The sequence below is a fragment of the Shinella sp. genome, assembly GCF_052438155.1.
Classification (GTDB): domain Bacteria; phylum Pseudomonadota; class Alphaproteobacteria; order Rhizobiales; family Rhizobiaceae; genus Shinella.
This window is the reverse complement of record NZ_JBQVPI010000021.1, coordinates 32,658-87,526: the sequence shown is the minus strand read 5'-3', so window position 1 is coordinate 87,526 and position 54,869 is coordinate 32,658. Positions and strand designations below refer to the sequence as shown.

Annotated in this window: 54 protein-coding genes and 3 tRNA genes (1 of these 57 only partly in view); 33 read left to right on the top strand and 24 right to left on the bottom strand. The window is 62.6% G+C overall.

Annotation, left to right across the window (positions count from 1 at the left end; genetic code table 11):
- From ACT6VE_RS26665 to ACT6VE_RS26645, 5 genes are all read left to right on the top strand, one after another.
- On the top strand, positions 1 to 213 hold the end of the coding sequence (locus tag ACT6VE_RS26665) for a LysR family transcriptional regulator (RefSeq protein WP_444801343.1). 735 nt of this gene lie to the left of the window's left edge; only the last 213 of its 948 coding nucleotides appear in the window; its start codon lies off the left edge, out of view; its stop codon occupies positions 211 to 213.
- Positions 214 to 265: 52 nt separating this feature from the next.
- Positions 266 to 341, top strand: a tRNA-Thr gene (locus tag ACT6VE_RS26660).
- 341 nt (positions 342 to 682) lie between these two features.
- A complete protein-coding gene (locus ACT6VE_RS26655) occupies positions 683 to 880 on the top strand; it encodes a hypothetical protein (protein WP_444801342.1) in 198 nt (65 codons plus the stop codon).
- Between the two features lie 233 nt (positions 881 to 1,113).
- Positions 1,114 to 1,887 (top strand): NAD kinase, encoded by a 774-nt coding sequence (locus ACT6VE_RS26650; RefSeq protein WP_444801341.1) that lies wholly within the window; start codon positions 1,114 to 1,116, stop codon positions 1,885 to 1,887.
- 35 nt (positions 1,888 to 1,922) lie between these two features.
- Positions 1,923 to 2,435 (top strand): hypothetical protein, encoded by a 513-nt coding sequence (locus ACT6VE_RS26645; RefSeq protein WP_444801340.1) that lies wholly within the window; start codon positions 1,923 to 1,925, stop codon positions 2,433 to 2,435.
- A gap of 47 nt (positions 2,436 to 2,482) precedes the next feature.
- On the opposite strand, the gene prfB is transcribed toward ACT6VE_RS26645, so the two are convergent.
- The 3 genes from prfB to ACT6VE_RS26630 form a co-directional block, all read right to left on the bottom strand.
- A protein-coding gene (prfB, locus tag ACT6VE_RS26640) for a peptide chain release factor 2 (protein WP_444801339.1) occupies positions 2,483 to 3,614 on the bottom strand; the annotation gives its coding sequence in 2 pieces (ribosomal slippage) (positions 2,483 to 3,544 and positions 3,546 to 3,614; 1,131 coding nt in all).
- A 100-nt stretch (positions 3,615 to 3,714) separates the two neighbouring features.
- Positions 3,715 to 6,159, bottom strand: a complete 2,445-nt coding sequence (locus ACT6VE_RS26635) for a penicillin-binding protein 1A (RefSeq protein WP_444801338.1) — start codon at positions 6,157 to 6,159, stop codon at positions 3,715 to 3,717.
- Positions 6,160 to 6,437: 278 nt separating this feature from the next.
- Positions 6,438 to 7,601, bottom strand: a complete 1,164-nt coding sequence (locus ACT6VE_RS26630) for an N-acetylmuramoyl-L-alanine amidase (protein ID WP_444801349.1) — start codon at positions 7,599 to 7,601, stop codon at positions 6,438 to 6,440.
- Positions 7,602 to 8,308: 707 nt separating this feature from the next.
- Between ACT6VE_RS26630 and ACT6VE_RS26625 the strand changes: the two genes are divergently transcribed.
- Positions 8,309 to 11,215, top strand: a complete 2,907-nt coding sequence (locus ACT6VE_RS26625) for an Rne/Rng family ribonuclease (RefSeq protein ID WP_444801337.1) — start codon at positions 8,309 to 8,311, stop codon at positions 11,213 to 11,215.
- Between the two features lie 134 nt (positions 11,216 to 11,349).
- A complete protein-coding gene (locus tag ACT6VE_RS26620; RefSeq protein WP_444801336.1) occupies positions 11,350 to 12,114 on the top strand; it encodes an SDR family oxidoreductase in 765 nt (254 codons plus the stop codon).
- A 74-nt stretch (positions 12,115 to 12,188) separates the two neighbouring features.
- Here ACT6VE_RS26620 and ACT6VE_RS26615 read toward each other — a convergent pair whose 3' ends face one another.
- Positions 12,189 to 13,343, bottom strand: coding sequence for a pyridoxal phosphate-dependent aminotransferase (locus ACT6VE_RS26615; RefSeq protein WP_444801335.1), 1,155 nt, complete (start codon positions 13,341 to 13,343; stop codon positions 12,189 to 12,191).
- 191 nt (positions 13,344 to 13,534) lie between these two features.
- Between ACT6VE_RS26615 and ACT6VE_RS26610 the strand changes: the two genes are divergently transcribed.
- The 5 genes from ACT6VE_RS26610 to aat all read left to right on the top strand — a co-directional run bounded on the left by ACT6VE_RS26610 (position 13,535) and on the right by aat (position 17,350).
- Positions 13,535 to 14,293, top strand: a complete 759-nt coding sequence (locus tag ACT6VE_RS26610) for a DsbA family protein (RefSeq protein WP_444801334.1) — start codon at positions 13,535 to 13,537, stop codon at positions 14,291 to 14,293.
- 152 nt (positions 14,294 to 14,445) lie between these two features.
- Positions 14,446 to 14,883, top strand: coding sequence for a type II 3-dehydroquinate dehydratase (gene aroQ, locus ACT6VE_RS26605; protein WP_069059063.1), 438 nt, complete (start codon positions 14,446 to 14,448; stop codon positions 14,881 to 14,883).
- 22 nt (positions 14,884 to 14,905) lie between these two features.
- Positions 14,906 to 15,367, top strand: a complete 462-nt coding sequence (gene accB, locus ACT6VE_RS26600; RefSeq protein ID WP_444801333.1) for an acetyl-CoA carboxylase biotin carboxyl carrier protein — start codon at positions 14,906 to 14,908, stop codon at positions 15,365 to 15,367.
- Between the two features lie 10 nt (positions 15,368 to 15,377).
- A complete protein-coding gene (gene accC, locus ACT6VE_RS26595) occupies positions 15,378 to 16,724 on the top strand; it encodes an acetyl-CoA carboxylase biotin carboxylase subunit (protein WP_444801332.1) in 1,347 nt (448 codons plus the stop codon).
- An 11-nt stretch (positions 16,725 to 16,735) separates the two neighbouring features.
- A complete protein-coding gene (aat, locus tag ACT6VE_RS26590; RefSeq protein ID WP_444801331.1) occupies positions 16,736 to 17,350 on the top strand; it encodes a leucyl/phenylalanyl-tRNA--protein transferase in 615 nt (204 codons plus the stop codon).
- Positions 17,351 to 17,363: 13 nt separating this feature from the next.
- On the opposite strand, the gene ACT6VE_RS26585 is transcribed toward aat, so the two are convergent.
- The 4 genes from ACT6VE_RS26585 to gatB all read right to left on the bottom strand — a co-directional run bounded on the left by ACT6VE_RS26585 (position 17,364) and on the right by gatB (position 20,552).
- Entirely contained in the window at positions 17,364 to 17,819 is a 456-nt protein-coding gene (locus ACT6VE_RS26585; protein WP_444801330.1) for a DUF2155 domain-containing protein, read from the bottom strand.
- Between the two features lie 77 nt (positions 17,820 to 17,896).
- Positions 17,897 to 18,295, bottom strand: a complete 399-nt coding sequence (locus tag ACT6VE_RS26580; RefSeq protein WP_069059067.1) for an NADH:ubiquinone oxidoreductase subunit NDUFA12 — start codon at positions 18,293 to 18,295, stop codon at positions 17,897 to 17,899.
- A gap of 153 nt (positions 18,296 to 18,448) precedes the next feature.
- Positions 18,449 to 18,949 (bottom strand): GNAT family N-acetyltransferase, encoded by a 501-nt coding sequence (locus ACT6VE_RS26575; protein WP_444801329.1) that lies wholly within the window; start codon positions 18,947 to 18,949, stop codon positions 18,449 to 18,451.
- A gap of 67 nt (positions 18,950 to 19,016) precedes the next feature.
- Positions 19,017 to 20,552, bottom strand: a complete 1,536-nt coding sequence (gatB, locus tag ACT6VE_RS26570; protein WP_444801328.1) for an Asp-tRNA(Asn)/Glu-tRNA(Gln) amidotransferase subunit GatB — start codon at positions 20,550 to 20,552, stop codon at positions 19,017 to 19,019.
- 130 nt (positions 20,553 to 20,682) lie between these two features.
- On the opposite strand from gatB, the gene ACT6VE_RS26565 reads away from it, so the two are divergent.
- From ACT6VE_RS26565 to ACT6VE_RS26550, 4 genes are all read left to right on the top strand, one after another.
- Positions 20,683 to 20,988: a DUF1294 domain-containing protein gene (locus ACT6VE_RS26565; protein ID WP_444801327.1), complete on the top strand. Its 306-nt coding sequence runs from the start codon at positions 20,683 to 20,685 to the stop codon at positions 20,986 to 20,988.
- Between the two features lie 57 nt (positions 20,989 to 21,045).
- Positions 21,046 to 21,495, top strand: a complete 450-nt coding sequence (locus ACT6VE_RS26560; RefSeq protein ID WP_444801326.1) for an RrF2 family transcriptional regulator — start codon at positions 21,046 to 21,048, stop codon at positions 21,493 to 21,495.
- Between the two features lie 83 nt (positions 21,496 to 21,578).
- Positions 21,579 to 22,481, top strand: a complete 903-nt coding sequence (locus tag ACT6VE_RS26555; protein ID WP_444801325.1) for an NAD(P)/FAD-dependent oxidoreductase — start codon at positions 21,579 to 21,581, stop codon at positions 22,479 to 22,481.
- A 193-nt stretch (positions 22,482 to 22,674) separates the two neighbouring features.
- Positions 22,675 to 22,932, top strand: a complete 258-nt coding sequence (locus ACT6VE_RS26550) for a YjhX family toxin (RefSeq protein WP_444801348.1) — start codon at positions 22,675 to 22,677, stop codon at positions 22,930 to 22,932.
- Between the two features lie 36 nt (positions 22,933 to 22,968).
- Here ACT6VE_RS26550 and ACT6VE_RS26545 read toward each other — a convergent pair whose 3' ends face one another.
- From ACT6VE_RS26545 to ACT6VE_RS26510, 8 genes are all read right to left on the bottom strand, one after another.
- Positions 22,969 to 23,481: a GNAT family N-acetyltransferase gene (locus tag ACT6VE_RS26545; protein WP_444801324.1), complete on the bottom strand. Its 513-nt coding sequence runs from the start codon at positions 23,479 to 23,481 to the stop codon at positions 22,969 to 22,971.
- Between the two features lie 266 nt (positions 23,482 to 23,747).
- Positions 23,748 to 24,893, bottom strand: coding sequence for a slipin family protein (locus ACT6VE_RS26540; RefSeq protein ID WP_444801323.1), 1,146 nt, complete (start codon positions 24,891 to 24,893; stop codon positions 23,748 to 23,750).
- A gap of 442 nt (positions 24,894 to 25,335) precedes the next feature.
- Positions 25,336 to 25,400, bottom strand: a tRNA-Leu gene (locus ACT6VE_RS26535).
- Position 25,401: 1 nt separating this feature from the next.
- Positions 25,402 to 25,474 (bottom strand) — tRNA-OTHER (locus tag ACT6VE_RS26530).
- 385 nt (positions 25,475 to 25,859) lie between these two features.
- Positions 25,860 to 27,341, bottom strand: a complete 1,482-nt coding sequence (gatA, locus tag ACT6VE_RS26525; protein WP_444801322.1) for an Asp-tRNA(Asn)/Glu-tRNA(Gln) amidotransferase subunit GatA — start codon at positions 27,339 to 27,341, stop codon at positions 25,860 to 25,862.
- Positions 27,342 to 27,358: 17 nt separating this feature from the next.
- Positions 27,359 to 27,823, bottom strand: coding sequence for a GNAT family N-acetyltransferase (locus ACT6VE_RS26520; RefSeq protein WP_444801321.1), 465 nt, complete (start codon positions 27,821 to 27,823; stop codon positions 27,359 to 27,361).
- Between the two features lie 3 nt (positions 27,824 to 27,826).
- Positions 27,827 to 28,114 (bottom strand): Asp-tRNA(Asn)/Glu-tRNA(Gln) amidotransferase subunit GatC, encoded by a 288-nt coding sequence (gene gatC / locus ACT6VE_RS26515; protein WP_444801320.1) that lies wholly within the window; start codon positions 28,112 to 28,114, stop codon positions 27,827 to 27,829.
- Positions 28,115 to 28,218: 104 nt separating this feature from the next.
- Entirely contained in the window at positions 28,219 to 28,923 is a 705-nt protein-coding gene (locus ACT6VE_RS26510; RefSeq protein WP_444801319.1) for a metal-dependent hydrolase, read from the bottom strand.
- 147 nt (positions 28,924 to 29,070) lie between these two features.
- On the opposite strand from ACT6VE_RS26510, the gene ACT6VE_RS26505 reads away from it, so the two are divergent.
- Together ACT6VE_RS26505 and ruvX are read left to right on the top strand one after the other, a co-directional pair.
- On the top strand, positions 29,071 to 29,367 hold the full coding sequence (locus tag ACT6VE_RS26505; RefSeq protein ID WP_444801318.1) for an alkylphosphonate utilization protein: 297 nt from the start codon (positions 29,071 to 29,073) through the stop codon (positions 29,365 to 29,367).
- 13 nt (positions 29,368 to 29,380) lie between these two features.
- Positions 29,381 to 29,866 carry a Holliday junction resolvase RuvX gene (gene ruvX, locus ACT6VE_RS26500; RefSeq protein ID WP_444801317.1) on the top strand — a complete coding sequence of 162 codons (486 nt, stop codon included), beginning with the start codon at positions 29,381 to 29,383 and terminating at the stop codon, positions 29,864 to 29,866.
- Here the strand turns inward: ruvX and ACT6VE_RS26495 are convergent.
- Both ACT6VE_RS26495 and ACT6VE_RS26490 read right to left on the bottom strand, forming a co-directional pair.
- A complete protein-coding gene (locus tag ACT6VE_RS26495; RefSeq protein ID WP_444801316.1) occupies positions 29,812 to 30,138 on the bottom strand; it encodes a DUF6105 family protein in 327 nt (108 codons plus the stop codon). The two genes, ruvX and ACT6VE_RS26495, sit on opposite strands and share 55 nt — an antisense overlap.
- A complete protein-coding gene (locus tag ACT6VE_RS26490; protein ID WP_444801315.1) occupies positions 30,135 to 30,266 on the bottom strand; it encodes a hypothetical protein in 132 nt (43 codons plus the stop codon). The genes ACT6VE_RS26495 and ACT6VE_RS26490 overlap by 4 nt, the downstream gene beginning before the upstream one ends.
- Before the next feature lie 206 nt (positions 30,267 to 30,472).
- Between ACT6VE_RS26490 and ACT6VE_RS26485 the strand changes: the two genes are divergently transcribed.
- Positions 30,473 to 31,408, top strand: a complete 936-nt coding sequence (locus ACT6VE_RS26485) for an AEC family transporter (protein WP_444801347.1) — start codon at positions 30,473 to 30,475, stop codon at positions 31,406 to 31,408.
- Here ACT6VE_RS26485 and ACT6VE_RS26480 read toward each other — a convergent pair.
- Positions 31,390 to 33,036, bottom strand: a complete 1,647-nt coding sequence (locus ACT6VE_RS26480) for an acyl-CoA dehydrogenase family protein (RefSeq protein WP_444801314.1) — start codon at positions 33,034 to 33,036, stop codon at positions 31,390 to 31,392. The two genes, ACT6VE_RS26485 and ACT6VE_RS26480, sit on opposite strands and share 19 nt — an antisense overlap.
- 171 nt (positions 33,037 to 33,207) lie before the next feature.
- On the opposite strand from ACT6VE_RS26480, the gene ACT6VE_RS26475 reads away from it, so the two are divergent.
- The 4 genes from ACT6VE_RS26475 to dprA all read left to right on the top strand — a co-directional run bounded on the left by ACT6VE_RS26475 (position 33,208) and on the right by dprA (position 37,298).
- Positions 33,208 to 34,149 (top strand): aspartate carbamoyltransferase catalytic subunit, encoded by a 942-nt coding sequence (locus ACT6VE_RS26475; protein WP_444801313.1) that lies wholly within the window; start codon positions 33,208 to 33,210, stop codon positions 34,147 to 34,149.
- On the top strand, positions 34,146 to 35,438 hold the full coding sequence (locus ACT6VE_RS26470) for a dihydroorotase (RefSeq protein WP_444801312.1): 1,293 nt from the start codon (positions 34,146 to 34,148) through the stop codon (positions 35,436 to 35,438). Before ACT6VE_RS26475 ends, ACT6VE_RS26470 begins: the two co-directional genes overlap by 4 nt.
- Before the next feature lie 100 nt (positions 35,439 to 35,538).
- Positions 35,539 to 36,144, top strand: coding sequence for a glycerol-3-phosphate 1-O-acyltransferase PlsY (gene plsY, locus ACT6VE_RS26465; protein WP_444801346.1), 606 nt, complete (start codon positions 35,539 to 35,541; stop codon positions 36,142 to 36,144).
- A gap of 2 nt (positions 36,145 to 36,146) precedes the next feature.
- The gene (gene dprA, locus ACT6VE_RS26460) at positions 36,147 to 37,298 is read left to right on the top strand and encodes a DNA-processing protein DprA (protein ID WP_444801311.1); all 1,152 of its coding nucleotides are present in this window, start codon (positions 36,147 to 36,149) and stop codon (positions 37,296 to 37,298) included.
- On the opposite strand, the gene ACT6VE_RS26455 is transcribed toward dprA, so the two are convergent.
- On the bottom strand, positions 37,230 to 37,484 hold the full coding sequence (locus ACT6VE_RS26455) for a hypothetical protein (RefSeq protein ID WP_444801310.1): 255 nt from the start codon (positions 37,482 to 37,484) through the stop codon (positions 37,230 to 37,232). The genes dprA and ACT6VE_RS26455 overlap by 69 nt on opposite strands.
- Before the next feature lie 257 nt (positions 37,485 to 37,741).
- Between ACT6VE_RS26455 and topA the strand changes: the two genes are divergently transcribed.
- The 6 genes from topA to rpmG all read left to right on the top strand — a co-directional run bounded on the left by topA (position 37,742) and on the right by rpmG (position 45,379).
- Positions 37,742 to 40,393: a type I DNA topoisomerase gene (topA, locus tag ACT6VE_RS26450; protein ID WP_444801309.1), complete on the top strand. Its 2,652-nt coding sequence runs from the start codon at positions 37,742 to 37,744 to the stop codon at positions 40,391 to 40,393.
- Positions 40,394 to 40,397: 4 nt separating this feature from the next.
- Complete coding sequence (rnr, locus tag ACT6VE_RS26445) at positions 40,398 to 42,749, top strand: ribonuclease R (RefSeq protein WP_444801308.1); 2,352 nt, start codon at positions 40,398 to 40,400, stop codon at positions 42,747 to 42,749.
- A gap of 34 nt (positions 42,750 to 42,783) precedes the next feature.
- The gene (locus tag ACT6VE_RS26440; RefSeq protein ID WP_444801307.1) at positions 42,784 to 43,260 is read left to right on the top strand and encodes a DUF983 domain-containing protein; all 477 of its coding nucleotides are present in this window, start codon (positions 42,784 to 42,786) and stop codon (positions 43,258 to 43,260) included.
- Complete coding sequence (locus ACT6VE_RS26435; protein ID WP_444801306.1) at positions 43,257 to 43,919, top strand: NUDIX hydrolase; 663 nt, start codon at positions 43,257 to 43,259, stop codon at positions 43,917 to 43,919. Before ACT6VE_RS26440 ends, ACT6VE_RS26435 begins: the two co-directional genes overlap by 4 nt.
- A 13-nt stretch (positions 43,920 to 43,932) precedes the next feature.
- Positions 43,933 to 45,117: an MFS transporter gene (locus ACT6VE_RS26430; RefSeq protein WP_444801305.1), complete on the top strand. Its 1,185-nt coding sequence runs from the start codon at positions 43,933 to 43,935 to the stop codon at positions 45,115 to 45,117.
- Positions 45,118 to 45,211: 94 nt separating this feature from the next.
- Positions 45,212 to 45,379 carry a 50S ribosomal protein L33 gene (gene rpmG, locus ACT6VE_RS26425; protein ID WP_158477141.1) on the top strand — a complete coding sequence of 56 codons (168 nt, stop codon included), beginning with the start codon at positions 45,212 to 45,214 and terminating at the stop codon, positions 45,377 to 45,379.
- Between the two features lie 684 nt (positions 45,380 to 46,063).
- Here rpmG and ACT6VE_RS26420 read toward each other — a convergent pair.
- Together ACT6VE_RS26420 and ACT6VE_RS26415 are read right to left on the bottom strand one after the other, a co-directional pair.
- Positions 46,064 to 47,431 carry a PleD family two-component system response regulator gene (locus ACT6VE_RS26420; protein ID WP_444801304.1) on the bottom strand — a complete coding sequence of 456 codons (1,368 nt, stop codon included), beginning with the start codon at positions 47,429 to 47,431 and terminating at the stop codon, positions 46,064 to 46,066.
- Between the two features lie 9 nt (positions 47,432 to 47,440).
- Positions 47,441 to 47,812: a response regulator gene (locus tag ACT6VE_RS26415; RefSeq protein WP_010065708.1), complete on the bottom strand. Its 372-nt coding sequence runs from the start codon at positions 47,810 to 47,812 to the stop codon at positions 47,441 to 47,443.
- A gap of 141 nt (positions 47,813 to 47,953) precedes the next feature.
- Here ACT6VE_RS26415 and ACT6VE_RS26410 point away from each other — a divergent pair, with 141 nt between their 5' ends.
- Both ACT6VE_RS26410 and ACT6VE_RS26405 read left to right on the top strand, forming a co-directional pair.
- Entirely contained in the window at positions 47,954 to 48,253 is a 300-nt protein-coding gene (locus ACT6VE_RS26410) for a DUF3572 domain-containing protein (protein ID WP_444801303.1), read from the top strand.
- 123 nt (positions 48,254 to 48,376) lie between these two features.
- Positions 48,377 to 49,663: a DNA polymerase IV gene (locus tag ACT6VE_RS26405; RefSeq protein ID WP_444801302.1), complete on the top strand. Its 1,287-nt coding sequence runs from the start codon at positions 48,377 to 48,379 to the stop codon at positions 49,661 to 49,663.
- A 9-nt stretch (positions 49,664 to 49,672) separates the two neighbouring features.
- Here ACT6VE_RS26405 and ACT6VE_RS26400 read toward each other — a convergent pair whose 3' ends face one another.
- A complete protein-coding gene (locus ACT6VE_RS26400) occupies positions 49,673 to 50,899 on the bottom strand; it encodes a calcium-binding protein (protein ID WP_444801301.1) in 1,227 nt (408 codons plus the stop codon).
- A 517-nt stretch (positions 50,900 to 51,416) separates the two neighbouring features.
- On the opposite strand from ACT6VE_RS26400, the gene ACT6VE_RS26395 reads away from it, so the two are divergent.
- Positions 51,417 to 52,730 carry a L,D-transpeptidase family protein gene (locus ACT6VE_RS26395; protein WP_444801300.1) on the top strand — a complete coding sequence of 438 codons (1,314 nt, stop codon included), beginning with the start codon at positions 51,417 to 51,419 and terminating at the stop codon, positions 52,728 to 52,730.
- Positions 52,731 to 52,805: 75 nt separating this feature from the next.
- Positions 52,806 to 53,957 carry a DMP19 family protein gene (locus tag ACT6VE_RS26390; RefSeq protein WP_444801299.1) on the top strand — a complete coding sequence of 384 codons (1,152 nt, stop codon included), beginning with the start codon at positions 52,806 to 52,808 and terminating at the stop codon, positions 53,955 to 53,957.
- Between the two features lie 99 nt (positions 53,958 to 54,056).
- Here ACT6VE_RS26390 and ACT6VE_RS26385 read toward each other — a convergent pair.
- Positions 54,057 to 54,869 (bottom strand): OB-fold nucleic acid binding domain-containing protein (locus ACT6VE_RS26385; protein WP_444801298.1); only part of this gene is annotated, 813 nt, incomplete at its 5' end.

Genomic DNA, 54,869 nt, shown 5'->3' with positions numbered 1-54,869 from the left:
GAACGCGGCTTCCGCACAGGCGTCCTGTCGCCCGTCCTACAGGACTGGAGCAGTGCAGAATCAACCGTCCACGCCGTCTTCACCGCCCGCCACGGCATGCTGCCCGCAGTACGCGCCCTCATCGACCACCTTGCCGAAAACCTGCCGCGCTCCATGCTGCGCTGCAAGGAAATCATGCCCAAAACCCCATCCGACAGCAACTGGTCGATCTGAACCACCCTTTTCGCTTTACAGCGGCGAAAAATATGCTAACTCCACGCCGAGTGCCCTTATAGCTCAGTTGGTAGAGCACCTGATTTGTAATCAGGGGGTCCCGGGTTCGAGTCCTGGTGGGGGCACCATTGCCTTTTTGGCGATTTGATTTTCCATGCATTTTCTGAATTTCCCCCAATTGGGGATATGTACTTGGGGGAAGGCTGTTCCCCCGGCGTTCAGTCGGATGCAAAATTCCCGCGACGAGATATTGTCCCTACGCATCGGCTGCACTTCAAAACGAATTTCCCCTTCCGGGAAATCCACTAAAAGCGAACATCAAATCCACACCACTACGTACGGACAACACCATCGGCCGGAGACTTGCGCCTTGCAGATTGCTCCGTCGGGCCGACTGGCCTATAGGCCTTCCAAGAGACGCAGTGCCAACGAGCACCGCATTCCCGCTTAGCAATTCGGAGGAACAGACGTGGCGCAAGACAAGCAGCCGGTTAGCAAGGTGACGGTCGAGAAGCGCATCGATGGGAAGTATTTTTTCGCGCTGACCTTCCGCGGCGTCACCTATCCCGTGAAGGGGCCGTTCGCCAATCCGATGCAGGCCGCGGCTGCGGGACAGGCGACGCTCAAAGCTCTGGAAGCACGAGCCGGCGGGCCCTCCAAGGCCTGAAATCGGCGCCCTCGCCTTCCCTGCACTGACATTGTCATATTTTTCAGATGCGCATGCCGTAAAGGCATGCGACAAAGGCCGGCTTGGGCGTGCGGTGCGCCACGGCTCGCTTGCGCAACTTTCGAAAGCGACACAGTGGTTCCTGCGTTTGGGGCTGCGTAGAAACAAACGGATTGGGTATTTCCGCGCTTCGAAGAAGAGCGGACGTCCTCCAGAAGATGCGGAACGGCAGCATGGCGCGTGACACCACCTCGTTCTCCTTCGTCGCCTCGACGGCGCCTGAAGCACAGGAAGCGCGCAACGAGCTGATGTCGATCTACGGCAATGCCGACCCGGAAGAGGCCGACGTCATCGTAGCGCTCGGCGGCGACGGGTTCATGCTGCAGACGCTGCATACGACGATGAACACCGGCAAGCGGGTTTACGGCATGAACCGCGGCTCCATCGGCTTTCTGATGAACCGGTACGACACGAAGGACCTGTCGGCCCGCGTCGAGGGCGCGGTGGAAAATGCCTTCCGGCCACTGGAAATGGTGACGGGCGATGCAAGCGGCCAGGAGCGCCGCGCGCTGGCGATCAACGAGGTCTACCTGTTCCGCCAGTCCTACCAGGCGGCAAAGCTGCGGGTGAGCGTTGATGGCCGTGTGCGGCTGGAGGAATTGATCTGCGACGGCCTGCTGCTTGCGACACCGGCTGGCTCAACGGCCTACAATCTATCCGCTCACGGCCCGATCTTGCCGTTGGAAGCGCCGTTGCTGGCTCTCACCCCCGTCAGCGCCTTCCGGCCCCGACGCTGGCGCGGCGCGCTGCTGCCGAACAAGGTGACGGTGACGATCGAGGTGCTGGAAGCGGAAAAACGGCCGGTCAATGCAGTGGCCGACAATACCGAGGTCAAATCCGTCACCTCCGTGCGCATTGCCGAATCGGCCAGCCTTTCGGCGCTCATCCTGTCAGACCCCGATCATTCCTGGTCCGACCGGATTCTTGCCGAACAATTCGATTACTGACAGTATTACCCCAGCTTCGGTACAGGAGTTTTGCCATGCATCGGCACGCACTTGCCACCGCCCTCACCTTGTTTTTCATCACCGCTGCGCCCGCCTGGGCCGAAGGCGAACCGCCCGTGGCGGAGACGGTCACCTTCGTGGTGAGCACTGGTTTCTGGGAAGAACCGGCCGACGATGCGGCGGCAGAAGGTGCTACGGCCACCAAGCCGGAGACCGCCGAAACGGCGCAGCCGACCGCGATGCGCCGCGGCTACTACAAGCTTGTCGCCGTGCGCCAGCCGGACGGCACGGCTGAGATCCACCTCCAGCAGATCGAAACGACCGCTTCCGGCCCGAAGATCGCGTCCTCGGCCGTGCTCGAAGAGTTTTCGGCGATGAAGCCCTATGTGACGGACATCCGCCCGGAAAATTCGGCGGGAATCACCACGCAACCGGGCCTGTTTGCAACGATCTACCTGAAGACCGACCCGAAGGCTGCCGAGCCGGAGAGCTGGACGGTGGTGATCGACGATCTCGGCGAGATCAGGATCGAACGCGCCACCAACTGAAAACGGGCGCCGAAGCGCCCGTTCTCGAATTCATATGATGGCGACCTCTAGTTCAGGTCATCCACGACCGCATCGGAGCCGCCGTTGACACGGTGGGCGAGTGCGGCTTCCATGAACTCGTTGAGTTCGCCGTCGAGAACATCCGACGGGGCCGTGCTTTCAACGCCGGTGCGCATGTCCTTCACCAGCTGGTAGGGCTGGAGGACGTAGGAGCGAATCTGGTGGCCCCAGCCGATATCCGACTTGGAGGCGGCTTCGGCGTTGGCGGCCTCTTCGCGCTTCTTCAGCTCGGCCTCATACATGCGGGCGCGCAGCATGTCCCACGCCTTGGCGCGGTTCTTGTGCTGCGAACGCTCCTGCTGGCAGGCAACGACGATGCCGGTCGGGATGTGCGTGATGCGCACGGCCGAGTCGGTCGTGTTGACGTGCTGGCCGCCGGCGCCCGACGAGCGATAGGTGTCGATGCGGCAGTCGCTCTCGTTGATCTCGATGTTGATCGAGTCGTCGATGACCGGATAGACCCAGACCGACGAGAACGAGGTGTGGCGGCGCGCATTGCTGTCATAGGGCGAGATGCGGACCAGGCGGTGCACGCCCGATTCGGTCTTCAGCCAGCCATAGGCATTGTGGCCCTTGACGAGCAGCGTCGCGGACTTGATGCCCGCCTCTTCGCCGTCATGGACTTCCAGGAGTTCCACCTTGTAGCCCGAACGCTCGGCCCAGCGCGTGTACATGCGCAGGAGCATGTTGGCCCAGTCCTGGCTTTCCGTGCCGCCGGCGCCGGAATGCACTTCCAGATAGGTGTCGTTGCTGTCGGCCTCGCCGGACAGCATGGCCTCGACCTGCTTGCGCGACGCCTCGGTGCGAACAGCCTTCAGGGCGTCTTCGGCATCCTTGACGATGTCAGCATCGCCCTCTTCCTCACCGAGTTCGATGAGTTCGATATTGTCCTTGAGCTGCTGCTCGATGGCGCGCACGGCATTGATGCTTTCGTCCAGCTGCTGGCGCTCGCGCATCAGCTTCTGGGCTTCCTGGGCATCGTTCCAGAGGTTGGGATCCTCTGCCTTGTTGTTCAACCAGTCCAGTCGTCTTACCGCCTGATCCCAGTCAAAGATGCCTCCTCAGCAGGCTTATGGCCTGCTTGATTTCGTCGACAATGTTCTCGATTTCCGCGCGCATATCCGCTTTCTTCGATGCTGTGTTTCGGTGGCCTCGAAATAGAGAGGGCGGGCGCGGATGTAAAGCCCCGCGCCCGCCCTCGAACTGGATCATCGGTGGATCAGAACAGACCGCCGCTGCCGCCGGTTACCGCCTGGTTCGCCTGCGGCGAGCTCTTCAGGATTTCCTCGGGGCTGGCGAATTCCTCACCGCCGATGACGGAGAAGACGTCGGCCGGACCGGTGCCGGGCTTGAAGGCTTCCATGATCGTGTCCGGATCGCCTTCGTTGGCCTGCATGCCGGTCTTGCGGTTGACGGCGATGAACTGCATGCCTTCCGGCACGATGAACTTCGTCGGCTTGGTGCCTTCCAGCGCCGCCTGCATGAACTCGTTGAAGATCGGTGCGGAAAGCGAGCCGCCGGTCGCGCCGCGGCCGAGCGGTGCCGGGCTGTCGAAGCCGATATAGAGGCCGGCGACGAGGTCGGGCGTGTAGCCGACGAACCAGGCGTCCTTCTCGTCATTCGTCGTGCCGGTCTTGCCGGCCGTCGGGCGATCGAGCTTGATCTTGCCGGCCGCGGTGCCGCGGGTGACGACGCCTTCCATCATCGAGGTGATCTGGTAGGCGGTCATCGGATCGAGGACCTGTTCGCGGTTGTCGACCAGCGTCGGCTCGTCCTGGTTTTCCCAGTCGGTGGCGTTGCAGTTCTCGCAGGTGCGCTCTTCATGGCGGAAGATCGTCTTGCCGTAGCGGTCCTGGATGCGGTCGATCAGCGAGGGCTTGATCTGCTTGCCGCCGTTGGCGAGCACGGAATAGGCCGAGACCATGCGCAGAACGGTCGTCTCGCCGGAGCCGAGCGACATGGCGAGCACCGGCAGCATCTTGTCGTAGATGCCGAAGCGCTCGGAATATTCCGCAACCAGGTTCATGCCCATGTCGTTGGCAAGCCGCACGGTCATCAGGTTGCGCGAACGCTCGATACCGAGGCGCAGCGTCGATGGACCGGCGGAGCCGCCGCCGTAGTTCTGCGGGCGCCAGACCTGGCCGCCGGCGACGATCTCGATCGGCGCGTCCATGATCACCGAGGCCGGCGTGTAGCCGTTGTCGAGGGCTGCTGCGTAGACGAAGGGCTTGAAGGACGAGCCCGGCTGGCGCATCGCCTGCGTCGCGCGGTTGAACTCCGACTGGCCATAGGAGAAACCACCGACCATGGCGAGCACGCGGCCGGTATGCGGATCCATGGCGACGAGGCCGCCCTGGACCTTCGGCGGCTGGCGCAGGCGATAGGTGCCGCCCTCGATGGGCTCGACATAGACGACGTCGCCAACATTGAAGACGCCGGCCGGCGATTTCGCGCTCTTGCGGTCACCCTTGGCCGAACGATAGGCCCACTTCATGTTCTCGGCCTCGATGCGACCGGTCACGCGCTCTTCGACGACCTTGCCTGAAGCTTCCTTGCTCGGCTGCAGCCCGATATCGGCGCCGCCATCATCGGCAGAAAGCACAACGGCGAGTTTCCATTCCGGCACGTCCGAGAAGGCTTCGATCTTGGCAAGCTCCACGCCCCAGTCACCGATCTCGATCGTCTTGATCGGGCCGTGGAAGCCGCGCCGCTCGTCATAGCTGAGCAGCCCCTTCTGGAGCGTCTTGCGCGCGGCGGCCTGGATGCGCGGATCGAGAGACGTGCGGACCGAGAGGCCGCCTTCGTAGAGCGCATTGTCGCCGTAGCGTTCGATGATCTGCCGACGAACCTCCTCGGAGAAATATTCCGAGGCAAACAGATAGGAACCGCGATGGCGCGGCGTCACGCCAAGGGGCTTGGTCTTTGCATCGGCGCCGTCGCTCTGCGTGACGTAACCGTTCTCGACCATGCGGTCGATGACCCAGTTGCGGCGCTCGATGGCGGCCTCGGCGCGGCGGAAGGGGTGATAGTTCGACGGCCCCTTCGGCAGCGCGGCAAGATAGGCTGTTTCGGCGATCGTCAGCTCGGTGACCGACTTGTCGAAATAGGTGAGTGCCGCACCGGCAATGCCGTAGGAATTCAGGCCGAAGAAAATCTCGTTCAGATAGAGTTCGAGAATGCGGTCCTTGGAATAGGCCTGCTCGATGCGGAAGGAGAGGATCGCTTCCTTGACCTTGCGGTCGATCGTCTGGTCGGACGAGAGCAGGAAGTTCTTGGCGACCTGCTGGGTGATGGTCGACGCACCCACCGGACGGCGGCCGGAACCCATGTTCTGGACGTTGACCACGATGGCGCGGAACAGACCCGTCACGTCGACGCCGGGATGCTGGTAGAAATTCTTGTCTTCGGCGGAGAGGAAGGCGGCCTTCACGCGATCCGGGATCGCCTGGATCGGCAGGTAGAGGCGGCGTTCTCGGGCATATTCGGCCATCAGCGCGCCGTTGCCGGCATGCATGCGCGTCGTCACCGGCGGCGCATAGCTGTTCAAGACCTCATAATCGGGAAGATCCTTGGTGACACTTCCGAGATAAAGCGCAACCGCGCCCGCCACACCGAGGAAGAAGACGGTGCCAATCCCGAAGAAATATCCAATCAGTCTGATCATGAGCCAGTTACCGATGCCTTATGTCTTTATAATTTCATCAGGCAGACCTGCCGCCCGGCCTTGCACCGCCGCAACGCAATCCGCTGCGGCACCTCTTCGATAGAAGACGAGTCGCCCCTATTTTCTCGCCCCCGTCTAGCGGTCGGAATGTGAGGAAAATAGGGCTTACAGCATGCATCCAGGCTTCACCACCGCACAATGGCGGCCGCTGTCACTTTTCCGGCACAGCAATATTAGCACGTTCGTTGATTGCACGTCCCATGTATCGTCTCAAAAGCTTAACCGCCATTCGCCACGACGGTCGAGCGGTACTGCTCTACAGCCTTGGCGACGAGGCCGGCCACCTTCTTCTGCCAGGCCGGATCGATCAGCAGTTGTTCGTCGTCCTTGTTCGACATGAAGCCGAGTTCGAGCAGGATCGACGGCACGTCCGGCGCGGTCAGAACACGGAAACCGGCATGGCGATGCGGGTTGTTGATCAGCATCACCTCGTCCTTGAAGGCACTGACGACGCTCTGGGCAAGGTTGATCGAGAAGGCCTGCGTCTCGCGCCTTGTCAGGTCGAGCAGGATATCGGCGACCTCGGCCGGCTCGTCGACGAAAGAAATGCCGGCGATCTGGTCGGAGAGGTTTTCACGCTCGGCAAGGCTCGCAGCGAGGCTGTCGGAGGCCTTGTCGGAAATCGTGTAGACCGTCGCGCCGCGCGTGTCCTTCTGCTTCAAGGTATCGGCGTGGATGGAGATCAAGAGGTTCGCGCCCTCGCTGCGGGCAAGCTGCACGCGCTGCGAGAGCGAAAGAAACTCGTCCTTCTGGCGCGTCAGGAAGGCGCGCGTGCCGGGCACCTTGTTGAGCGCATCGGCGAGTTGCTGGGCGAAGGCGAGCGTGACGTGCTTTTCCTCCGTCTTGGTGACACCACCGCGGGCACCATTGTCGATCCCGCCATGGCCGGCATCGACGGCGATCACGAAGGGGCCGTCCGCCTTGCTGCCCGGCAACATCACCGGCGTTTGCTCGGCGGCGGTCGGAGCGGAGGCTTCCTGCCAGCTCTGCTTTTCCATCTGGCCCTGGAATACCTGGTCGGTGACGATCGCCGCGTCGATGACCAGCCGGTAGCTCGCCGCCCCCTGCTCTTCCTGCACTTCGGCAAGGACGACGCCGACAGGGCGCGATGCCGTCAGCACGATGCGCGAGCGACCGGCGGCCATGGTGCCGTAGCGGATTTCGGAAAAGATGCCGCGTGCCTCCAGTTGCTCCGCCTTGATGCCGAAATCGGTTTCCGGCAGGTCGATCAGCACGCGGTAGGGATTGGCAACGTAGTGCACCTTGAATTCGGGCTTGCGATCGAAATCGATGATCAGCCGGGTGCGGGCATCATCACCGGCCATGCGGGCGGAAAAGGCGAGCAGCGGCGCGGCCGAAGCCGAAACGGCAAGGGCCGGCATCACGATCGCAATAGCAAGCGCGACGACGGTGACGCCGCGGAAAAAATGTTCGGTCAGGAGGCTTAGCTTTACCACTGGCAGTCCGTTCAAACGCGTGGAACCCGCGTAATAATGCGGTGCAGGACAAGCCCCATAGATGCCCCCATAGGGTTAACCAAAGCTTGCAATCCCGTGCATCCGCCGCAAAGACGCAGGCATAGTGGCAAATCGATCAAGATTATGACGCTTTTGGCTTTTCCCTTGCCATTGTGACATATCCGCCATAAAAGCAAAGTCAGGGAAAAAGCTTAGACGGGATAGAATCGCTTTGAGCAGGCAGCCACCCCTCCGGGACTTGGCGCCGAACCGGGCCTTCATCCTCCGTCATACCTCTTTCTCCCGTCCGAACAGATCGCGTAAACCGGCGGTGGCCGGAACAGTCAAGGTGGATTTCCACCAACCGCCCTTCCCCAAGGGCAATTTCATCGGACCTTTCAAGGTCTATGGCACTGGCATTCTCGTTGGACGTTGATGTTGTCACAGCGGCTTTTCTCAGAGGGTAACTGGCACCGGGACGTTCGCGTACCGACCGCCCTCCGTCCGCTTACTCCTCACCGGGGCCTAACGGGAACTTACATATTCGGCGCATCCCTCTCCTCCCCCGGCACTTCCTCTACAGGAAACAGCTCGCCGCCAGGATTGCGTGTGCGCCGAGGAGCACAATCTACATGGCAGAGAAAATGCTTATCGACGCGTCTCACGCTGAGGAGACGCGCGTCGTTGTCGTACGCGGAAACCGCATAGAAGAATTCGACTTCGAATCCGAACACAAGAAGCAGATCCGCGGCAATATCTACCTTGCCAAGGTCACACGCGTCGAACCGTCGCTTCAGGCGGCCTTCGTCGATTACGGCGGCAACCGCCACGGCTTCCTGGCCTTCGCCGAAATCCACCCGGATTATTACCAGATCCCGCTGGCCGACCGTCAGGCGCTCCTGAGAGCCGAGGCGGAAGAACACCGCCGCGACGACGAGATCGAGCAGATCGAGACCGGAACCGACCTTTCCGACGACAGCGAGCCGACGGCGGAAGCCGTTGAAACCGTCGTCGACGACGCGCCGGCGATCGAAGCTGCACCAGAGGCTGAGGCTGAGGCCGAAGTCGTCGAGGCGGTCGCCGCTCCCGCCGAAGACGTCCCGGCCGAAAAGGTGAAAAAGCCGCGCCGCACCCGCAAGGCGAAGGCAAAGACCGAGGATGCGCCGGCAGAAGAAGAGGCCGCCGCTCCCGCTGAAACCAGCGACGACGAGACGCCCGGCGGCGCGATGGCCATGGCTGTCGATACCGACGAAATTTCCGAGCCGACCGAGCGCAAGCGCGGCCGCCGTCGTCGCGATGACGACGATGATGACGATCATCACGGCGAAGAGAAGGAAGTCATCGAATCCGTCGGCGCCGAAGACGCCATGGAAGAGGTTCCGGATCGTGTGCAGCGCAAGCCGCGCAAGCAGTACCGCATCCAGGAAGTCATCAAGCGCCGCCAGATCCTGCTCGTGCAGGTCGCCAAGGAAGAACGCGGCAACAAGGGTGCTGCTCTCACCACCTATCTGTCGCTGGCCGGCCGCTACTCGGTTCTCATGCCGAACACGGCGCGCGGCGGCGGCATTTCCCGCAAGATCACCAACCTTCCGGACCGCAAGCGCCTGAAGGAAATCGCGCGTAGCCTCGAAGTTCCGCAGGGCATGGGCGTCATTCTGCGCACGGCCGGCGCGAACCGCACCAAGGTCGAAGTCAAGCGCGACTTCGAATACCTGATGCGCCTGTGGGAGAACGTCCGCACGCTGACGCTCGCCTCCACCGCGCCCTGCCTTGTCTACGAGGAAGGCTCGCTCATCAAGCGCTCGATCCGCGACCTTTATAACAAGGACATCAGCGAGATCGTCGTTGCCGGCGAGGAAGGCTACAAGGAAGCCAAGGGCTTCATGAAGATGCTGATGCCGAGCCACGCGAAGGTTGTTCAGCCTTACCGCGACGTGCATCCGATCTTTTCGCGCTCGGGCATCGAAGCCCAGCTCGACCGCATGCTGCAGCCGCAGGTGACGCTGAAGTCCGGTGGCTACATCATCATCAACCAGACCGAAGCGCTCGTCTCGATCGACGTCAACTCCGGCCGTTCGACCCGCGAGCACTCCATCGAGGATACCGCGCTCCAGACGAACCTGGAAGCCGCCGAGGAAGTGGCGCGCCAGCTTCGCCTGCGCGACCTTGCCGGCCTCGTCGTCATCGACTTCATCGACATGGAGGAGAAGCGCAACAACCGCTCCGTCGAGAAGCGCCTGAAGGACCACCTCAAGAACGACCGCGCACGCATCCAGGTCGGCCGCATCTCGCATTTCGGCCTGCTCGAAATGTCGCGCCAGCGTATCCGCGCATCCGTTCTCGAATCGACCATGCAGGTCTGCCCGCACTGCAACGGCACGGGCCATATCCGCTCGCAGTCATCGGTGGCGCTGCATGTGCTGCGCGGCATCGAGGAATATCTCCTCAAGAACACGACGCACAATATCTCGGTCCGCACGACGCCGGATATCGCGCTCTACCTCCTCAACCACAAGCGCGGCACGATCATCGATTATGAGACCCGCTTCGGCGTCCAGATCATCATCGAGGCTGACGCCCATGTCGGCGCGCAGCACTTTGCGATCGACCGTGGCGAGGCCGTCGAAAACCCGGTGAAGATCGAGCAGATCCTGCATTTCGAGCCGGAACCCGAAGACGACGACATCGTCATCGAGGATGAGATCGACGAAGAGGAAGAAGAAGAGGACGCACGTCCGGCTGCCGCGGCTGCTGCACCGGCTGCCCAGTCTTCTTCGTCAGCCGCCGCCGACGAAAACAACCGCAAGCGCAAGCGTCGCCGCCGTCGTCGTGGTCGTCGTGAAGGTGGCGAAGGCGTTGAAGGCACTGATACTGCATCCTTCGGCGGCGAGCAGGCCGGCGACGAGGATGACCTTGATGACGACGAGGCCGATGGCGAAGGCGAAGAGGCTGCGGATGCATCGCAGGCACCAGCCGAAGAAACCGCCGAGCAGCGTCGCAAGCGCCGCCGTCGCGGCAAGCGTGGCGGTCGTCGCAATCGTCCCGAGGACGGTTCGATCGAAGCCGGTGCCGAAGGCGCAGACGGTGATGATGCCGAAGGCGATTCGGATGAAGCCGATGCAGGCGAGGTAACGGCCGTCGAAGTGGACGTCGCCGAAGTGACTTTCGTTGCAGAGGAAGCACCGGTCGAGGTTGCGGCCGAAGAAGCGCCGGCCAAGCCGAAGCGGGCTCGCCGCAGCCGTGCCAAGGTTGTGGAAGAGGTCGCCGTCGATGAGGCCGCCCGCACCGAAATCGAAGCGCAGCCGGTAGCGGCTACGGTCGAAGCAGTTGCAGAGGAAGCCACGCCGGCAGAACCGGAAGTCGTGACGGCAGCAGCCGATCTCGAAGAGCCGGCCAAGCCTGCCCGCGGCAACCGCGATCTTTCCAAGATCGCCTCCGAGCCGGTGGTGAAATCCTCCACGGCGAAGGAAGCCGCGCCGGAAGACGATGCAGACAAGCCCAAGAAGGGCGGCTGGTGGCAGCGCCGCGGCTTCTTCTAAGAAGCGCTGATCTCTGAAAAATCCGAAGGCCCGGCATCGTCCGGGCCTTTTTCTTGGCTGGCCGGAAACGGGTGGCTCGCCCCTCGCCCTTCTGCGACACCCACGGTCGTCAGAAACCAGCAAGGAAGAGACCCATGACCCGCCTTACCAACAAGGTCGCCATCATCACCGGCGCAAGCTCCGGCATCGGCCGTGCCGCAGCCCTACTCTTTGCCCGGCAAGGCGCAAAGGTCGTGCTCTCCGCACGCGGGCCAGAACGGCTTGAGGCTGTCGCCGCCGAAATCCGCGCCGCAGGTGGCGTAGCGATCGCCGTGGCAGGCGATGTCAGCGAAGAGGCGCATCATCAGGCGCTGGTCGAGGCCGCCACGGCCGAGTTCGGCGGCGTCGACATCGCCTTCAACAATGCCGGCACCACCGGGCCGATTGGCCCTCTGCCCGCGCTTTCCATGGCAGACTGGCAGAGCGTCATCGACATCAACCTGACCAGCGGCTTCCTCGCAGCAAAGTATCAATTGCCCGCCATGGAGGCACGCGGCGGCGGGGCAATCGTCTTCACCTCCACCTTCGTCGGCTACACGGCGGGTTTTCCGGGACTGGCCGCGTATGCCGCATCGAAGTCCGGCCTGATCGGCCTCGTGCAGGTGCTGGCGTCAGAATACGGCCCGAAAGGCATTCGCGTGAATGCACTGCTGCCGGGCGCAACGGACACACCGATGGGACGTGACGTGGCGAACACACCGGAAGCGCGCCAGTTCATTGCAGGGCTGAATGCCTTCAAGCGGATTGCGGAGCCGGAAGAGATTGCCGAGGCGGCGCTCTTCCTTTGCTCCGATGCATCCAGCTTCACGACCGGAACGGCCATGCTTGTGGATGGTGGCGTGTCGATCAACCGGGTCTGAGAAACAGAGTCAGGTGCCTGCAGGATTGATTCCGTCTCCGGCCGCAAGGCCTTGAAACGGAATCGTTTTCACGGTCAGGCCAGCCAGCGTGCGAGGCGATCGACCGCCTCGTTCATCTCGTCGAAAGAGCCGGCATACGAGAAGCGCATGGTGTGATGGCCGTCGCGCGGATCGAAATCGATGCCGGGTGTTGCCGCAACGTCGGTCTCGGCGAGCACGCGGCGGGCAAAGGCCATGCTGTCATTGGTGAAGCGGCTGACATCGACATAGGCATAGAAGGCGCCGTCCATCGGCGAGGCGATGGAGAAGCCGAGCTCCGGCAGGCGCTTGACGAGGAAGTCACGGTTCACGCGGTAGGCGTCGCGATAGACATTCAGCTCCGCCTCGGCGCCGAGCGCCGCTTCCGCCGCGATCTGCGACAATTCCGGCGCGGAGATGTAGAGGCTCTGGGCGATGCGCTCCACCGGGCGCACCAGTGCCTCGGGCAACACCATCCAGCCGATGCGCCAGCCGGTCATGCAATAGTATTTCGAAAACGAGTTGATGATCACCGCCTCGTCGCCGAATTCCAGCGCCGTCGCCTCTTCGCCGACGAAGGTGAGGCCGTGGTAGATCTCGTCCGAAATGAAGGCGATGCCCTTGTCCCGGCAATAGGCGGAGAGCGCCGCGAGATTGGCGCGGCCGGTGACCGTACCGGTGGGGTTGGCGGGGCTGGCGAGCAGCACGCCGTCGATGCGACCGGCGGCTTCCAGCGCTTCCGGCGTCAGGGTGAAGCCGTTTTCGGCATTCACCTCGATTTCCACCGTTTCGATGCCGAGCGCCGCCAGGATGTTGCGATAGGCCGGATAGCCCGGGCGTGCGATGGCGACACGGTCTCCGGCATCAAAGAGGGCCAGGAAAGCGAGGTTGAAGCCGGCCGAGGAACCGGTCGTGATGGCGATCCGGCCAGGATCGACGGAAACGCCATGATGGTTCCGGTAGAAATCCGAAATGGCGCGGCGCAGCGACAGCAGGCCGAGGGCATCTGTATAGCCGATGCGGCCGATCTCGAGCGCCCGGCGTGCTGCCGCGCGGGCGGCTTCCGGCGCCGGGTGCACGGGCTGGCCGACGGCCATGGAGATCACCGGCCGGCCGGCGGCGCGCTGCTTCGTTGCCTCGGCGAGCACGTCCATGGCGTGAAAGGGTTCGACGGCGCCGCGCTTGGAGAGTTTCATGAGCTTCCGTTCCATTTCGAGGTCGCCGCCTGTGTGCCGCAAGATGCCGGTCTTCACAATCCTGCGAGGGCCGAAAATCCGCCGCTTTTACCCTATCGTTAGCACGCGAGCGACCATAGAGTCGTTGAAAGCGCCCGCGTCCGCATTGACGCGCGGGTGTCGCCAATGGCACTTCATCGGCGCATCATGACGAGGACAGGACAGACATGACATTCAAGACGAAGCTTGCGGCCACCATCGCTCTTACACTCGCGGTCGCAGCCCCTCTTCCGGCTCTCGCCCTCGACGATGCGCAGAAGAAGGAGATCGGCGACTTCATCAAGGAATACCTTGTCGAAAATCCCGAAATCCTGGTCGAAGTGCAGGAAGCCCTGCAGAAGAAGCAGGAAGCGCAGCAGCAGGCCAAGGCGCAAAGCGCCATTACCGACAATGAGAAGGCCATCTTCTCCTCGCCCTATGACATTGCGCTTGGCAATCCGAAGGGCGACGTCACGATCGTCGAATTCTTCGATTACAACTGCGGCTACTGCAAGCGCGCACTCTCCGACATGGATGATATCCTGAAGGAGGATAAGAACGTCCGCTTCGTGCTGAAGGAACTGCCGATCCTCGGTCCCGATTCGCTGGCCGCCCACAAGGTGAGTGCTGCCGTGCGCGATCTTTCGCCGGAGAAGTATGGTGAGTTCCACCGCACGCTGCTCGGCGGCGAAGGCCGGGCCACCGAAGAAAGCGCCATCGCGCTTGCTGCCAGCATGGGCCTTACCGAAGCGGATATCCGCAAGACCATGACCGAGAAGCCGCATGACGAGGCCGTGCGCGAAGCCTATTCGCTGGCAAACGACCTCGGCATTACCGGTACGCCGTCCTACGTGCTTGGCCAGGAGACGATCTTCGGTGCCGTCGGCGCAGACGATCTGCGCGAAAAAATCGCCAACGTGCGCGCCTGCGGCAAGGCGACCTGCTGAGAACGGCCATCTTCCTGCCACGCTGACCCTGTTCAGGCTGTGCTGCTTGTGGACATCGCCCCTTTCGACCGGCAAAGCCCCTGCCCTTGGGGCTTTCCCTGCGGGAACCGCCGGTCTATAGGTAATCCTCTATCCAGCATGCGGAATTACGAATGGCTTCACCCCTTTTTGTGCTCAACGGCCCCAACCTGAATGCACTCGGCAAACGCGAGCCAGGTATCTATGGCGGCCAGACGCTCGCCGATATCGAAGTGCTCTGCAAGGCCGAGGGCGAAAAGCTGGGTTTTGCCGTCGATTTCCGCCAATCCAACCATGAAGGCGACCTGGTCGACTGGATCCACGAGGCCGGCGACGTTGCCGTCGGCATCGCCATCAATGCCGGCGCCTATACCCACACCTCGATCGCCCTGCATGACGCCATTCGCGCCATCAAGATCCCGGTGGTCGAACTGCACCTTTCCAACGTGCATGCCCGCGAGGAATTCCGCCACAAATCGATGATCGCGCCCGCCGTCAAGGGCGTCATCTGCGGATTTGGCGCGCAGAGTTATGTCCTTGCGCTCCATGCGCTCTCCTCCATCACGACATAAGAAAAACCAGAGGCTCACTTCCATGGCTGACAAGAAACACGGCATCGATCAGGGTCTGATCCGCGATCTCGCCAACATCCTCAACGAGACCGACCTGACCGAGATCGAAGTGGAGCAGGACGACCTGCGCATCCGCGTCTCGCGCGCCGGCACGCCGCAGTACGTGCAGGCGCCGATGGCGGCTCCGGCACCTGCTTACGCCGCGCCCGCTGCTGCCGCAGCCGCTCCGGTCGTCGACGCGCGCAACAACAAGAATGCCGTCACGGCCCCGATGGTCGGCACGGCCTACCTGTCGCCCGCACCGGGTTCGCGCCCCTTCATCGAGGTTGGCGCAACGGTCAAGGAAGGCCAGACCATCCTTATCATCGAAGCCATGAAGACGATGAACCAGATCCCGGCGCCGCGCTCGGGCAAGGTCACCGAAATCCTCGTGCAGGATTCGAGCCCGGTCGAGTACGGCGAACCGCTGATCATCATCGAATAAGGCGGCCCCCATGATCTCCAAAGTCCTCATTGCCAACCGCGGCGAAATCGCCCTTCGGGTCCTTCGGGCCTGCAAGGAGCTCGGCATCGCCACGGTTGCCGTGCATTCGACGGCGGATGCCGACGCCATGCATGTCCGCCTTGCCGACGAGAGCGTGTGCATCGGCCCGCCGCCGTCGCGCGAAAGCTACCTGAACATCCACCAGATCGTGGCCGCCTGCGAGATCACCGGCGCCGACGCCGTGCATCCGGGCTACGGCTTCCTGTCGGAAAACGCCAAGTTCGCGGAAATTCTTGACGCGCATGGCATCACCTTCATCGGCCCGACGGCGGAACACATCCGCATCATGGGCGACAAGATCACCGCCAAGAAGACGGCGCAGGAGCTTGGTATCCCGGTCGTTCCGGGTTCTGACGGCGAAGTGAAGCCGGAGAACGCGCTGGAAATTGCGCGCCAGATCGGCTTTCCCGTGCTCATCAAGGCCACCGCCGGCGGCGGCGGTCGCGGCATGAAGGTTGCCAAGAACGAGGACGATCTCGACGAAGCGGTCTCCACGGCCCGTTCCGAGGCGCTTGCCGCCTTCGGCAACGACGCGGTCTACATGGAAAAGTACCTCGGCAAGCCGCGCCATATCGAAATCCAGGTCGTCGGCGACGGCATGGGCAATGCCGTGCATCTGGGTGAACGCGACTGCTCGCTGCAGCGCCGCCACCAGAAGGTCTGGGAAGAAGCCAATTCGCCTGCCCTCAATGTCGAGCAGCGCATGAAGATCGGCCAGGTCTGCGCCGACGCCATGAAGAAGTTGAAATACCGCGGCGCGGGCACGGTCGAGTTCCTCTACGAGAACGGCGAGTTCTATTTCATCGAGATGAACACCCGCCTCCAGGTGGAGCATCCCATCACCGAAGCGATCACCGGCATCGACCTCGTGCACGAGCAGATCCGCGTCGCCTCCGGTGCCGGCCTGTCGGTAACCCAGGAAGAGGTCATCTTTTCCGGCCATGCCATCGAGTGCCGCATCAATGCGGAAGACCCGCGCACCTTCGTCCCCTCGCCGGGCACGATCACGCATTTTCACGCACCAGGCGGACTGGGCGTGCGTGTGGATTCGGGCGTCTATCAGGGCTACAAGATCCCGCCCTACTACGACAGCCTGATCGGCAAGCTCATCGTGCACGGCCGCACCCGCGTCGAATGCATGATGCGCCTGCGCCGCGTGCTGGACGAGTTCGTCATCGACGGCATCAAGACGACGCTGCCGCTCTTTCAGGACCTGATCGGCAACCAGGACATCGCCAACGGCGATTATGATATCCATTGGCTGGAGAACTATCTGGCCAATAAGACCGACGCCTGAGGGCGTCGGTTATGGCAGGGCGTCGCAGCCGTCACCCGGAGATAACACCGGAGCTTTTGCTGCGCGCCTATTCCATCGGGCTTTTCCCGATGGCCGATTCGGCGGACGACCCGGAGCTGTTCTGGGTCGAGCCGGACATGCGGGGCGTCATCCCGCTCGATGACTTTCACGTCTCGCGCAGTCTCGCAAAAACCATCCGCAAAAGCCCCTTCGACATCCGCTTCGATAGTGCCTTTGACGCCGTGCTCGCCGCTTGCGCGGAAGCGGCACCCGACCGCCCCTCCACCTGGATCAACACGAAAATCAAATCGCTCTATGGCACCCTGCACCGCATGGGCCATGCGCATTCGGTCGAGGCGTGGGAGGGCGATCAGCTCGTCGGCGGGCTCTATGGCGTCTCGCTGGGCGCCGCGTTCTTCGGTGAAAGCATGTTTTCACGGCGCACCGATGCCTCGAAGATCTGCCTCGTGCACCTCGTGGAGCGGCTCAAGGACCGCGGCTTCCGCCTGCTCGACACGCAATTCACCACCGAGCACCTGAAGACGTTCGGGGCGATCGACGTGCCGAAGATAGAGTACGAAGACATGCTGGCCAACGCGCTGGCGTCGCCGCATCTACCGTTTTGAACGGATAGAAACCTTACTGGCTCTTCGTCTCGCCGTCTTCCGGCGGCGGCACTTCGGACTTTGCCTTGCACTCGACGAGCCAGACGTCATAGACGGGGTGCTCGACAGCGTTGAGGCCGGGGCTGTCGGCGAACATCCAGCCGGTGAAGATGCGGCGGATCTTCCGGTCGAGCGTGATCTCGTCGACCTCGACGAAGGTCGTGACCTTCTGCGCCTCGGTATCGTCGCGGCTATAACAAACCTTCGGCGTCACCTGCAGCGCGCCGAACTGTACCGTCTCACCGATATAGACGTCGAAATTGGTGATGCGGCCGGTGATCTTGTCTATGCCGGAGAACACGGCGACCGGGTTTTCGATGCGCGCGGCGTTCGACGCGACGGGCATCAACGCAACGCCTGCGGCCGCGGCTGCAAGCACAGCAACAAGGAACCGCCGACCGGCGTTTGCCCGTGAAAACCAGACTGTCATTGATTGCCGTCTCCTGCGATCCGTTCCGGCGTTCGCCGGTCGCTTGGAGCTACCGGCGAATTGTGGCCAAATCGGTATCAGTTGCCCGGCGTCCAGGCGTCATAGTCGCCGGTCACGCGCGGACGCTCGCCAGCAACGGCGATCGAACCCGGCGGGCGGTAAGCCTGCGCGGTGCCGGTCCCGTTCGGACGGTGCCCCACCTGCCATTCGCGCGGCGTGTACTCTTCGTCAGCCGGCGAAACGTCCGTGCGATGGTGCATCCAGCCATGCCAGCCCGGCGGGATGGCGGAGGCATCGGCATAGCCGTTATAGATTACCCAGCGGCGCGTGCGGCCTTCCGAATCCTTGGCGCTGCCCTGATAATAGACATTGCCCAACTCGTCCTGGCCGACCTTTTTGCCGAAGCGCCAGGTGTGAAAGCGGGTGCCGATCGTCTGACCGTTCCACCAGGTGAAAATCTGCTTGAGAAGGTTCATGGGCTGGCGTCCTTGGCAGGGCCATGCCGGAAGCGCGGCCCGAGACTGATAGTTCTACCCCGCGCATGGCGGGCGATATTCTTCCGCTTATGGCGCGGTGACGCCTGAATGTCCAGCGATTCCCGCGCGTTCGCACATGGCTTTTCGTCGCGCTCAGCCGCCGAGCGGCTTCTCGTAGACATCCAGCGGCACGCCGGAGATGTTATCGGCGGTATGCTGCGCCTCACCCACCTTGGTGAAGCCGTGCGCAGCGTAGAAGCCGACCGCAGCGTCATTGCGCGGATCGACCTCCAGCACCATGGAATTGGCATCGGGAAAGCAGGATTCGAGCTCGGCGAACATGTCGCGGCCGATCCCCTGGCGCTGGAAGCGCGGCAGCACATAGAGCTGATGGAGAAACGCCGCCTTCGGCCGCTCCTTCGACATGGCGACATAGCCCATGCCGGCAAGCTCCTTGCCATTGTCGGCGACGACGAATTCGCTGTCCTTGCGCCCCAGCCGGGCCTTCAACGCCGGCACCGCATGCCAGCGCGCGGTGATCTCGCTCACCTTGTCGGCGCCATAGAGCGCGTCATAGGTGGCGTGCCACGTCTCGGCCAGAAGCGCGCTGACCTTCGCCAGATCCTGCTCGGAAGCCGTGCGGACGAAGAACATGAAAGATTCCTTTTGTTCTGAAGCAATTCCGGACGGAAAACCGCTTCACACTTTTGCTGGAACTGCTTCAGTCCTCGATGCCGAGCTTGGCCTTGACCAGCGCCTGCACAGCCTGCGGATTGGCCTTGCCGCCCGTCGCCTTCATCACCTGGCCGACGAACCAGCCTGCCAGCGTCGGCTTGGCCAGAACCTTGGCCACCTGATCGGGATTGGCGGCGATGATCTCGTCGACAGCCTTCTCGATGGCGCCGGTATCAGTCACCTGCTTCATGCCGCGCGATTCTGCAAACTGACGAACATCAATCTCAGTAGCCACCTCGCTATAAGGCACGCTAATTTCGATCCATAAAGCATCTGCAAGATCTTTGGCCATTTTGCTTGAGATCGTTCCGTCTGAAACCATCGAAATAATGGTTGAGTTGGCAGATGGAGAAAACGGGCCGGTTTGCACTGTCTTTCCCGAGCTGTTCAATCGGCCAAAATATTCATTAATCAGCCAGTTTGCGGCAGTTTTTGGCGTAGCACCCTTAGCAATCATCTCCTCAAAGTAGTCCGCCGTTTCTTTTTCCGAGACGAGCACCGAGGCATCGTAGACCGAAAGGCCGAGATCCTTGACGAAGCGGATCTTCTTGTCATCCGGCAGTTCCGGCAGGTCGGCCAGAAGTTTGCCGACGAATTCGTTGTCGAACTCCAGCGGCAGCAGGTCCGGATCAGGGAAGTAGCGGTAATCGTGCGCGTCTTCCTTCGAGCGCATGGAGCGCGTCTCGCCCTTGCCCGGATCGAAGAGACGGGTTTCCTGGTCGATCGAACCGCCGTCTTCCAGAATGCCGATCTGGCGGCGGGCTTCGTATTCGATCGCCTGGCCCATGAAGCGGATGGAGTTGACGTTCTTGATCTCGCAGCGCGTGCCGAACCCTTCGCCCGGACGGCGCACGGAGACGTTGACGTCGGCGCGCATCGAGCCTTCGTCCATGTTACCGTCGCAGGTGCCGAGGTAGCGCACGATGGAGCGCAGCTTCGTCATATAGGCCTTCGCCTCGTCCGACGAGCGCATGTCCGGCTTGGAGACGATCTCCATCAGCGCGACGCCCGAACGGTTGAGGTCGACATAGGACATGGTCGGATGCTGGTCGTGCATCGACTTGCCGGCGTCCTGCTCAAGGTGCAGACGCTCTATACCGATCTCAATATCTTCAAAGTTGCCCTGGCGGTCGGGGCCGAGCGAGATGACGATCTTGCCTTCGCCGACGATCGGATCCTTGTACTGCGAAATCTGGTAGCCCTGCGGCAGGTCCGGATAGAAGTAGTTCTTGCGGTCGAAGATCGAGCGGTGGTTGATCTGGGCCTTCAGGCCGAGACCGGTGCGCACGGCCTGGCGCACGCATTCCTCGTTGATGACTGGCAGCATGCCGGGCATGGCCGCATCGACGAGCGAAACGTTGGCGTTCGGCGCCTTGCCGAACTCGGTGGAGGCGCCGGAGAAGAGCTTGGAATTCGAAAGAACCTGCGCATGCACCTCCAGGCCGATGATCACCTCCCAGTCGCCAGTGGCACCGGGGATGAAGCGTTTCGGATCGGGGGTACGGACGTCGACGAGGGTCATGGCAGGCTCTTGGCTGTGGTGTCTTCGGTGCTGTCTCGGTAGAACATATGGGCAGGCGGCGCAAGGTTTTCGGCGGGCGCCGCTCGCCGTCGTTAGCCAAGTCGCAAGGATGATCGGCTAAAAGCATGCAATGGGCACGCCAACAGCGCTTCTGATCATTTTTCTCCTCTTCAACGTCGTGACGTTCTGCCTCTTCTGGTGGGACAAGGAAGCCGCGCGCGATGGCGATTGGCGCGTTTCCGAAGCGCGACTGCTGCAATTCGCCTTCATCGGCGGCAGCCTCGGCGCCTTCGCCGGGCAACGCCTGTTGCGGCACAAGACACGCAAGGAACCGTTCCGCACGCAGTTGCTGGCAATCCTGATTCTGCACGCGGTTCTGGCCCCCACGACGCTGATCTTCGGCCCTACCTTGTATCGGATGCTGCAAGCCGGCTGACACTCCGCTCCCCGGTCCGGGTTGACACTCACAGCTATTCGTAACTATTATTGTTACATGAAAAGAAACAGCCGACTTTCCGCCGTGCTTCACGCACTCATACATATGGCCGAACGCGACGCGCCGATGACCTCGGACGATCTCGCACTCTGCCTCGATACCAACGCCGTCGTCGTCCGGCGCACCATGGCCGGGCTTCGCGATGCCGGCATCGTGCAATCCGGCCGCGGCCATGGCGGCGGCTGGCATTTCGCAAGGCCGCTTGCCGATATCTCGCTGCTCGACATTTACAACGCGCTCGGCGAGCCGATCGTCTTCCAGATCGGTGCTGCCACGGAAATGCCGGGCTGCGTGGTCGAGCAATCCGTCAACCGGGTGATCGGCGATGCGCTGAAGGATGCGGAAGCAATCCTGATGGCACGTTTCGCCGGCACGACACTCGCCAACCTCGCCGAGGATTTCCGCGCGGCGGCCGCAGCCAAGCGCGCCCGCGCAGATACCGGCTAAGCCGCAACAACGTCCCTATCCGCATCGTCAACGACCGGCACCGCCGGGCGAACGATGCCGCTTGTTCCAGAAAGGATGAAACCATGACCGAAGATGCCATCATCATCGGCGGGGGCTTTGCCGGCCTTTCCGCCGCCATGCAGCTTGCCCGCGCCCGCCGCCGCATCACCATCTTGGACACCGGCGAGCCGCGCAATCGCTTCTCCGCCCATTCGCACGGCTTTCTCGCGCAGGATGGCCGGCCGGGGCGCGATATCCTCGCCGATGCCCGTCGCCAGCTTGCCGCCTACGAGACCGTCACCTTCCGCGATGTGCCGGCCGAAACGCTGGAGGGCGAGAGGGACGCTTTTTCCGTGCTCACCGGCGATGGCGGGCGTATAGATGCACGGCGCGTGCTGCTCGCTACCGGTTTCGAAGATCAGCTGCCGGCGATCCCCGGCCTTGCAGAGCGCTGGGGCACGACGGTGCTGCATTGCCCCTATTGCCACGGCTACGAGGTCGGCGGCGGCGCGGTCGGCGTACTGGCCCGAACCGCCGAAGCGGCGCGATTCGCGGCTGTCGTCGCCGATTGGGGCGATGTCACCCTCTTCACCAATGCCGTGCCGGAACCGGACGACGAGGCGCTTGCCGTGCTTGCCGAGCGCAATGTGAAACTGCGGCCGGGCCGCGTTACCGCAATCGCGGACGGGCCGGATGGCATGCTGTCGGTCGAGACCGGGCCGGGCATTCCGACACTGGTCAAGGCGCTCTTCGTCATGCCGGAGGCACGGGTGCGCAGCGCCATCCCGGCAGACCGCGGCCTCAAACTCAAGGAAACGCCGATCGGCAATATTCTCCACACCGACGACATGGGCCAGACATCCCTGCCCGGCCTCTATGCCGCCGGCGACATTGCGCTTGGTCCGGCCAATATCTCGCTTGCCGCAGCCAATGGGGTCAAAACCGCCGTGATGCTGCATCACTCGCTGATCTGGCCTGCGCATTGACGCAGCAGCGACGCTTGGTTATTTCAAGACGTCCGCACATGGAGTTTTGATGTCTAACTCGTCTGAGACCTGCTGAGGACCCTGCCCGCTAGTCAATGCGCGCAGGGTCGGAAAAACGATGAACCCTGCCACCCCGTGGGTGGCAGAACGTTTTTTCGCGTTCATTCGAACGCCAGACGGATCACTCAAGACAATGGACATTTCGCGCGCCGAACAGCGCATTCTCCACCTGCTCGCCCAGGGCGGCAGGATCGACATCGAAAAAGATGAAAACCGAAAGATCGCAACGGTCTCGTGCATTACGCGGGACGGCTGGCGCGCGGGCGGGCTCGACGTCGAGCTCTTCCGCAAGCTGAAACGCCGGCGTTGCATCGCGTCATCCGGTGGCAAGCCTTACCGCATCACGCAGCGGGGTTTGGTGCTGGTGCGAGCACAACTGGATAACCAGTGAAAAGATGGGAGGCGCGGCGAAAGCTCGCCTCCCGTTTCAAAACCCGCCCGGCCCATAACCGATGGGTTCTTCCGCGATCAGCTGCCGGCGTAGCCCGACCGATTCCACATCCCTGTCGAGACGCGGTTGATAGTCGACCGAGAGCCAACTGACCGAGTAACCGTGTTTCTGGAAGAAACCGACGGCGGCCGTGTTGCGCGCATGGGTCTGAAGGCGTGCCGCCTCGAAGCCGGCGGCAAGGATTTCCTCTTCCATGGCGTCGAGCAAGGCGGCGCCCAGACCTTTCTTCTGCTGGGGCGGATCGACCCAGAGATCGGTGATCTCGTCATCCAGAGCTTCGCGCGAGGCCCAGCCGGCCAGCACGCCGTCGATCTCGGCCACAGTTACCCGCAACCAATGGGCGCCCAGAAACTGCTGGAAGGCGGAGCGCGCATTGTCCCGTCGCACTTGAAGGTCGGCCACGCCCACCACGGCCTGCTCCCAGGCCCGCACACCGATCTCGACGACGGCGAGCACATCCGCTTCACGGGCATTGCGAACAGTGATCATGACCGGCCCCTTCCGACACTATGAAAGCACTGCACGAGGGACTTGGCGAGGGAGACAAAAGGCTATCCACGGAGATGATGCGAGGGACCGTGTGAAAACGTCGACGCCAAAGACCAGGCCTCAACCTCTCCTTCGTCACGGCCTGGCCCGACCATCCACACTCCGCACTCGCCAATGGATCCTCGACGCAAGGCCGAGGATGACGTCGAGGGTGGGAAAAGGTCTTTCCGAAACGAAACCGCCCGGCCTTTCGGCCGGACGATCCCTTACTTGTCGCGGAGCTGGACGATGTCGTTCATCAGACCAGCGGTACCATTGTGGATGGTCAGGCGTTCCACCTTGCCGGCGATGGCTTCCAGAGCTTCGAGCTCCTTCAGCCGCAACATGACCGGGTTTTCCGCCATCACCTTCGCCGTGTTGAGCAACGAACGGGTGGCGTTCGTTTCCTCGCGGCGGCGAATGACGTTGGCTTCTGCCTGCTTCTCCGCAGCGACGACCTGGTTGAGGATATCGCGCATCTCGCCCGGCAGGATCACGTCCTTGAGCTCGATGGCCGAAACCTCGACACCAATCGCCGCCATGTCGGCGCGCACCTTCTCGGCGGCTTCCGCGTTGACCGTCACCTTGCGTTCAAGGATCTGGTCGAGCGTCAGCGTGCCGAGCGTCTGGCGAAAGGCGAACTGCAATGCCCGGTACAGGGCATCGGCAAAGTCCTTCACGTCAGACACCGCCTTCAGCGGATCGACGACGCGGTACTCGGCTGCAATGTTCACCCGGATCGTCACCTTGTCGCGGGTAAGCAGTTCCTGACCGGTCACGTCGAGCGACTGGCGCTTCAGGTCGACCAAGCGCACCTGGATCGTCTTTCCGACGTTCCAGAAGGCGGAGAGACCCGGCTCCAGCATGCGCTGATAGCTGCCGTCGACGAAGAGCAGGCCGACCTGACCGTCGTTGACGAGGAAGGCCGTCGTGAGCTCCGTGCGGCGGGCGCGTGTCAGGCGGCGCATCAGCTCCGGGTCGATGTCAAGCCGGTTCGTCAGGTCGACGCGCGTCTCGGTCCACGGGCCGGCCGCGTTCCAGACCACGAGCTTCTGGTTCGGCGCAAGCACCGCATGCAGCTCGCCGTCGCGCTCGACGACGGCCACCTCACGGCTGCCCGTCCGGAAGACCGTCAGTTCGCGTGCTGCCACCTCCGGGAGCGTATCGAACAACGACTTCTCATAGGCCGAGGTGAAGGCCGACCGGTTCACGTCATGGCGCTCCAGCTCGAGCATGCCGCGGCGGTTCGGCAGGGCGTGCTCACCCGGTCCGAAAATGCCGAGCACCTCTCCCCTGTAGAGGGCGAGCACCCGTTCGTTGGCCTTCACGAGGACGCGCTGGCGCCCCAAAATCATATCGAGAAACATCGTCATTGTTCTTGCTCCTTCGGGTCATACACTACGTCACGAACCGATCTTCCTTTCGTTTCTGGTTTCGACTGCCACCGGCGTATTTTCCCGCCAGTTCCCTTGAAACCCTTGATCGCCGCGGGGAACCTGCGGGCGGGGGCATGCAAGCACTTTTCACTCGCAATTCCGGACGCAAAACCGCTGCGCACTTTTGCTGGAATTGCGATGATCCAAGGACCGGATGACGGCCATCGGCGGCGGGTTTTCGGGAGAGGACCGCGCGGCCTTTCGGCGGGCTCGGGAACCGCGGGCTCCCTTGCTGGCCTGAAGGCGGCTTGGCCGTCACCGCGAACCGGACCGCAAACGTCCGGCGTCGGGCTTTCCGGAAGCGAACCTTTCGGCCCGTTCCCGATCTGCCGTCCGCAGTCCGGTCCCCGGACCGGATATGAGACAGCTTGGAAGGCTGTTGGAGAAGGATTTGAACCTTCGACTTCAGAACCTAAATCTGATGCTCTACCACTGAGCTATCCACTGGAGCAGACAACGGGAATCGAACCCGCGACCTTCGGAACTCAACCGACGCTCTACCGCTGAGCTAGGTCCGCAAACGGTCATTCTGGGCGCGGCATCCGTACACGACGACGGCAGGGCCGCCTCGCGCGGGAGGAGCGTTAAAACTCCATCCGTTGACATCCGCACCGGCTGAACGACCGGGAGAGCGCGTTTATTCTCAACTTTTGGGGGAATCAAGCCAAAAAGGCACAGGTGCGCCTATCGTAGCGGTAGGTGTTGCCGTCACGACACGTTCTGGGCGCTGGCATGGTCGCCGGGCTGCCCCCTCATCCGGCCCCTACGGGCCACCTTCTCCCCGCTGGGGAGAAGGGAAAACGCGACGTCAGCGATCTTCCCCTTCTCCCCAGCGGGGAGAAGGTGCCGGCAGGCGGATGAGGGGGGAGAAGCCAGCCGGGGTCGATCGAATTTACCTGACCCTTACCACCACTTGTTCGGCGTGAAGCGGCCGGCGGCTTTTTCGATGACATGCGCCGTCTTGAAGAGGATTTCCTCCTCGAAGGGCTTGCCGATGAGCTGCAGGCTGAGCGGCAGGCCCTTGTGGTCGAGGCCGGCGGGTACGGAGAGGCCCGGCAGGCCCGCCATGTTCACGGTGACGGTGAAAATGTCCTGGAGATACATCTTGACCGGATCGGACGCGAGCTCCTCGTCGGCGATGCCGAAGGCGGAGGATGGCGTCGCGGGGGTCAGGATCGCGTCGACGCCGGCATTGAAGGCGAGTTCGAAGTCGCGCTTGATCAGCGTGCGCACCTTCTGGGCCTGGAGATAATAGGCATCGTAATAGCCAGCCGACAGCACATAAGTGCCGATCATGATGCGGCGCTTGACTTCGGTGCCGAAGCCCGCAGCGCGGGTCTTCTCGTACATGTCGACGATGTCCTTGCCGTCGACGCGCAGGCCGTAACGCACACCGTCATAACGGGCGAGGTTCGATGAGGCTTCGGCAGGCGCGACGATGTAGTAGGCCGGCAGCGCATATTTGGTGTGCGGAAGCGAAATGTCGATGATCTCGGCACCGGCTTCCTTCAGCCAGGCGATACCCTGTTGCCAGAGCGCCTCGATCTCTTCCGGCATGCCATCGACGCGGTATTCGCGCGGGATGCCGATGCGCATGCCCTTCAGCGACTGGCCAAGCGAGGCTTCGTAATCCGGAACGGCCAAATCGACGGAGGTCGTGTCCTTGGCGTCGACACTGGCCATGGACTTCAAGAGGATTGCCGCATCGCGCACGTCGCGGGCGATCGGGCCGGCCTGGTCGAGCGACGAGGCGAAGGCTGCGATGCCCCAGCGCGAGCAGCGGCCATAGGTCGGCTTGATGCCGACGGTGCCGGTAAAGGCGGCAGGCTGGCGGATCGAGCCGCCGGTATCCGTTGCGGTCGCACCGGCGCAGAGGAAGGCGGCCACGGCAGCGGCCGAACCCCCGGACGAACCGCCGGGCACGAGGTCGGCGTTCGAGCCCTTGGCGCGCCACGGGTTCTTGACCGGGCCGTAATAGGAACTCTCGTTGGATGAGCCCATGGCGAACTCGTCCATGTTCAGCTTGCCGAGCATGACGGCGCCGGCGTCCCACAGGTTCTGGGTAACGGTCGATTCGTATTTCGGCTTGAAGCCGTCGAGGATGTGGCTGCACGCCTGCGTATGCACGCCCTCGGTCGCAAACAGGTCCTTGATGCCGAGCGGGATGCCCTCCAGCGCGCCGGCCTTGCCGGCGGCGATGCGGCCGTCGGAGGCCTTCGCCATGTCGCGCGCCTTTTCCGGCGTCACAGCGACATAGGCGTTGAGCGCGCCGTTCGCCGCATCGATCGCGCCGAGATAGGCGTCCGTCAGTTCGACGGCGGTGATCTCCTTGGCGCCGAGCTTTTCGCGGGCTTCGGCAATGGTCAGGCGGGTCAGATCGGTCATGGTGCGGTCACTTCGGGTCAGGCAGCGAGAAGCTGCTTTTGGTAAAAGACGGAAAAAGGTGAGTCCGGATAGTCGAGCACGGGGCCGCAGCGGGAAAAGCCGGCCTTCTCGTAGATTGCCCAGGCCGCCGGGTGCTGGTCGCCTGTTTCGAGCACGAGCGTTTCCAGCCCCTCCCGTTCGGCAACGCTCTGGATCTCGCCGAGGATGCGCCGGCCGATGCCCTGTCCCTGCCATTCCGGCCGGGTGAACATGCGCTTCACCTCGCCCACCGTCTCGGAATGGCGTTTCAGCGCGCCGCAGCCGACGACGGTGTCGCCGTCGCGGGCGATCCAGACCGTGACGGTCGGCTCGGCCATCTGCTCGACGGTGAGATGATAACACGCCTCCGGCGGTGAGAGCGCGAGCAGGACCGTGTTCAGCTCCGCGATCAGCGTGCGAACCTCATCCTGCAACGGGCTTTCGACAGCGATGGTGACGGGCAAGGATTACTCCACAACCTTTGGAACCTGGAAGAAATTGCGGTCTGTCGCCGGCGCATTCGCGACGATGTCATCCGCCTTGCTGCCGTCGCTGACGACGTCGTCGCGCTTGCGCATGACCATCGGCGTGACGGAGGTCATCGGCTCGACGCCGTCGACATTCACTTCGGACAGTTGCTCGACGAAGCCGAGGATGCCGTTCAGCTCGCCGGTCATGCGGTTTGCCTCGTCCTCGCTGACGGCGATGCGGGCAAGACGCGCGACGCGCTTCACGGTGGCTAGATCTACGGACATGGATGGTCTCCGATAGGAAATTTCTACCCGCTATACTGACCAAGCCCAAGAGGCGCAACGGGGGAATGGTCCTTCCACGCCCCCCTCGCCTCGTTTTCGGGCACTTAGCGCGAGACGGTACTGCCGACGCCCGGCACTTCGATCTTCGAGGATGTGCCGTCCATCGCCTGCACGAAGAGGTCGGCGGTCTGGTCGATGATGCCGAAGGAACCGTAGTGGCAGGGAATGACGGTGTCGAACTTGAAGAAGCGCTGGCAGGCAAGCGCGGCCACGGCACCGCCCATCGTAAAACGGTCGCCGATCGGCACGAGGCCGATTTCCGGCTGGTGCAGCTCGTGGATCAGCGCCATGTCGGAAAAGATATCCGTGTCGCCCATGTGATAGAGCGTCGGGTCTTCCTCGAAATGCAGAACGAGACCGTTGGCATTGCCGAGCGAGTGAGAGACGCCGTCTTCGGTGATCTGCGCAGAAGAATGCAGTGCGTTGACGAAGGTCGTCGAAAACCCGTCGAAATGCACGGTGCCGCCGGTATTGCCCATGTCGACCTTTTCCACACCCTTGGCGCCCAGCCAGGCGGCAAGATCGGCATTCGCCAGCACGGTCGCGCCGGTTTCCCTGGCGATCTGGATCGTGTCGCCGACATGGTCGCCGTGGCCGTGGGTGAGCAAGATGTGCGTGAGGCCGGCGACAGCATCCTTGCGGGTCGATTCGTCGAAAGCGGGATTGCCGGTGAAGAACGGATCGATGAGGATTCTTGCCTTGGCGGTTTCGATCCGGAAGGCCGAATGGCCGAGCCAGGTGATCTTCATGACGTTTCTCCTGTTATGAGTAGTTGCGGAATATAGATCCGGCGAATGCCGTTTCCATCCATCTCGAGATCGTTATAAGCGTGGCGATAGAGATGGAGCAACGCCCGGCAGCCCGCCGGTGATGCACCATCCACGCAAGGAGCCGCCATGAGCGACGACGATTACATCTATGACGAAGCCACCGGCGAATGGCGCCCCGCCTCCGAGATTGCAGCCGCGAAAGCCGCGCTCAACGTGGTGCGCGATGCCAGCGGCACCGTGCTTGTGGATGGCGATTCGGTCGTGCTGATCAAGGATCTGAAGGTGAAGGGTGCGGGCCAGACGCTGAAGCAGGGCACGGTGATCAAGACGATCCGCCTGACCGACAACCCGGAAGAAATCGACTGCCGGCACGATGCCATCAAGGGGCTGGTGCTGCGCACGGAATTCGTCCGCAAGCGCTGAAAAGGGTCTGCCCATGGCAACGTTGACACTGGAAGAACTGGCTGAGACGCTTGGCCCCCGCCAGCCGATCGCCGGCCTCGACCTCGGCACGAAGACGATCGGCCTGTCGGTTTCCGATCTCGGCCGGCGGCTGGCAACGCCGCGACCGGTGCTGAAGCGCGTGAAATTCACGCAGGATGCAGAACTGCTGCTGGCCTTCGCGGCCAAGGAAAAGGTCGTCGCCTTCGTTATCGGCCTGCCTGTCAACATGGATGGCAGCGCCGGCCCGCGCGTTCAGGCAACACGCGCCTTCGTGCGCTCGATGAGCGAAAAGACCGACATCCCCTTCGTCTACTGGGACGAGCGGCTGTCAACGGTGGCGGCAGAGCGCACGCTGATCGAGATGGATGTGTCGCGCAAGAAGCGGGCCGAGCGTATCGACTCGGCCGCCGCCTCCTTCATTCTTCAGGGCGCGCTGGACAGGCTATCGTCTCTCGCAAGAACACCCGACGACGACTGACGGCGGGCCTGCCACCAGGCAAAAATCTGCTTGCGGCGGCGGAACGCGATGATGCCGAGCACCAGAAAACTGTCGAAGATGATGGCGCGCAGCACGAGCGGCGGAAGGCTTTCCGGCGGAATGCCGAGGATATGGCCATAGATCTGGAACACCAGATCATGCGTATCCCGCGTCAGCATGAAGAAGCCGAAGCTCATGTCGTAATAGGAAAGCCCGTACCAGCTGCCAAGCAGCGCAATCGGGCCGGCCCAGAGAATCAGGAACCACTTCATGCAGCCCTCCTCTTCATCGCGAGGAGGTCGCCGGCAGCGAAGATCATCTCGCTCACCGCCACGCTCCCGACAAGCACGAGCAACGGTACGGAGATATCAACCGCAACAAAGCAAAACAGGGTCGTCATGACCGAAATCCGGGCCGTTCTGGCCATACTCAGCACTCGCTCGCATGGTTAACACCAAGTGAATGGTACCTTCACCCGTTAACCTTCAGCGCGCAACGTAAAGCCTTCATTAAGGTTAATTTCCACATGGCGGCGGACGCAACCTGCCCTTGCCATGCCGGCCAAGGCATGGAATGAGCGGTGATCTCTCCAGCCGATCCGGTATCATGCTCGCCATCTTCGAAAGCATCCTCCCCGTCTTCCTGCTCGTCGTGCTGGGAGCGCTGCTCAAGCGCTGGCGGCTGATCGACCGCGACATGTGGAACGGGCTCGAACAGCTCGGTTTCTTCGTGCTGTTTCCCTGTCTTCTGTTCACGACGCTCGCCAATGCCGAATTCTCCGGCATCGCCGCAGGCAGCGTCGCGACAGGCTCCATCGGCTCGCTGACCTTCATTGCGCTGGTGTTGGCGCTCTGCTGGCCGCTCTTCCGCGCCGCAGGCGTTTCAGCGCCCACCTATACGTCCGTCTTCCAGACCTCGACGCGCTGGAATGCCTTCATTGCGCTGGCGATCGCCGAAAAGCTCTACGGGCCACAGAGCCTCGCGCTCGTGGCACTGGTCGCGACGCTGATCATCATCCCGATCAACCTCTACAATATCGGTATTCTCGTCTGGTTTGGCGGCGGCACACGCAGCCTCAAGACTTTCGCGCAGAAAATCCTCACAAATCCGATGATCATCGGTTCGGTTCTCGGCGTCACCGTCAACCTGCTGGGCATCAAGATCTACGATCCCCTGATGCAGACCGCCGAGCTTGTTGCAGACACCTCGCTCAGCCTCGGCCTGATCATGGTCGGTGCCGGGTTGAAATTGGCCGATGCGCTGCGGCCGCGACGACTGGCGCTGCTGCCCGTCGTGCTGAAGCTGGTCGTCATGCCGCTTGTGATGACCGGGGCTGCCTATGCACTCGGCATGCGCGGCGAACCGCTGCTGACCATCGCCATGGGCGCCAGCGTGCCGACGGCGATGAACGGTTATGTACTGGCCAAACAGATGGGCGGCGACGCGCCGCTCTATGCCGCCGTCGCGACACTCCAGACGATCGCGTCCTTCTTCACCATCCCGATGGTGCTGGCGGCGACGGCCTATCTCGCCGGCGGATAGAGCAGATCGACGATGTAGGCCGAATCGAAACGCGAATCGAGCATGCCGTAGGTCGAGCGCCAGCCGGAGGCGAGGCGCGTTTCCAGGAAGGCATCGGCCACGCGGCCGGCGCCGGCGCGGTAAAGTTCCGCAGCCGCGGCGGCAAGTGCCAGCTGCTCGACGAGCATGCGGGCGGCGCCCTCGTCCCGCTCGCAGAGCGACAGGGCGGCGCGCAGCACGTCCACCGTCTTCTTGCCTGCCGGACCGAGATCGCGGGCAAGGCCTGCAAACAGCATTTCGAACAGGTCCCTGCCCCGGCTGATCACGCGCATCAGATCGAGCGCCATGACATTGCCCGAGCCTTCCCAGATCGCATTGACCGGCGCCTCACGGTAATGCCGTGCGATCGGGCGTTCCTCGACATAGCCGCTACCGCCGATACACTCCATCGCCTCATAGATCAGCGCCGGCGCGATCTTGCAGCACCAGTATTTCGTGACAGGCGTCATGATGCGGGCGTAGGCCGCATCTTCGGCGCTGTCGCGCGCCTTGTCGAAGGCCTCCGCTAAGCGGAAGGAAAGCGCCGTGGCACCCGCGACGTCGAGCGCCATGTCGGCCAGCACGCGGGTCATGATCGGCTGGGCGACGAGCGGCTTGCCGAAAACGATGCGGCCACGGGTATGGTGCACGGCTTCGGCGAGCGAAGCGCGCATGATGCCGGACGACGCCAGTGCGCAGTCGAGCCGCGTCAGCGTCACCATGTCGAGGATGGTGCGAACACCCGCGTCCGGCTTTCCGAGCAGGAAGCCGAACGTATCGGTGAACTCGACTTCCGACGACGCATTCGAGCGGTTGCCGATCTTGTCCTTCAGGCGCTGGAAGCGCAGGCCGTTGGAGACGCCGTCTTCCAGGAGGCGCGGCACGAGGAAGCAGCCGATGCCCTCGCGGGTCTGTGCCAGCATGACGAAACCGTCGCTCATCGGCGCGGACATGAACCACTTGTGGCCGGTCAGGCGATAGATGCCCTCGCCGACGCGCTCCGCGGACGACGTGTTGGCGCGCACATCCGTGCCGCCCTGCTTTTCCGTCATGCCCATGCCGATGGTGACGGCGCTCTTCTGCATGGCGGGCTTGTTGGTCGAATCGTATTTGCGCGACAGGATTTTCAGGCCCCATTCGCGCTGCACCTGCGGCGAGGCGGAAAGTGCTGCGACCGAGGCGCTCGTCATCGTCAGCGGGCAGAGATGGCCGCATTCGAGCTGGGCGGTGAGATAGAATCGCACGGCGCGCGCCTTGTGCGCCCTGCCCTGCTCGTCCGGCACGTTCTCCCACAGCGAGGAATGCAGGCCCGTCGCCATGGAACGGCGCATCAGCGCGTGCCAGGCCGGGTGGAAATCGACGACGTCGAGCCGCTCGCCGCGCGGACCATGGGTGCGCAGCTGCGGCACGCCGACATTCGCCATGCGGGCGAGTTCCTGCGCCTCCGGCGAGGTCACGTAGCGGCCGATCGCATCGAACTCGTCGCGCAGGCCCTTCGGCATCGCGTCGGTTGCGTCGACCAGCAGCGGGTCGGAGCGATAGGCATTGATGCCCGACCAGAGCGGCGGCTGGTTGAGATCGGCAAATTTCTGTTCGGTGTCGCGAGTCATGAGCGGGTTCTAGCCCAAGTCGCGATCGGGCGAAACGGGGCGTTGCGGCTGCCGGCACCTGAAGCTTCACAAAAGCGTGGGAATGCGCAAAGCCCGCACCTGTTTACCTTGCCGCGGCGGAACTGACGCTCTATAGACCCCGCGTATCCACGACAGTTGAGGCGGAGTTTTATGAACTTCTTTCCGCATCGCCACCTTCTCGGCATCAAGGGTTTGACCGAGCAGGATATCACCCTGCTGCTCGACCGCGCCGACGAAGCGGTAAAAATCTCCCGCCAGCGGGAAAAGAAAACGTCGACGCTTCGCGGCCTGACGCAGATCAATCTCTTCTTCGAAGCCTCCACCCGTACGCAAGCCTCCTTCGAGCTTGCCGGCAAGCGGCTTGGCGCCGACGTGATGAACATGTCGGTCAGCAATTCGTCGGTGAAAAAAGGCGAAACGCTGATCGACACCGCGATGACGCTGAACGCCATGCACCCGGACGTGCTGGTGGTGCGCCATTCTTCAGCCGGTGCGGCTGCCCTCCTTGCGCAAAAAGTCTCCTGCGCGGTGGTGAACGCGGGTGACGGCCAGCACGAGCACCCGACGCAGGCTCTGCTCGACGCGCTGACCATCCGCCGCGCCAAGGGCAAGCTGTCGCGCATCATCGTGGCGATCTGCGGCGACGTGCTGCACTCGCGTGTCGCGCGCTCGAACATCCTGCTGCTCAACGCCATGGGTGCCCGCGTTCGCGTCGTCGCCCCGGCGACGCTTTTGCCCTCCGGCATCGCCGATATGGGCTGCGAGGTCTACCACTCCATGGCGGAGGGGCTGAAGGATGCGGATGTCGTGATGATGCTGCGCCTGCAGCGCGAGCGCATGTCCGGCGCCTTCGTGCCATCGGTGCGCGAATACTTCCACTATTACGGCCTTGATGCTGAAAAGCTGAAGGTGGCGAAGGCGGATGCGCTCGTCATGCATCCGGGTCCCATGAACCGCGGCGTCGAGATCGCCTCGGAAATCGCCGACGGGCCACAAAGCGTCATCGAACAGCAGGTCGAGATGGGCGTCGCCGTCCGCATGGCCGTGATGGAAACGCTCCTGCTTTCACAGAACCAGGGACCCCGCGCATGAGCCGCACGACCGTCCTCAAGAACCTCCGCATCCTCGATCCCTCGCGTAACATCGACGAAAAGGGCTCGATCGTCATCGAGAACGGCAGGATCGCCGCCATCGGCAGCGGTGCGCAGAACCAGGGCGCGCCGGAAGGCGCTACGGTCGTCGATGGCCGCGGTCTGATCGCCGCCCCCGGCCTCGTCGATGCGCGTGTCTTCGTCGGAGAACCGGGCGCCGAGCATCGCGAGACGATCGAATCCGCCTCCCGCGCCGCCGCCGCCGGCGGTGTCACGACCTTCATCACCATGCCGGATACCGATCCGGTAATCGACGATATCGCGCTGGTCGAATTCGTGCTGAAGAACGCCCGCGACAAGGCGATCGTCAACATCCACCCGGCTGCGGCCCTGACCAAGGGTCTGCACGGCGAGGAGATGACCGAATTCGGCCTGCTCCAGGCCGCCGGCGCCGTCGCCTTCACCAATGGCCGCAACCCATTGCACAATGCGCAGGTGCTGCGCCGTGCTCTGACCTATGCGCGCGAATTCGGCAGCGTCATCGCGCTCGAGACCCGCGACAAGTATCTCGGTGCCGGCGGCGTCATGAACGAGGGCCTGCTGGCAAGCTGGCTCGGCCTTTCCGGCACGCCGCGCGAGGCTGAACTGATCCCGCTCGAACGGGATCTGCGCATCGCCGGCCTGACGCGCGGAAAATACCATGCGGCGCAAATCTCCGTGCCGGAATCGGCGGAAGCGGTGAAAACCGCCCGCGAGCGTGGCGCGAACGTCACCTGCGGCATTTCGATCAACCACCTGACGCTGAACGAGAACGACATCGGCGAATACCGCACCTTCTTCAAGCTCTCACCGCCGTTGCGCGGCGAGGACGACCGCAAGGCGATGGTGGATGCGCTGGCGCGCGGTGATATCGACATCATCGTCTCCTCGCACGATCCGCAGGACGTCGATACCAAGCGCTTGCCCTTCGCGGATGCGGCGGATGGCGCGATCGGGCTCGAGACCATGCTGGCGGCGGCGCTGAGGCTGCATCACAGCGGTGAAGTACCACTGATGCGGCTGATCGATGCGCTGTCGACCCGTCCGGCAAAAACCTTCGGCCTCGACGCCGGGACCCTTGCCGTGGGCGCCTCCGCCGACATCGTGATCATCGATCCCGACGAGCCCTGGCTTGCCACCAAGGACCGCTTCGTTTCTCGCTCGAAGAACACGCCGTTCGAAGATGCCCGCTTTACGGGGCGCGCGATTAGCACCTATGTTGCCGGAAAACGGGTGCATTCGTTGGACTGACCGGGATGGTCAGGGGCGGAAGGGACGCCGCCCCTGATCTAGCCTGCCGCGCACTCGCCGCATTGAAAAGACGTCTCGGGGGAGAACTGACGTGTCCGACATCTTCACCTGGCAGCTCGGCACGTTGCCGACGCTTGCCGCCCTTGCCTTCGGTTATCTGCTCGGCTCCATCCCCTTCGGCCTGATCCTCATCCGCATGGCGGGGCTCGGCGACGTGCGCCAGATCGGCTCCGGCAATATCGGCGCGACGAACGTGCTGCGCACCGGCAACAAGAAGCTCGCCGCGGCAACCCTGCTGCTCGATGCACTGAAAGGCACGGCCGCCGCCGCGATCGCCTCGCGCTGGGGGCTCGACGCCGGCATCGCCGCCGGCTTCGCAGCCTTCATGGGGCACCTCTTCCCCGTGTGGCTCGGCTTCAAGGGCGGCAAGGGCGTTGCGACCTATGTCGGCCTGCTGCTCGGGCTGGTGCCCGTCATGCTCGCCGTGTTTGCGGCGGTCTGGATCGGCCTCGCTTATCTCACCCGCTATTCGTCGCTCTCGGCCCTGGTTGCAACCGCGGTATCGCCGGTTGTATTGTGGTTTCTCGGTCACGAGAAGGTGGCGCTGCTCTTCCTCGTGCTGACCGTCATCACCTGGTGGAAACACCGCGCCAATATCAGCCGCCTGATGAGCGGCACCGAGAGCAAGATCGGCAGCAAGGGATAGCCATGGACGACCGCAGCGCAGGGCCCCGGGGAATTGCGCTGACGGAAAGACAGAGGATCGCCTGGCTGCGGCTGATCCGCAGCGACAATGTCGGCCCGGCCACTTTTCGCGATCTCATCAACCACACCGGTAGCGCCGAGACGGCGCTGGAGATGCTGCCGGAGCTCTCGCGCCGCGGCGGCGCGTCGCGCGTCATCCGCGTTGCCAGCAAGGCAGAAGCCGAACGCGAACTGGAGATTGCCGACCGGCACGGTGCAGCCTTCGTCGGTATCGGTGAACCGGATTACCCGCCGCTCCTGCGCCAGATCAGCGGCGCACCGCCGCTGCTTGCCGTCAAAGGCAACCGCAGGGTCGCCACGGCACCGGCCGTTGGCATTGTCGGCGCGCGCAACGCGTCGATCTCCGGCATGAAGTTCGCCGGCATGCTGGCGCGGGAGATCGGCCGCGTGGGCTATACGATCGTCTCGGGCCTTGCCCGTGGCATCGATACCGCCGCTCACCGCGCAAGCCTCGACACCGGCACCATCGCCGCCATGGCCGGCGGCCTCGACAAACCCTATCCGCCGGAAAACATCGGGCTGCTCGACGAACTCACCGCCGGCATGGGTCTTGCTGTGAGCGAAATGCCGTTTGGCTGGGAACCCCGTGCGCGGGATTTTCCACGCCGCAACCGCCTGATTGCCGGCATGTCGATCGGTCTCGTCGTGGTGGAAGCGGCCGTGCGCTCCGGCTCGCTCATCACGGCGCGCAATGCGGCGGATTTCGGCCGGCTGGTCTTTGCGGTGCCCGGCTCGCCGCTCGATCCGCGCTGCGAGGGCACGAATGGCCTGCTCAAGGACGGTGCGACGATCATCACCACGCCGGAGGACGTGCTGGAAGGTCTGCGCCCGCTCTCGGAGCCGGATCTCTTCAAGCCGCAGCCGGGTGCCGGCGAGCCTGCGGACGATGGCTTATCCGGCTTGGGGCTGCCGCCGAGCGACGGCGAGCGGGAGCGGATTGCGGAGGCCTTGAGCCAGGTGCCGGCCGAGATCGATGAGATCATCCGGCATACCGGTGTCGCGGCGTCAGCCGTCTACCTCGTTCTTCTAGAACTTGACCTTGCCGGCCGACTTGAGCGGCATGCCGATGGCCGGGTCTCGATGGCCGCGGATTGACATAGGCCGCAAGCCGGCGAGGATGTCTCCCGCTTCGACATAGGCCATCTCGATCAGATAGCGCAGAATATCGGCGCCTTCGTTGTTGGCGACGGTGCGCAATTCGCCCAGCATCTGGCGGATGTAGGCAATGTTTTCTTCTGCCGTATGGGGCGGCGGGGCGGGTCGGGCTTGTTTCGGGTTCATGGCTTGTCCGTTGCGTCCATGAGGAGAATCACCGATAGGTTGCAATTCCTACACCTAGGAAACGATACAACGATTATTTAAAATTGCAACAATCGAATAAGCCATCTTTGGTTGCATTGAGTTGTATCCCACTAATTTCCGCCCCACCTCTTGACCCGAACGCTTTCCCTGTTCATGTCGAAGCACGACTTTCCGGCGCAATGCGCCCGTTTCGCCGCGCTTCCCAGTGTGCGGCGCCCGATACCAGAGAAATGACGATGACAGTTGTAGTTGTGGAATCGCCTGCGAAGGCCAAGACGATCAACAAGTATCTTGGCCCTGGCTACACCGTGCTCGCCTCCTTCGGCCACGTGCGCGACCTGCCCGCCAAGGACGGCTCCGTGCGCCCCGACGAGGACTTTGAAATGTCCTGGGAAGTGGACAGCGCGTCCGCCAAGCGCATGAAGGACATTGCCGACGCGGTGAAAGCCTCCGACGGCCTTATCCTCGCGACCGACCCGGATCGCGAAGGTGAAGCAATCTCCTGGCATGTGCTCGACGTTCTCAAGAAGAAGAAGGTGCTCGGCGACAAGCCGGTCAAGCGCGTCGTCTTCAACGCCATCACCAAGTCGGCCGTGCTTGAGGCCATGCGCAACCCGCGCGATATCGACACGCCTCTTGTGGATGCCTATCTCGCCCGCCGTGCGCTCGATTATCTCGTCGGCTTCAACCTGTCGCCGATCCTCTGGCGCAAGCTGCCGGGCGCTCGGTCGGCCGGCCGCGTGCAGTCAGTGGCGCTTCGCCTCGTCTGCGATCGCGAATCCGAGATCGAACGCTTCGTTTCGGAAGAATACTGGAACCTTTCCGCCCTTCTGAAGACACCGCGTGGCGACGAGTTCGAGGCCCGCCTCGTCTCGGCTGAAGGCAAGCGCCTGCAGGCGCGATCGATCGGCAACGGCGAAGAGGCGAACAATCTCAAGGCGCTGCTTGAAGGTGCTGCCTACCGCGTCGAAAGCGTCGAGGCGAAGCCGACCAAGCGCAACCCGGGTCCGCCCTTCACGACCTCCACCCTGCAGCAGGCCGCATCGTCCAAGCTTGGTTTCTCGGCCTCGCGCACCATGCAGGTGGCGCAGAAGCTTTATGAAGGCATCGACATCGGTGGCGAGACGGTCGGTCTCATCACCTATATGCGTACCGACGGCGTCCAGATGGCGCCGGAAGCGATCGATGCCGCCCGACGCGCCGTCGGCGAGCAGTTCGGCGCGCGCTATGTGCCGGAAAAGGCCCGTTTCTATTCCACCAAGGCGAAGAACGCGCAAGAAGCGCACGAGGCGATCCGTCCGACCTCCTTCGATCGCACGCCGGACCAGGTGAAGCGCTTCCTCGACCCGGACCAGCTGCGGCTCTATGACCTCGTCTGGAAGCGCGGCATCGCCAGCCAGATGGCATCCGCCGAGATCGAGCGCACGACGGTCGAGATCGAGGCCGACAATGGCGGCCGCAAGGCAGGCCTTCGCGCCACCGGCTCGGTCATCCGCTTCGACGGCTTCATTGCCGCCTATACCGACCAGAAGGAAGACGGCGAGCAGTCGGACGGCGGTGACGACGATGGTCGCCTGCCGGAGATCAACGCCCAGGAGGCCGTCGCCAAGCAGAAGGTGAATGCCACCCAGCACTTCACCGAACCGCCGCCGCGCTACTCCGAAGCGACGCTGATCAAGAAGATGGAAGAGCTCGGCATCGGCCGCCCGTCGACCTATGCCTCGACGCTCGCGACGCTGCGCGACCGCGAATATATCCTCATCGACAAGCGCAAGCTGATCCCGGAAACCAAGGGGCGCCTCGTCACGGCCTTCCTGGAAAGCTTCTTCACGCGCTATGTCGAATATGACTTCACGGCGGATCTCGAGGAAAAGCTCGACAAGATCTCGGCTGGCGAACTCGACTGGAAGCAGGTTCTCCGCGATTTCTGGAAGGACTTCTTTGCCCAGATCGAGGAAACCAAGGAACTGCGCGTCACCAATGTTCTCGACGCGCTGAACGAGGAACTGGCACCGCTCGTCTTCCCGAAGCGCGAGGACGGTAGCGATCCGCGCATCTGCCAGGTCTGCGGCACCGGTAAACTCTCGCTGAAGCTTGGAAAATTCGGCGCCTTCGTCGGCTGCTCGAACTATCCGGATTGCAACTTCACCCGCCAGCTTTCCGCCGATAACGGCTCGGACGCGGAGGCAAACGCGTCCAACGAACCGCAGAGCCTCGGCAAGGACCCGCATACCGGGGAAGAGATCACGCTGCGCTCCGGCCGCTTCGGGCCTTACGTGCAGCGCGGCGATGGCAAGGAGGCCAAGCGTTCGAGCCTGCCCAAGGGCTGGACGCCGGCGAGCATCGACCATGAGAAGGCGCTCGCTTTGCTCTCGCTACCGCGCGATATCGGCCAGCATCCGGAGAGCGGCAAGATGATTTCCGCCGGCCTCGGCCGCTACGGCCCGTTCCTGCTGCATGACGGTGGCTATGCCAACCTGGAAACCGTCGAGGACGTGTTCTCGATCGGCCTCAACCGCGCCGTGACCGTCATTGCCGACAAGGCATCGAAGGGACCGGGCGGGCGTTCGCGCGGCACACCGGCGGCGCTGAAGACGCTGGGCGACCATCCGGATGGCGGCCCCATCACCGTTCGCGACGGCAAGTACGGCCCCTATGTGAACTGGGGCAAGGTGAATGCTACCCTGCCGAAGGGCAAGGAGGCCGACAGCGTCACGATGGAAGAGGCGCTCGTGCTGATCGCCGAAAAGGCCGGCAAGACGCCGGCCAAGGGCAAGGCCAAGCCGGCCAAGACCACGAAGGCGAAGGCCGACGGTGCCAAGGCTGCAAAGCCGAAGGCAAAGGCCGCCGCCAAGCCCAAGACTGCAGCCAAGGCAAAGAAGGCCTGACGACATGACCAGGGAACCACGCAGCCGGGCAGGACACGTCAAGCGGCCCGGCCCCGCGGGCCGTGACGCGCCGCCGACGGACAATACACCGATCATCCACGGCGCCATCCCGCCGCGCGACGTGCTGCTGCGCTTCATCGCGGATCACCCGGAACAGGCGTCCAAGCGCGAGATCGCCAAGGCCTTCGGGCTGAAGGGCGAGGCGCGCGTCGAGCTGAAGGCGCTGCTCAAGTCCTTCGAGGAAGACGGTCTTCTGGAAAAGCGCCGCAAGTCGCTGGTGCGGCCTGGTGCCCTGCCCCCGGTTGTCGTGCTCGACATCACCACGCGTGACGTGGACGGCGAGTTGATCGGCCGACCGGCAGAGTGGCTGGACGATGCCGGCGTCGCGCCCGCCGTGCTGATCCGCCAGTCGAGCGGCGCTCGCAAGGACAAGGCGCCGGTCGCCGGCCTCGGCGATCGCGTGCTCGCCAAAATCTTCCCGGCGAAGGAGCGCGGCGGTCCGGCCTATACGGCGCGGATCATCAAGGTTCTCGACAAGAGGAAAAACTCCGGCATGGGCGTGTTCCGCGTCATGCCGGGCGGCGGCGGGCGCATCATGCCGATCGATCGCCGCGGCGAGGAGATGGATGTCGATGCCGAGTTCACGGCGGGCGCCAAGGATGGCGACCTCGTGGAACTCGATGTCGTGCGCATGGGCCGCTTCGGCCTGGCGCGCGCGCAGATCAAGAGTGTGATCGGCTCGGTCGCCTCCGAAAAGGCGATCTCGATGATCGCCATCCATGCCCATGGCATTCCACACATCTTCCCCGATGCCGTGATCCGGGAGGCCGAGAGTGCCGGCCCTGCGACGATGTCGCACCGCGAGGACTGGCGCAGCCTCCCCCTCATCACCATCGACCCGGCCGACGCCAAGGACCACGACGACGCGGTCTATGCCGAGCCGGATCCGTCGCCGGACAATCCGGGCGGCGTCATCGTCACCGTGGCGATTGCCGATGTCAGCTATTATGTGCGACCGAAATCGGCGCTTGACCGCGAGGCGCTGAAGCGCGGCAATTCGGTCTATTTCCCCGACCGCGTCGTGCCCATGCTGCCGGAGCGCATCTCCAACGATCTCTGCTCGCTGAAGGAAGGCGTCGATCGTCCCGCACTTGCCGTGCGCATGGTCTTCTCCCATGAGGGCCGCAAGGCGAGCCACACCTTCCACCGCATCATGATGAAGAGTGCGGCCAAACTCTCCTACCAGCAGGCGCAGGCGGCCATCGACGGCGCACCGGACGACAAGACCGGACCGATCCTCGACACGATCCTGAAGCCGCTGTGGGAAGCCTACCGCATCATGACGGTTGGCCGAAACCGACGCCAGCCGCTCGAACTCGACATGCCGGAACGCAAGATCCTGCTGAAAGACGACGGCACCGTCGATCGGGTCTTCGTGCCGCCGCGGCTCGATGCGCACAAGCTCATCGAAGAGATGATGATCCAGGCGAACGTCGCCGCCGCCGAGACGCTGGAGAAGAAGAAGCAGGTCCTGATCTACCGCGTGCACGACACGCCGTCGCTCGCCAAGCAGGAGGCGCTGCGCGAATTCCTGCAGACGCTCGACATCTCGCTGGTCAAGGGCGGCAACCTTCGCTCCAACCATTTCAACGGCATCCTTGCCAAGGCTGAGGACAAGCCGTTCCAGCAGATGGTCAACCAGATGGTGCTGCGCTCGCAGAGCCAGGCGATCTACAGCCCGGAGAATATCGGCCATTTCGGCCTGAACCTGCTGAAATACGCCCACTTCACCTCGCCGATCCGCCGCTATGCGGATCTGATCGTCCACCGGGCGCTGGTGGGCTCGCTCGGGTTCGGCGAAGGCGGCATCACGCCGGATGAAGAAGCCGTGCTCGATGACATTGCCGCCGAAATCTCGACCTTCGAGCGGCGTGCCATGGCGGCCGAGCGTGACACGGTCGACCGGCTGATCGCCCACCACCTCGCCGGCCGCATCGGCGAAGAGTTCGATGGCCGGGTTTCGGGCGTCACCAAGGCGGGACTATTTGTCACCCTGCCGGAGTATGGCGCCGACGGGTTCGTGCCTATATCTATGCTGGGACGCGATTACTTTATCTACGACGAGGCCCATCAGGCGCTGTCCGGTGAAAAAACCGGGCTTGGCTACCGCCTCGGGGATACTGTGCGCGTGAGGCTCGCGGAAGCGGTGCCGCTCGCCGGTTCGCTCCGGTTCGACATGTTGAGCGAAGGACGCAAGATGCCGACGGCGGTGCGCTCCTTCCACAAGTCGGGCCGGCGCAAGGGCAGCGAACCACGGCGCCAGCCAGGGACCCGCCCTCCCCGCGGGAGACGCTAGGCCGGTGCAGACCGCCGGCAGGAAGGACTTGATCATGCAGGCGAACGAGACCACCGGCAGTGCGCTGCATTTTGGTGACACGGCAACGGCCACGCCCGCTGAACGCCCGCTCGGCCGCGCCATCAAGCGTGGCATGCTGAACCGTTGCCCGGCCTGCGGCACCGGCCGCCTCTTCCGCGCATTCCTCAAGCCGGTCGAGAACTGTGCCGCCTGTGGCCAAGACTATACGCAACAGCGCGCCGACGACCTGCCGCCCTATCTCGTCATCACCATCGTCGGCCACGTCGTGGTCGGCGGTTACATGGCGACGGACCTCGTGTGGTCGCTCACCACCTGGCAGCACCTCGCAATCTGGACGCCCATCGCGATCGTCATGTCGATCCTGATGATGCAGCCCGTCAAAGGCGGCGTCATCGGCCTGCAATGGGCGATGAAAATGCACGGTTTCAACGACAAGCCCGCAGAGACGGACGCGGAAGTCGTACCCGCCTACGGCGACCGAACCGTATGACGGCTGTCCGGCCCGTCGATGCAGCGTCCGTCCTGCTTCTCGACCGGTCGGGCGGATGTGTTCGCGTACTCGTCGGCCGGCGCAGCAGCAAACATGTCTTCATGCCGGACGTCTACGTCTTCCCCGGCGGCCGACGTGATGCGAGCGATCACCTCGTTGCCGTTTCGAACCCGCTAAATCCGCTCGCCAATGAGCGGCTCGCCCTGCGCGCCGGCTCGCGATGTTCCATCTCGCGCCTGCGCGCCATTGGTGTCGCGGCGCTGCGGGAACTCTACGAAGAAGCCGGCATCGCGGTCGGAATGCCGCTTGGTGAACAGCCAGAAGGTGCGCTGCCGTTCCGGCCGGACCTCTCGAACCTCCGGTTCCTCGCGCGCGCCATCACGCCTGCCGGCATGGTGCGGCGGTTCGATACGCGATTCTTCACGCTCTTCACCGACGAGGCCGACGTCGACCCGGCTGGCGCCATGGCAAGCCACGAACTCGAAGACCTGCGCTGGGTCGATATTTTTGACTACAAGGGCATCGAGATGCCCGACATAACCGTATTGATCCTTGAAGAGCTTCAAAAAAGCATTCAGGAAGACAAGTCTCTACCCTTCGGAAGAGCCGCGCCGTTGTATCGCAACCGGCACGGACGCTTCCTGCGGGACCTTCTTTGAGGATCGATCGCATATGACGCAGCCGCAATCCGGCACCTCCGGCCCAGTGGAAAGCATCCACTGGCGGTCTCTCATTGCTGCCGTCGCCGCCATTTCCGCAGTCGGTATCGCCATCGGCCTCGGGCTTCCGCTGCTCTCCATCATCATGGAAAAGCGCGGCATTTCCTCGACGCTGATCGGCATCAACTCCGCCATGGCCGGCGTTGCCGCCATGGCTGCGGCGCCCTTCACCACCCGGCTTGCGCATGCCTGGGGCACGTCGACGACGATGCTGCTGGCGATCCTGCTCTCCGCCATCAGTGGCCTCGGCTTCTACTATATCGAAAATTTCTGGCTGTGGTTCCCGCTGCGCCTGGTATTCCACGGCGCGATCACCACGCTGTTCATCCTGTCCGAATTCTGGATCAATGCCGCCGCTCCACCCCGCCGGCGCGGGCTCGTGCTCGGTATCTACGCAACCGTGCTGTCGCTCGGTTTCGCCATGGGTCCCCTACTCTTCTCGATTCTCGGTAGCGACGGTGTCCTGCCCTTTGCCGCCGGCGCGGGCATCATCCTGCTTGCCGCGATCCCGATCTACATCGCCCGCGGGGAAAGCCCGGTTATCGACGAGAAGCCGGAACTGCATTTCATGCGCTACGTGTTTCTCGTGCCGACGGCGACGGCGGCTGTCTTCGTCTTTGGCGCGGTGGAAGTCGGCGGGCTCTCGCTCTTCCCGATCTACGGCATCCGCGCGGGCTTCACAGAGCCGCAGGCGGCCCTGCTGCTCACCATCATGGGGATCGGTAACATGGCGTTCCAGATCCCGCTGGGAATGCTTTCCGATCGCATGAAGGATCGGCGGAGCCTGCTGACGATCATGGCCGTCATCGGTCTCGTCGGTGCGCTCTCGCTGCCGCTCGTGTCACAGAACTGGCTGTTGATGGCCATGGTGCTCCTGGTGTGGGGCGGCTGCGTCGCCGGCCTCTATACGGTCGGTCTCAGCCACCTTGGCTCGCGACTCGTCGGTGCGGACCTCGCCGCAGCCAATGCCGCCTTCATCTTCTGTTATGCGGTCGGCACGGTCGTTGGCCCGCAGGCGATCGGCGCGGCGATGGATGTCTCCGGCAATGACGGTTTTGCCTGGGTTATTGCCGCTTTCTTCGGCTTTTACCTGGCACTTTCACTGGGTCGGATCGTTTTCCGACCGAAACGGGGTTGACTTTTCGGGCGCGATTTGTAGTTTCCGCCCAGATTTAAGCCGCAGAGCAGACTGGCTGTCCGCGGCTTCGTTTTTTCATAAAGGCAGGACGACCATGGCCAAGGCTACCACCATCAAGATCAAGCTGCTGTCGACGGCCGACACCGGTTCTTTCTACGTTACCACGAAGAACAGCCGTACGATGACGGACAAGATGACCAAGACGAAGTACGACCCGGTCGTCCGCAAGCACGTCGAGTTCAAGGAAACCAAGATCAAGTAATCTTGGGAGCCGATCAGGTTCGCAAAGGCGCTGGACGGAAACGTCCGGCGCCTTTTCTTTTGCGCGCGGTGCCTGCAATCTTTTGCGGACAGGCCGAATCAAAAACGCCGCTCCCTTGACGGGAACGGCGTTGAAAGGGGGTCGGCCAGACACGACGACGGCACGAGGATTCCGTATTTGTCGCAGCTGACCGACCGACCCCACGACCCAGGAGATGCGGCGGACCTAGCATCATGGGGTAACCGGTTGTGCAGCTTTGTTTGCCGCCCATGAGTTGAGCATCGCGCGAAAAGGAAAAAAAATCAACGAATTATTAACGCTCAAACAGCGTGTCGTTGTCTCATAGTTAACCGCGACGGTTGTGATTGTTTCAGTGGGCATCACTTGCGTTCTGGATCACAACACTGGCGGCCGACGCTACGTCAACCTTGGAGCGAATGTCTTGCAACCTATGCAAAATGCCGTGGTGTCACACGGGTAGATTGTATGGAACACAACCCCTTGATAAGGTTCGCCAAAAGAAAATAGTACGATTATAGCCAAATTTCGCTACATGCTCTGACATCAAGAGATGGAAAGCATCCCTTACCATTGTCAGAGCGTTTGCCGGCAACCGCCCGGATTTAAAGACGAATGCCAAAAATGTGAACGAACCTGTGGACAAACTTCGTCAGAGCGGGCGCTTCAGGCGGCAGCCGCCACGACACGGTTACGTCCGGAACGCTTCGCCTCGTACATTGCCGCATCGGCCCGCTTGAGCAACGCCTCCGGCGTATCCCCCTCTGGGAGCAGGGAGGCAAGGCCCAGCGACGCAGTTATGGTCAGGAAAACATCCGTGCCGGGAACACGGAACGGTTCCCGCTCGACGATCGTGCGAAGGCGCTCTGCAACGCCTGCCGCCATTTCTGCGGAGGTATCCGGCATCACAAGAACGAACTCCTCACCGCCATAGCGGCAGGCAAGGTCGGCGCCGCGAACGGCGGTACGGACACGATTGGCGAACTCGCGCAGCACGGCGTCGCCGGCATCGTGACCGTAGGTATCGTTGACCATTTTGAAGCGGTCGATATCGGTGATGCAGACCGATAGCGGACGGCCCCGCGCCGTGGCGCGATCGATCAAGAGCTTCATATGCGTGTCGAGGTAGCGGCGGTTGTGCAGACCGGTCAGGCCGTCCGTCACGGCAAGTTCGATAGTCTGGCGCACGCTGGCGCGCAGGCGGTCGTTGCAGCGCTTGCGGCGGATCTGCGTGAGACTGCGGGCGATCAGCTCGTTCGGGTCGATCGGCCGCATCAGATAGTCCGTCACGCCGAGATCGAGCGCGCGCACGACCAGTTCGTCGTCGCCCTGCTCGGCGACCAGCAGGATGGGCAGGAAGCGCGTGCGCTCCAGCGAGCGCAACTGGGAGCACAGGCGCAACGGATCGTAAGAGTCGAAATTGGCATTGACGATCACCAGCTCGAAATTGCTTTCCGCCGCCTGGAAGAGTGCTGCCTGCGGATCCGAAATGGAGGTGACATCGGCAATCGGCTTCAGTATGCGGGCAATCCGCTCCTGCGAGCTGGCGCGCCCGTCGACGAGGAGAACATCGCCCGGCTCGGTGCCCAGGGAATCATCCAGCCCCTCCTCCATGGAAATGGCGCGCGCAGTGGCCGCGCGCATGCGCAGCTCGTCCGTCAGCGTCTTCAGCCGCACGAGGCTTTTCACCCGCGACATGAGCTGGAGATCGTTGACCGGCTTGGTCAGAAAATCGTCGGCACCGGCTTTCAGGCCTCGGACACGGTCGGATGGCTGGTCGAGCGCCGTCACCATGACGACGGGAATGTGGGCGGTGCGCGGATTGGCCTTCAGGCGCTCGCAGACTTCAAAACCGTCAATGCCCGGCATCATGATGTCGAGCAGGATGAGATCGACCTGCGTACGCTCGCACAGAGCCAGCGCTTCATAGCCGTTGTCAGCGGTCAGCACGTCGAAATATTCCGCAAGCAGCCGCGCTTCGAGCAGCTTCACGTTGGCGGGAATATCATCGACGACGAGAATGCGCGCTGTCATAGGTCGGCCTCACGCGTCGCCGAGATAGGTTTTGATGGTTTCAATGAACTTCGGCACCGAAATCGGCTTGGAGACATAGGCCTCGCAGCCGCCCTGGCGGATACGCTCCTCGTCGCCCTTCATGGCGAAAGCCGTGACGGCAATCACCGGAATGACGTGCAGCTCGTCGTCTTCCTTCAGCCACTTGGTGACCTCAAGGCCGGAAACTTCAGGAAGCTGAATGTCCATCAGGATCAGGTCAGGCCGGTATTTTCGCGCAAGATCAAGGGCTTCCATACCATTCCTGGTCTGGATCGTGGTATATCCGGATGCCTCGATGAGGTCCCGGAAGAGCTTCATGTTCAGCTCGTTGTCCTCGACAATCATCACCTGTTTGGGCATCGTGCGTCCCTGTTCCTCTCGCCGGCCTTGCAACCTTTTGGGAGATCGATAAGTTGCGGCAAAGCCGAAATCGCCCAGCCCGACTGCAAGTACGTTAGCGTCACTTGGTTGATTAAAAGGTAAATTTCCCGAGGAAAAACGATGAAAAGCCAAAAAGATACACCCGCGACAGAAGACGCGGAGGCTACCGCCGTGACTATCCTCGGTTGGCTTGCAGGCGAGCCCGAATTGCTCTCGCGTTTCCTGGCATTGACCGGCGTCGCCCCCACGGAGGTGCGCGGCGCCATAAACGATCCCGCTTTCCTCGCCGGCATCGTCGATTTCCTGATGGAGCACGAACCGACATTGCTGGCGTTCAGCGCAGCGACGGGCGTACAGCCGGAAGCGGTCGTGCGTGCCCACGCGATCCTTTCAGGCCCGTATGGCAGCAACGATTTTTGACCACCCGGCCCGAAAAGGCCGGCATGCGTATGCCTGTGCGTTGTCATGCATTCAGCCTCTGCGACTGTTGAGACTCGTAAACTTAAGCAGTATTGTCGCGATGTTCAATATTTGTTCCCGATCATGAGCACCGCGACCATGCATTTTCCGGGCTTCTGCCGCGACTGCCTAGCCGGGCAGCCCATCGGCCTGCGCCGTTGTCGGGCCTGCGGCAGTCCGCGTCTCGTCTATCACGACGAACTCTACGACCTGACGCTCGCCCATATCGACTGCGACGCCTTCTATGCGTCGATCGAGAAACGCGACAAGCCGGAGCTTGCGGACAAACCCGTCATCATCGGCGGCGGCAAAAGGGGCGTCGTCTCGACGGCCTGTTATATCGCGCGCGTCCATGGGGTTCGCTCCGCGATGCCGATGTTCAAGGCGCTGGAAGCCTGTCCCAATGCCGTCGTCGTCAGGCCGGACATGGAAAAATACGTGCGCGTCGGTCGCGAAATCCGCACCATGATGCAGGAATTGACGCCGCTCGTACAGCCGCTCTCCATCGACGAGGCCTTCCTGGAGCTGAGGGGGACCGAGCGCCTGCATCACGATCCCCCTGCCCGCGTGCTCGCGAGATTCGCCCAGCGCGTCGAAAAGGAGGTCGGCATCACCATCTCGATCGGTCTTTCCTATTGCAAGTTTCTCGCCAAGGTCGCCTCGGATCTCAACAAGCCGCGCGGCTTTTCGGTCATCGGCGAGGCGGAAGCGTTGGATTTTTTGCGCGAAAAACCGGTGCGCCTGATCTGGGGCGTCGGAAAGGCCTTTGCAGAGACGCTGGAGCGCGACGGCATCCGCACCGTCGGGCAACTCCAGACCATGGAGGAAACCGACCTGATGCGCCGCTATGGCGTTATGGGCAAGCGGCTGTTCAACCTCTCCCGCGGTCAGGACGAGCGCGAGGTACACCTTAACGACGCGGCGAAAAGCGTTTCCGCCGAAACCACCTTCTTCGACGATATTTCCGGCTATGACGCGCTGGTCGCGCATCTGCGCCACCTCAGCGAAAAGGTCGCCGCGCGCCTGCGCAAATCCGGCATTGCCGGCCATACGGTCGTGCTCAAGCTGAAAACCGCCGACTTCAAAAGCCGGACGCGCAACCGCAAGCTCGAAGATCCGACCATGCTCGCCGACAGGATTTTCCGCACCGGCATGGAGCTTTTGCGCAAGGAGACCGACGGCACGAAATACCGCCTGATCGGCATCGGCGTCAGCGACCTTGTCGATCCCGGCCGCGCCGACCCGCCGGACCTCGTCGACCCCGCCGCAACGCGCCGTGCAGCGGCAGAAGCCGCGATGAACACGCTGCGCGACAAATTCGGCAAGGCAAGCGTCGAGACCGGCTATACTTTCGGCAAAGGTCGGTCCTGAGCGCTTTCGTTATTCGAACAGGAAGTCCGCCGCCGTAAACTTCGACACCGTGATGTGGTCGACGATGATCTTGCCATGGCTGAAGGTGATGAGCACGTCGTCGCCCGACTGAGTGATCTTCAGGTCGGAGAGGGAGTCGATCTTGCTGAAGTTGCGGAAATGGATCTTGTCCTCACCGTCCGTGAAGGTATTCACCGTGTCCGTGCCGAGATTCCTGTCGCTACGATCGCGAAAGACGAAGAAGTCCTTCGTCCCCTTCGTACCGTAGAGCGTGTCGTTGCCAACCTGCCCCTCCAACCGGTCTTGTGCGCCGCCGCCGCCCCTGATGACGTCGTTGCCGTCGCTGCCACGCAGATAGTTGTTCTTCGTGTTGCCGATAATGGTGTCGTTGAAGCGCCCGCCGGTGACTTCCTCGATGTTCTTGAGCGTATCCCGGTCACCGAAGCCATCAATCGCGTAGCCCTTCACCAGATCGACAAGCACCTTGCCCTTACCGCCCTGGTCGTAATCGCGCTGATACATGACACCGTCAAAATCGCCGCCCCCGCCATCAATGATATCGTTGCCAGCCAAGCCGGCGAATTCGTTGTCTCCATTCGATCCGACAAACTTGTCCACATAGTTCGTGCCGTAAATACCCTCGACGTTCTTGAGCGTGTCCGTGAAGCCGAACGCATCGACCACCTTGCCGGTGACCATGTTCACCGAAATGCCCTTGCTCGGCAGCCAACCGTGTTGGCGAGCACCCTCCGAATAATCGACTTCGTCCCAGTCAGCGCCACCGTCGTAGGTATCGGCTCCCATGAAATCCTTGATATAGTCGTCTCCAGCGCCAGCCGTGACTTTGTCGTTGCCCGCACCGGTCTCGATATCGTCGCCCTTGGCGGTGCCGGTTATGGTGTCGTTGCCGGCAAGCAGGAGCCCCTTCGCCTCGTAGAGATTATCGGCGCGGAAGGCATAGCCCCTGATCGCAAGGCCGGCGACCTTGTAGATTTCCTGGCCCAGTTCGTTGCGTGCGCTGACGCCGCTGATCGTGCCGCCGGTGATCAGGCCATCGGCGATCGTCAGGCCGGTGCCGGTCAGCACCAGTTTCTTGGTCCAGCCCGCCTCTGTATCCGAGAACGTGAAAGTAACGGTTTTCTTGTCGCTGCTGACAGCAAGTTTATAATCATGCCATTCGGAAAGAACGTCCCAAAAATACTCCATCGCAAACTTTGTGTAGGTTACAGCGGCCATTTACTTTCCCCCTAAGATCGATCTCACGCCACCGGCTTCCACGCCAGAAGCGCAGAAACGATCGATGCAATGATGGCAGACATGAGAATACTGAAGCGAACGCTCCCCAATGCCATGGAAATGCGCAACCTCAACTTCGTTAATAATACCTTACTAAAGTAAATATCGCTCAGCAAGAGTTTCGGCACGTTTTATTCGAATGCGAAAGAAAACACGGTGCTGCGCGACAGGAGAATGCACGCTCACTCTATGCGGCAGGTCGAAGACTATTCGCACGTCACCTCCCGCCCGCGTGATGTCGAAGAACTGATGCGCCGGCCATACAAATCAGAAGTCACGAAAATGTGAGGCCGGTTCGATCTGAAAAAGGCGCGTATTGGCCGAATAAGCGGCGCCAGCCCCACGTTTTTCCCAGCATTGGCGTGGCTAACAAACCCCGGCTGCCGGAAGCATAAATCTTCCTTAAACCGGATGCCTTACGCTTCCCGACGGTTTGTATTGCGTACGGATGGGTCACATGAAGTTTCGTATCGCCGCTGGCATGAGCATTCTGGGTCTGATGCTGAGCTGCGGAACCGCGCTCGGCGGCACGCTCGAAGGTCCGCTCCAGATCATCGTATCGAAGGACCTGCAGGAGCTGAAAATCTATGACGGCGGGGTGGTGGTCGCCACGTCGCGCGTTTCCACCGGCAAGGCCGGCCATTCGACGCCGACCGGCATCTTCTCCATCATCGAGAAGAAGCGCTCGCACTTTTCCAATCTCTATGACAGCGCGCCGATGCCCTTCATGCAGCGGCTGACATGGTCGGGCATCGCGCTGCACGCTTCCAACAGCGTGCCCTCGTACCCTGCCTCGCATGGCTGCGTGCGCCTGCCGAATGATTTTGCCAAGACGCTGTTCAGCACCACGCGGCGTGGCGGCCACGTGCTGATCACCGACCGCGAGATCGTGCCGCAGCGCATCCTGCACGCGGCATTGTTCAAGCCTGTCGTCGTCCTGCCGGATACACCGCTGCTTTCGGAGGCGGGCTTGCGCCCCAGCTTGATCGAAGCCGGCGACAAGAGCGTCGAGGTCGCTATGACCGATCCGAAACCGGAGGTCATGACCCCGGTCATCGAGCGAACAGAGCGCGACCCGATCCGCATTCTCATCACACGGCGCGGCGAGCGCGAAATGATGATGGATCTCCAAGCTCTGCTGACGTCTCTCGGCTATGACGCCGGTGTGCCTGACGGGCTGCACGGCAAACAGACCGTGGCCGCCATCCGTGCCTTCCAGCTTACAGAAGGCCTCACGGACGACGGCACTGTCACGCCGGAGCTCATCGCCGCCGTCTATACCAAGGCCGGCAAGGGCACGCCGCCGAACGGCCAGATCCTCGTGCGCGAGAAATTCAAGCCCCTGCTGGAAGCGCCGATCACCATCCGCAGCCCCGAAATCGCGCTCGGCACGCATTTCCTCATCGCCCGCGCGGTCGACGCCGACAAGGGCACGGCCGAATGGTACGGCGTGAGCATGGACAACCAGCTCCCGAAGGCAACCCTGAAACGCCTCGGCATTGCCACGGAAGCGGATGCATCCGCACCGGACGCGCTCACCAAGACACTCGACCGTCTCGACATCCCGGACGACACGCGCATGCGCATTTCCGGCCTGATGGGCGAAGGCGTCTCCCTCTCCATCTCCGACACCGACCTTGGCCGAGAGACCGGTGACGGCACGGACTTCATCACCGTGACCCGGAAGGTGCAGAAGGCGGAGGCCTCGGCCGTTCAGGGCAGCAAGAAGACGAAGAAAAAGAAGCAATCGTCAATCACGGTCGTGAACTGACGCGGGCAGTGAGATCGGCTTTGGCACGGTCTCCTGCCTGAAGTGGTGTCGTGCGCAAGGTTTGAGGGAGGCATCATGTTCGGCAAGGTGTTCGGCAGACGTGCAACCGCGCCCCCGCCATCACGAATCATTCCAGTTTCCTGCGAGCGTGCAGCGGATGCCGGTGAGCTCGTTGCGGCCGTGGTGGATTTCGTCAATCACCTCTTCACCCAAGGCTTCTATCGCCCTGAAGAGCTGCCACCTCATCTTGTCCATCTCTATCATGCAGATTTCTACATCGCGCAGGTTTGCAACGGCGGGCATAGCCAGTTCGTTCATAACTGCGGGGCACGGATGCAAGCCATTGCCGCAAATGCCGAAGCAGGTCTGAAGGCGATGGGCGCACGTTCGCAGGCCGCGCTGGTGCACGAACTCGCCCTGTGGGTTGCCGCCAATCCGGAGAGCGCATCCGCTCAGACCGGCTTTACGGGCGGACGGGACGCTGCGCTTGACCGGTTGGATGCGCGCTTCCGGACGGTCGATGCGAACGACCCCGCAACAGATCTCGCCGCAGCCTGGGTGAGGACATGGCCGGATATTCGCATCCTTGAGCACGCTGATTTCAACGCGGCTTGGGATCAAAGCGCCCTGTCGAACCCCAAACGATCGTCCCGCCTGTCAAAGGCGCGTGTCGAGACATTCCGGCAATCTCTTTCCGATCGCCCCCATCTCGCCCTAGGTCTGGCCGCTGACGATGCAGATGAAACGCTGCTCGACGACGGGAACGTGCAGACGATCGCACTTGATGGGCGTCATCAGGATGCCAGAATCATCCAGACAAGTTTCGGGCTGCTCGGCGCGGTTTACAACGGTGGCGACGGTCGCCTCTACGCGCTTCGATTTGAAGGCGGGGATGTCAACGTGACGGCGACCGCGCTTATCGGGTCGGCGAGAAAAGTCGACATAGACCGCTTCGTCGCCTTCATTGCAGCGGAGCCCGTTGCGGCAGCGGCCGATCTCCTGCTCAGTCGCGCCCGCCCCTTGGCAATCCACTGCACAATCCAGCCCTGCGGCGGCTACGACGGCATTCCCCATCCGGCCTTCCGCGTGACCGCAGGCGATGAAATCCTGATACTGGCGAAAGCTAAGACCGGGTACATCCTGGCGGGACAGAGGCCGGGAGAAATCTACGGACCCGTTCCCTACGCGCAGATCGCGGCGCACGAACAAGAGTTGCGCGACACCTGAAGCGCGCCTTGGGAAATCCCGCTTCCCCCCTGCCGGCCGAGAGCATTTCCAGCCGAAGCGACATCGCTTCGGCGTCGGATAATGCGGCAAAACAAGAATCTAAACCAGTTCCACGTCCAGCACGCCGGGTGTCGAGCGCATGGCGGCGGCGATTTCGGCGGAGATGCGGAAGCGGTCGTTCAACTCCACTTCGATTTCGCGCTGGCCGTTTTCCTTGATGACGATGAAGGAAACGAGGCCGTCACCCTTGGTGTTCAGGTGAGCAGCGATGGAGCGCAGCGGGCCGGAATCGCGAACGTAGACACGCAGGGCCTTCTGCGTCTGGAGCGATTCCTCCTCCAGCGACCGCAGCGTCTGGATGCGCAGGCCGATGCCTTCCGGGCGCTCTTCCGCCTGCACGGTCATGACCAGCGATTTGCCGGCCTCCAGCAGGTCCCGGTATTGGTTCAGCATCTCGGAAAACAGCACCGCCTCGAACTGTCCGGACGAGTCCGAAAAGGCGACGATGCCCATCTTGTTGCCGGTGCGCGTCTTGCGCTCCTGTTTTGACGTCACCGTGCCGGCAAGGCGGCCGGCCGTGGCCCCACGCTTCACCGCCACGGCGAAGTCCGCAAAGGTCTGCACGCGCATCTTGGAGAGAATGGGCGCGTAGGTGTCGAGCGGGTGAGCGGACAGGAAGAAACCGAGCACCTGGAATTCGCGGTGCAGCTTTTCGGAGGCAAGCCACGGCGTATAGGACGGCAGCGTGATGACCTCCGGCCCCGTTGCAGCGCCCATGCCGAAAATGTCGCCCTGCCCGCTCGTCTTGTTCTCCTGCGCGCGCTGGGCCGCTCCCAGCAGCCGGTCGAGGCCGGCGATCATGGCGGCGCGGTCGTGCCCGAAACAGTCGAAAGCGCCCGCAATGATCAGGCT

What these genes read in the sequence shown, in the direction of transcription:
- ACT6VE_RS26395 (WP_444801300.1), top strand. Translation starts at nt 51,417, where the DNA reads ATGAAGTTTCGTATCGCCGCTGGCATGAGCATTCTGGGTCTGATGCTG.
- ACT6VE_RS26435 (WP_444801306.1), top strand. Translation starts at nt 43,257, where the DNA reads ATGACGGCTGTCCGGCCCGTCGATGCAGCGTCCGTCCTGCTTCTCGAC.
- ACT6VE_RS26615 (WP_444801335.1), bottom strand. Translation starts at nt 13,343, where the DNA reads ATGGAACGGAAGCTCATGAAACTCTCCAAGCGCGGCGCCGTCGAACCC.
- topA (WP_444801309.1), top strand. Translation starts at nt 37,742, where the DNA reads ATGACAGTTGTAGTTGTGGAATCGCCTGCGAAGGCCAAGACGATCAAC.
- ACT6VE_RS26550 (WP_444801348.1), top strand. Translation starts at nt 22,675, where the DNA reads ATGGACATTTCGCGCGCCGAACAGCGCATTCTCCACCTGCTCGCCCAG.
- ACT6VE_RS26470 (WP_444801312.1), top strand. Translation starts at nt 34,146, where the DNA reads ATGAGCCGCACGACCGTCCTCAAGAACCTCCGCATCCTCGATCCCTCG.
- ACT6VE_RS26620 (WP_444801336.1), top strand. Translation starts at nt 11,350, where the DNA reads ATGACCCGCCTTACCAACAAGGTCGCCATCATCACCGGCGCAAGCTCC.
- ACT6VE_RS26495 (WP_444801316.1), bottom strand. Translation starts at nt 30,138, where the DNA reads ATGAAGTGGTTCCTGATTCTCTGGGCCGGCCCGATTGCGCTGCTTGGC.
- ACT6VE_RS26390 (WP_444801299.1), top strand. Translation starts at nt 52,806, where the DNA reads ATGTTCGGCAAGGTGTTCGGCAGACGTGCAACCGCGCCCCCGCCATCA.
- ACT6VE_RS26420 (WP_444801304.1), bottom strand. Translation starts at nt 47,431, where the DNA reads ATGACAGCGCGCATTCTCGTCGTCGATGATATTCCCGCCAACGTGAAG.
- ACT6VE_RS26440 (WP_444801307.1), top strand. Translation starts at nt 42,784, where the DNA reads ATGCAGGCGAACGAGACCACCGGCAGTGCGCTGCATTTTGGTGACACG.
- ACT6VE_RS26630 (WP_444801349.1), bottom strand. Translation starts at nt 7,601, where the DNA reads ATGCCGGCCCTTGCCGTTTCGGCTTCGGCCGCGCCGCTGCTCGCCTTT.
- ACT6VE_RS26635 (WP_444801338.1), bottom strand. Translation starts at nt 6,159, where the DNA reads ATGATCAGACTGATTGGATATTTCTTCGGGATTGGCACCGTCTTCTTC.
- ruvX (WP_444801317.1), top strand. Translation starts at nt 29,381, where the DNA reads ATGGCAACGTTGACACTGGAAGAACTGGCTGAGACGCTTGGCCCCCGC.
- ACT6VE_RS26485 (WP_444801347.1), top strand. Translation starts at nt 30,473, where the DNA reads ATGCTCGCCATCTTCGAAAGCATCCTCCCCGTCTTCCTGCTCGTCGTG.
- ACT6VE_RS26430 (WP_444801305.1), top strand. Translation starts at nt 43,933, where the DNA reads ATGACGCAGCCGCAATCCGGCACCTCCGGCCCAGTGGAAAGCATCCAC.
- rnr (WP_444801308.1), top strand. Translation starts at nt 40,398, where the DNA reads ATGACCAGGGAACCACGCAGCCGGGCAGGACACGTCAAGCGGCCCGGC.
- ACT6VE_RS26410 (WP_444801303.1), top strand. Translation starts at nt 47,954, where the DNA reads ATGAAAAGCCAAAAAGATACACCCGCGACAGAAGACGCGGAGGCTACC.
- ACT6VE_RS26480 (WP_444801314.1), bottom strand. Translation starts at nt 33,036, where the DNA reads ATGACTCGCGACACCGAACAGAAATTTGCCGATCTCAACCAGCCGCCG.
- ACT6VE_RS26555 (WP_444801325.1), top strand. Translation starts at nt 21,579, where the DNA reads ATGACCGAAGATGCCATCATCATCGGCGGGGGCTTTGCCGGCCTTTCC.
- ACT6VE_RS26545 (WP_444801324.1), bottom strand. Translation starts at nt 23,481, where the DNA reads ATGATCACTGTTCGCAATGCCCGTGAAGCGGATGTGCTCGCCGTCGTC.
- ACT6VE_RS26415 (WP_010065708.1), bottom strand. Translation starts at nt 47,812, where the DNA reads ATGCCCAAACAGGTGATGATTGTCGAGGACAACGAGCTGAACATGAAG.
- ACT6VE_RS26490 (WP_444801315.1), bottom strand. Translation starts at nt 30,266, where the DNA reads ATGACGACCCTGTTTTGCTTTGTTGCGGTTGATATCTCCGTACCGTTG.
- ACT6VE_RS26610 (WP_444801334.1), top strand. Translation starts at nt 13,535, where the DNA reads ATGACATTCAAGACGAAGCTTGCGGCCACCATCGCTCTTACACTCGCG.
- ACT6VE_RS26585 (WP_444801330.1), bottom strand. Translation starts at nt 17,819, where the DNA reads ATGACAGTCTGGTTTTCACGGGCAAACGCCGGTCGGCGGTTCCTTGTT.
- ACT6VE_RS26575 (WP_444801329.1), bottom strand. Translation starts at nt 18,949, where the DNA reads ATGTTCTTCGTCCGCACGGCTTCCGAGCAGGATCTGGCGAAGGTCAGC.
- rpmG (WP_158477141.1), top strand. Translation starts at nt 45,212, where the DNA reads ATGGCCAAGGCTACCACCATCAAGATCAAGCTGCTGTCGACGGCCGAC.
- ACT6VE_RS26580 (WP_069059067.1), bottom strand. Translation starts at nt 18,295, where the DNA reads ATGAACCTTCTCAAGCAGATTTTCACCTGGTGGAACGGTCAGACGATC.
- accC (WP_444801332.1), top strand. Translation starts at nt 15,378, where the DNA reads ATGATCTCCAAAGTCCTCATTGCCAACCGCGGCGAAATCGCCCTTCGG.
- ACT6VE_RS26505 (WP_444801318.1), top strand. Translation starts at nt 29,071, where the DNA reads ATGAGCGACGACGATTACATCTATGACGAAGCCACCGGCGAATGGCGC.
- ACT6VE_RS26510 (WP_444801319.1), bottom strand. Translation starts at nt 28,923, where the DNA reads ATGAAGATCACCTGGCTCGGCCATTCGGCCTTCCGGATCGAAACCGCC.
- ACT6VE_RS26540 (WP_444801323.1), bottom strand. Translation starts at nt 24,893, where the DNA reads ATGACGATGTTTCTCGATATGATTTTGGGGCGCCAGCGCGTCCTCGTG.
- dprA (WP_444801311.1), top strand. Translation starts at nt 36,147, where the DNA reads ATGGACGACCGCAGCGCAGGGCCCCGGGGAATTGCGCTGACGGAAAGA.
- ACT6VE_RS26560 (WP_444801326.1), top strand. Translation starts at nt 21,046, where the DNA reads ATGAAAAGAAACAGCCGACTTTCCGCCGTGCTTCACGCACTCATACAT.
- gatC (WP_444801320.1), bottom strand. Translation starts at nt 28,114, where the DNA reads ATGTCCGTAGATCTAGCCACCGTGAAGCGCGTCGCGCGTCTTGCCCGC.
- ACT6VE_RS26405 (WP_444801302.1), top strand. Translation starts at nt 48,377, where the DNA reads ATGAGCACCGCGACCATGCATTTTCCGGGCTTCTGCCGCGACTGCCTA.
- ACT6VE_RS26625 (WP_444801337.1), top strand. Translation starts at nt 8,309, where the DNA reads ATGGCAGAGAAAATGCTTATCGACGCGTCTCACGCTGAGGAGACGCGC.
- ACT6VE_RS26455 (WP_444801310.1), bottom strand. Translation starts at nt 37,484, where the DNA reads ATGAACCCGAAACAAGCCCGACCCGCCCCGCCGCCCCATACGGCAGAA.
- gatA (WP_444801322.1), bottom strand. Translation starts at nt 27,341, where the DNA reads ATGACCGATCTGACCCGCCTGACCATTGCCGAAGCCCGCGAAAAGCTC.
- aat (WP_444801331.1), top strand. Translation starts at nt 16,736, where the DNA reads ATGGCAGGGCGTCGCAGCCGTCACCCGGAGATAACACCGGAGCTTTTG.
- ACT6VE_RS26645 (WP_444801340.1), top strand. Translation starts at nt 1,923, where the DNA reads ATGCATCGGCACGCACTTGCCACCGCCCTCACCTTGTTTTTCATCACC.
- gatB (WP_444801328.1), bottom strand. Translation starts at nt 20,552, where the DNA reads ATGACCCTCGTCGACGTCCGTACCCCCGATCCGAAACGCTTCATCCCC.
- accB (WP_444801333.1), top strand. Translation starts at nt 14,906, where the DNA reads ATGGCTGACAAGAAACACGGCATCGATCAGGGTCTGATCCGCGATCTC.
- ACT6VE_RS26650 (WP_444801341.1), top strand. Translation starts at nt 1,114, where the DNA reads ATGGCGCGTGACACCACCTCGTTCTCCTTCGTCGCCTCGACGGCGCCT.
- aroQ (WP_069059063.1), top strand. Translation starts at nt 14,446, where the DNA reads ATGGCTTCACCCCTTTTTGTGCTCAACGGCCCCAACCTGAATGCACTC.
- ACT6VE_RS26565 (WP_444801327.1), top strand. Translation starts at nt 20,683, where the DNA reads ATGGGCACGCCAACAGCGCTTCTGATCATTTTTCTCCTCTTCAACGTC.
- ACT6VE_RS26475 (WP_444801313.1), top strand. Translation starts at nt 33,208, where the DNA reads ATGAACTTCTTTCCGCATCGCCACCTTCTCGGCATCAAGGGTTTGACC.
- ACT6VE_RS26400 (WP_444801301.1), bottom strand. Translation starts at nt 50,899, where the DNA reads ATGGCCGCTGTAACCTACACAAAGTTTGCGATGGAGTATTTTTGGGAC.